Raw genomic sequence first — 57,671 nt, 5'->3', positions numbered from 1 at the left:
GATCGGGCCGCGCTCGGGGTGACCGTCGACGAGGCGATGGAACACGTTCATATGGCCGTAGGTCAGGCCGGTCTTCTCGGCCGCAACGACGATGTCCGGCCCGCGCAGCACGCTGCCCGCACGCGCGGCGATGTACAGCGTGACGATCTTGTCGAAGTCGTCGGTGTTGCGCTTGCCCAGCTCGCTGTTGGGCGAGACCGTGCCGACGGTGCGGTCGAGCAGGTCCATCTCCGCCTGGACCGCATCGCCATCGCCCGGCGCCTGCGCCTGCTCGCCCTCGCCCAGTTCGCGCTCGAGCTGCGCGCCGAGCGTCGGCTCGCGTCGTGCGTCCTCGGCGGGCGCGATGCGCCGCCCCTGTCCGCCGCGCGGGCGCGTCCCGAAGTACCAGATCGCCGCCATCAGCAGCGCGCCGGCGACGATGATTCCGATACGCAGCATCCACTCATCGGTCATTGGCGGTGTTCTCCTAGGCGGCGCCGGCCAGTCGCGTGGCTTCGGCAAGATCGACGGACACCAGACGGCTAACGCCCGGCTCGCGCATGGTAACGCCACTGAGTTGGGATGCGGCTTCCATCGTCGCCTTGTTGTGGCTGACGAACAGGAACTGCACCTGCTCGCTCATCTCGCGGACCATCGCCGTGAAGCGGCCGACGTTGGCCTCGTCGAGCGGCGCGTCGACCTCGTCGAGCAGACAGAACGGCGCCGGATTGAGCTGGAAGATCGAGAACACCAGCGCAACGGCGGTCATCGCCTTTTCGCCGCCCGACAGCAGCGAAATGTTGGACACACGCTTGCCGGGCGGGCGGGCCATGATCGCCACACCGGTGTCGAGCAGGTCGTCGCCGGTCAGCTCCAGGTAAGCGTGGCCGCCGCCGAACAGACGCGGATACAGCGCCTGCACGCCGGCATTGACCCGGTCGAAGGTGTCCTTGAACCGGCCGCGAGTCTCGCGGTCGATCTTGCGAATCGCCTCCTCCAGCGTTTCGAGCGCGGCGGTGAGGTCGGCATCCTGGGCGTCGAGGTAGTCCTTGCGCTGCGCGGCCTCGGCATGCTCGGCGATTGCCGCCAGGTTGACCGGCTCCAGGCGCCGCAAGCGCGCATCGAAGTCGACGACCATCTTTTCCCAGTCCTTGGCATTGGCCGCATCGTCGAGGCCATTGAGCACGTCGTCGACGACGAAGCCCGCCTCCACCACCTGGGCGGCAAGCTGGTCGGCGGCGATCACCAGCGCCTGCTGGTCGAGCCGGCGCTGGCCGATCGCCTCGCGCTGGGTCAGCGCCTGCGCATCGCGCTGCTGACGGACCTGCTCGTAGGTGCGCAGTTCGTTGTCGATGCCTTCGACCGCCGAGCGCGCCTGCGCCAGCGCCTGCTCGGTGCGCACGCGCGCCTCCAGCGCGACCTGGCGCTGGTCCTCGAGCGCCTCGACCGGCGAGTCGCCGCCGGCCAGTTGCGCCGACAGCTCGCCCAGACGGTTGTCGAGCTGACCGCGCTGGCCGCCCATGCGCGCCAGCGCCTGGGTCAGCGAGGCGACCTGCGCGCGCTGCGACTCGAGCGTCAGCGCGAGCGCATGCGCAGTGTCGCGGGATTCGCGCGCGGCCGCGCGGGCGGCGTCGCGGGCATCGGTCAGGCTGCGGCGCTCGGCTTCGAGCGCGGCGCGCGCCGTTTCCAGGTCGCCCATGCTGCCGACCGCGTCCTCGAGTCGGGCACGCGCCTCGCGTGCCTGCTGCGCGGACTGGGCCAGGGTCTCGTCGAGCTGCGCGAGCTCGGCATCGATGCGGGCGATACGGGTGCGCGCGGCCTCGACCCGGCCCTGCTGGCTCTGCACCTGACCGGCGAGTTCGGACACCCCACGGTGGGCCAGGTACAACGCGCGTTGTGCTTCCTCGCGCTGCTGCTCGGCGGCCAGCAGGCGGTCGCGGCCGCTGGCGAGGCTGCGCTCCAGGTCGTGTTCCTGGTCCTGCAGCGCGGCGATTTCTTCGCGCAGCGCCTGGATCTCGCGCTCGCGCAGCAGCGCGCCTTGCTTGGCCGCGCCCGAGCGCGACACCCGCACCCAGCCCGCGCCCAAGCGCTCGCCGCTGCGGGTGATGACCGAATCGTGTTCGCCCAGGCCGGCCTGCAGCGCGCGTGCCTGGTCCAGGGTGTCGGCGACATGCAGACGCGCGAGCAACCGCCGGATCGCCAGCGGGCCCTGCACCCGGGCCGCGAGCGAGGTCGGCGCGAACTGCGCCGGCCCCTCGTCGGCGGCCACCAGCGCCAGGCGGCTCTCGCCCAGTTCGCCCAGTGCGTCGACCAATTCGGCAGGCACGCCATCGCCGTCGACCAGCACGCCTTCGATCAATTGGCCCAGCGCACTCTCGACCGCGAACTCCCAGCCGGCCTCCACGCGCAGCCGCTCGCCCACGCGCGCGGCCGAATCGAGCCCGCGCTGACGCAGCCACTCGACCGCCGCGCCCTGCTCCTGGCCGAGCGCCGCGTGCTGCAGCGTCTCCAGCGATGCCAGCCGGCCGCGTGCTTCCTGCGCGCGCTTGCGCACGCCCGACAGGTCCTCCTGCGCGACGCGCTGGCCGTCCTGCAGCTCGACGGCCGCCTCCTTGCGCGCCTCTACCGACTCGCCGAGCGCGTCGAGGGCGGCTTTCTGGTCCTCGTGGCGGAGCTGGATGTCCTCGAAGGCCTCGTTCAGCGCATCGAGGTCGAGGCCGTCGCGCTCGGCCTGCAACTGCTCGCGCCGGCGCCCGGCTTCCAGCGCCTGGCGGTCGAGATAGTCGACGCGCGTGCGCTCCACATCACCGGCGCGCGCGGCCTCGCCCTGTTCGCGGTTGTGCGCCTCCCAGCGGCCCTGCCAGTCGGCGAGCGCGGTCTCGGCATCGCGCAGCGCATCCTGGCGGATCGCGTCCTCGTCCTGCAGTTGCGCCAGCTGCGGCTCGGCCTCGGCGATGTGCTCGTGCAGGGTGTCGAGCCGCAACTGGTCCTGGTCGATATGTGCGCCGATCTCGGCCAGCTGCGCCTGCGCCTCGTCGCGGGCCTTGAGCAGGCGCGCCGACAGTTCGCGCTGGTGCTGGATCTGCTGCTCGATCCGGGCGAGCGTACCGCTGACCTCGTAGCTTTCGGCTTGGGCGCGGTTGAGCGCCTCGGCCGCCTCGTGGCGACGCTCGCGCCCGGTCTCGAGCTCGCGCTCGGCTTCGCGCTGCTCGGCGATCAGTTGTTCGAGCCGGGTCTCCTCCTGCGCCAGGCCCTCGCGCAACGCACGCAGGCGCGAATCGAGCGTGCGCCATTCCAGCGCCTTCCACTCCGCGTCGCGGATCTTGCGCTCGGCCTGGATCGCGGTGTACTGCTCGGCCTGGCGGGCCTGGCGGGCCAGGTGCTGCAACTGCTTGCCGACCTCCTCGCGCAGGTCGCCCAGCCGCTCGAGGTTCTCGCGGGTATGCCGGATCCGGGTCTCGGTCTCCTTGCGGCGCTCCTTGTATTTGGAGATGCCGGCCGCTTCCTCGAGGTAGATGCGCAGGTCCTCGGGCTTGGCGTCGATGACCTGACTGATCATGCCCTGCTCGATGATCGAGTAGCTGCGCGGGCCCAGGCCCGTGCCCAGGAACAGGTCGGTGATGTCGCGGCGGCGGCACTTGGTGCCATTGAGGTAGTAGCCGCTCTGCCCGTCTCGACTGACGGTGCGCTTGACCGAGATCTCGTTGAACGCGGCGAACTCGCCGCTGATGGTGTGGTCGCTGTTATCGAAGATCAGCTCGACCATCGCCTGGGACACCGGCTTGCGCGCGGTCGACCCGGCGAAGATCACGTCGGTCAGCGAGTCGCCGCGCAGGCGGCTGGCCGAGGACTCGCCCATGACCCAACGCACCGCGTCGATGATGTTGGACTTGCCGCACCCGTTCGGCCCGACCACACCGGTCATGTTCGTCGGCAGGTGCAGCGTGGTCGGGTCGACGAAGGACTTGAAACCGGCGAGCTTGATCGTGGATAGGCGCATGCGGGCGTCGGGGGCCTCGTGGCGCCGGCGGGCCGGCGCCGGGTCGTGGAACGGCGGGGACACACGCGGCACCCGGCCCCGGCGCTGCTGACGCACGGTGGGCCGCGCGCCGCGCGCGCGCAAGCGGCCAGTATAGCCAGCGCCTCCGGATCGCGCCGCCGGCCCCGCCCCGCGCCGGCATTGGGCCGCGGGGGCACCGCGCTGGCTTGACGCAGCTACGGCACCAGGCGGGCGCCGGTCTCCACGTCGAAGGCGTGCACGCGGCCGGCCGGGACCGCCAACGGCAGGGTCTCGCCGGGCACCGGCACCCGCTCGGGCGGCAACCGCGCGATCAGGGGGCGTTCGCCCAGGCGCAGATTCACGAAGACTTCGCTGCCCACCGCCTCGACCACCTCCACCACCGGTGCCAATCCGGCCTGGGCGGGGTCGGCGGGCACCAGATGCTCGGGGCGGATGCCCAAATCGACCTCGCGGCCATCCCAAGCCTGCGGCATCCCGGCCGCGCCCAGCGCCAGCACCGTGCCGTCGCCCAGCGCCATCGCCCAGCCGGCCTGGCCATGCTGCAGGCGGCCGCGCAGCACGTTCATCGCCGGACTGCCCAGGAAGGTCGCCACGAACAGGTTGGCGGGCTTTTCGTAGAGTGCCATCGGGGTGTCGATCTGCTGGATCTGCCCGTCCTTGAGCACCACGATGCGCTGGCCCAGCGTCATCGCCTCGATCTGGTCATGGGTGACGTAGATCATCGTCGTGCCCAGCGCGCGATGCAGCCGCGCGATCTCCACCCGCATGCCCGCACGCAACTTGGCGTCGAGGTTGGACAAGGGCTCGTCGAGCAGGAACACCTGCGGCTGGCGGACCAGCGCCCGGCCCAGCGCCACGCGCTGGCGCTGGCCGCCCGACAATTGCCCTGGCTTGCGGTCGAGCACCTTGTCGAGTTCCAGCACCCGCGCGGCCTCGGCCACGCGCGCGGCGATGTCGGCCTTGTCCTGGCCGCGCAGCTTGAGCCCGAAGGCGAGGTTCTCGGCCACGCTCATGTGCGGGTACAGCGCGTAGCTCTGGAACACCATCGCGATGTCGCGATCCTTCGGGGCGACGTCGTTGACCACCCGGTCGCCGATGGTCAGCGTCCCGCTGCTGATCGCCTCCAGGCCAGCGACCATGCGCAGCAGCGTGGATTTGCCGCAGCCCGACGGCCCGACCAGCACCAGCAGTTCGCCGTCGGCGACCTCGAAGCTGGCGCCCGCCACACCCACGTACCCGTTGGGATAGACCTTGCGTACCGCGTCGAACCGCACCTTCGCCATGGCTTCTCCCGCTGTCGGACGTGTTGTGATTGGAGTCGTGTGCCCGTGCAGCGGCCGGGCCGTGCATCGGGGACGCAATACGCTATTCTGGCATGTAATCGTTTACATGCCAGTCGGCGATCGACCGGGAACGGCGATCGACGCAGCCCGCGCCGGCCGGCGCGTCGCCGCGCGGCCGCTGGCGGCGGGCATTGCGGTTCCGGGCGATTGCACGACACACTTCACGATTCCCTTCCGTGAACACGAGGCGAACCAGGCGTCCATGCACGACACTCTGCTGCTGTTTGGCGCCACCGGCGATCTGGCGCAACGTTACCTGTTCCCGTCCCTGCTGCACCTGCTGCGCGACCGGCTGCTGCCGGCCGACTTCCGGGTGGTGGCGATCGCGCGCAGCGAGCACGACGACGAGAGCTTCCGCGGTTGGCTGCGCGAGCGCCTGGGCGAGGACTATGAGGCCGCCACGCTCGACGAGCTGCTGGGCCGGGTGCGCTATGTGCCTGCCGACCTGTCCGACCCCGAGGCCATGGCGCAGGCGCTCTCGCCGTTCGCCGACCGCCCGGCGGTCAGCTATCTGTCGACGCCGCCCAACCTGTTCGCGTCCGCCTGCCGCGGCCTGAAGGCCGCCGGCCTGCTCGAGGCGCCGTCGCGCCTGGTGCTGGAAAAGCCGATCGGTCACGACCTGGCCAGCGCACGCGAGATCGACGCCACCCTCAAGGCCGCACTCGACGAGTCGCGGATCTTCCGCATCGACCATTACCTGGGCAAAGCGCCGGTGCAGAACCTGCTGGCGCTGCGGCTGGGCAACACGCTGTTCGAGGCCGTCTGGGAACGGCGCTGGATCGAGTCGGTCGACATCATCGTCGCCGAGACCGCCGGCGTCGACGGCCGCGAGGGCTACTACGCTGACTACGGCGCGCTGCGCGACATGGTGCAGAACCACATGCTGCAGCTGCTCGCGCTGATCGCGATGGAGCCGCCGGCGGCGATGGACCCCGACGCGATCCGCGACGAGAAGCGCAAGGTGCTGCGCGCACTGCGCCCCATGACACCGTCGGCGGCCGAGGCCGACAGCATCCGCGGCCGCTACCGCGACGGCGTGGTCGACGGCCGCGCGGTCAAGGGCTTCAGTCACCGCGACGACGTCGAGACTTTCGTGGGCCTGCGCGCCTGGATCGACAACTGGCGCTGGGCCGGTGTGCCGTTCCGGTTGGTGACCGGCAAGCGCATGCCCTCGCGCACCACCGAGGTCGTGGTGACCTTCAAGCCGGTCACCCACTGGCTGTTCGGCGCCGACGAGCGCAAGCGCGCCCGCGCCAACCAGTTGCGCGTGCGGCTGCAGCCCGAAGAGACCATCGAACTCGGCCTGATGGGCAGCCTGGCGGCATCGGAATGGAGCGCCAACGAACTGCAACCGATGTCGCTGGACTTGGCGATGCTGCCGCCCAAGCGCCGCATCGCCTACGAACGGCTGATGATCGACGCGCTCAAGGGCGACCAGACCCTGTTCGTGCGCGACGACGAAGTCGAGGCCCAGTGGCGCTGGATCGACAGTGTCAGCGAGGCCTGGCGCCAGGCCGGCACGCCGGTCCGCGACTACCCGGCCGGTTCCTGGGGGCCGGCCGAGGCCGTGCCGTTCCTGCCGCGCACCCTGACCACGCACAACGGACGCAAGTCGTGACCGACGCTTCACTTGCCCTGCTCGCCGACATCGGCGGCACCAATGCGCGCTTCGCGCTGGCCGACACCGCCAGCCCCACGCCGCTGCAGCTCGACACCGTGCAGGGCTTCGCCGTCGCCGATTTTCCGTCGCTGGCCGACGCCGCCCAGCATTATCTGCAGGCCATCGGCCATGTCGGCGATACGCGGATCCGAGGCGGCGTGTTCGCCGTCGCCGGGCGCGTGGACGGCGATGAGGCGCGCATCACCAACCACCCCTGGGTGATCTCGCGCCGGCGCACCCGCGAGCGCTTGGAGCTGAGCGACGTCGAGCTGGTCAATGACTTCGCCGCGCAGGCGATGGCGATCCCGCTGCTGCAGCCGGGCGACTACACCTCGATCGGCGGGGTGCAGTGGTCGCCGCCCGAGCGCGCCGACGCACCGCGCACGTATGCGGTCATCGGCCCGGGCACCGGGTTGGGGGTCGGTGCGCTGGTGGTCCGCGACGGCCACTACTACCCGCTCGAGACCGAGGGCGGGCACGTCAGCTTTCCGCCCGGCACACCGGAAGAGACGCGCATCCTCGAACGGCTCAGCGCGCAATTCGGGCGCGTGTCCAACGAACGACTGATCTGCGGGCCGGGCCTGGTCAACATCCACCACGCGCTGTGCGAGATCGCCGGGGTCGACCCCGGCCCGCTGCAGCCCTCCGACGTGACCACGCGCGCGCAGGCGGGCGACCCGCTGTGCGCACGCGCGGTCGACATTTTCTGCGCCGTGTTCGGCGCGATCGCGGGCGACCTGGTGTTGACGCTGGGGGCCTGGGACGGCGTGTTCCTGACCGGCGGGCTGGTGCCCAAGATGCTCGATTCGATCCGCCACTCGGGCTTCCGCCAGCGCTTCGAACACAAGGGCCGCTTCTCGCCGAACATGGGCCGCGTGCCGAGCCTGGCGGTGCTGCATCCGCACGCCGGCCTGCTCGGTGCGGCAGCGATCGCCGTGCGCAGGGCTGCGCCGTGACCGTGGCGCAGGCCGAGGGCTTTGGCAACGCGGCCCGAATCGGTCACGATGGCCGCATGCACCTGCACGCTTACGACTCCGCCACCCAGTGGACCTGGGGGGCTGCGATCGCAATTTCCTCGGCAATTGCGCGCGACCTGCGCGAGCGGCCGCGTGCGCGGCTGCTGCTGTCGGGCGGCAAGACCCCCGGTCCGGTCTACGCAGCACTGTCGAAGTCGCCATTGCCGTGGGACAACGTCGATGTCGCGCTGGTCGACGAGCGCTGGCTGCTGCCCGAGGATCCGGACAGCAATGCGCGCCTGGTGCGCGAAACGCTGATCCAGAACAAGGCACAGCACGCACGGCTGGAGACGATCACGCGCGCCGGCCGCCCGTTCGACGAGGCGCTGTCGACCGCCAACCTGCATGCGCGCCAGCCGGCCGGCGTCGTGGTGCTGGGCATGGGCGACGACGGCCACACCGCCTCGTTGTTTCCCGGCATGCAGGATCTCGACGCGGCACTGGCCGCGCCCACGCCCTACGTCGGCGTCGATGCGACCGGCTGCCCCGGCGCGCAGCGCTGGGCCCGCCGCATCAGCCTGACTCCGGCCGGCCTGGCCCCTGCGCACACGCGGATCCTGCTGATCCGCGGCGAGCACAAGCGTGCGCTGCTCGAGCAACTGTTGCGTAGCGACGACGTCCACGAGTATCCGGCACGCATCGCCTTGACTGTGCCGGGCGCAGACTTGCACGTGCACTGGTGCCCGTGATCGACAGCCTCAGCGCCGTGCGTCCGCGCACCCGGGCGCCCCTTCCCTCCTTTTCGTCTCATCGCCGCCGCCAATGAGCCTGCATCCCGTTCTGCATTCCGTCACCGAGCGCATCCGCAAGCGCAGCGCCGCCTCTCGCCGCGCGTATCTGGACGGCATCGCGCGCATGCGCGACGACGGCCCACTGCGCGGCCGCCTGAGCTGCGCCAACCTCGCCCATGGCTTCGCCGGCTGCGGCCCGACCGACAAGCTGCGCCTGCGCAACGAGCCGACGCCGAACCTGGGCATCGTCACCGCCTACAACGACATGCTCTCGGCGCATCAGCCCTACGAGACCTACCCCGAGTTCATCCGCGAGACCGCGCGCGCGCTCGGCGCGACCGCGCAGGTCGCCGGCGGCGTGCCGGCGATGTGCGACGGCGTGACCCAGGGCCGCGCCGGCATGGAGCTGTCGCTGTTCTCGCGCGACGTCATCGCCCAGGCGACCGCGATCGGCCTGTCGCACGACATGTTCGACGCCAGCCTGTACCTGGGCATCTGCGACAAGATCGTGCCGGGCCTTTTGATCGGTGCCCTCGCCTACGGCCATCTGCCTGCGGTGTTCGTGCCGGGCGGGCCGATGACGCCCGGCGTGCCCAACAAGACCAAGGCCGAGGTGCGCGAGCGCTACGCCGCCGGCGAGGCCACGCGCGCCGAACTGCTGGAAGTCGAGGCGCAGTCCTACCACTCGCCCGGCACCTGCACCTTCTACGGCACCGCGAACTCCAACCAGACCCTGCTCGAGGCGATGGGCGTGCAGTTGCCGAGCGCGGCCTTCATCAACCCGGGCACGCCACTGCGCGAAGCGTTCACCCGCGAAGCGGTCGCCCGTGCGCTGGCGATCACCGCGCTGGGCGACGACTACCGGCCGCTGGGCGAACTGATCGACGAGCGCGCCATCGTCAACGCGATCGCGATGCTGATGGCCACCGGCGGCTCGACCAACCACACGATCCACTGGATCGCAGTCGCGCGTGCGGCCGGCATCGTGCTGACCTGGGACGACATGGACGCACTGTCGCAGGTGGTGCCGCTGCTGGCGCGGGTGTATCCCAACGGCGAGGCGGATGTGAACCGCTATCACGCCGCCGGCGGCAATGCCTTCGTCTTCCGCGAACTGCTCGACGCCGGGCTGATGCACGGCGACATCCCGACCGTCGTCGCAGGCGGCATGCGAGCCTATTGCGACGACCCCAAGGTCGACGGCGACCGGCTGGTGTACACGCCGGGCATCGCCACCAGCGCCGACGACGCCGTGCTGCGGCCGGCCTCCGCGCCGTTCGAGGCCCACGGCGGCCTGCGCCTGCTGCGCGGCAACCTCGGGCGCGCGCTGATCAAGCTCTCGGCGGTCAAGCCGGAGTTCCGCACGATCGAGGCGCCGGCCGTGGTGGTCGATGCCCCGCAGGCGCTCAACCGCCTGCACGCCGCCGGCGCACTGCCGCGCGATTTCGTCGCCGTCGTGCGCTACCAGGGGCCGAAGGCCAACGGCATGCCCGAGTTGCATTCGCTGGCCCCGCTACTGGGCATGCTGCAGAACCAGGGCCGGCGCGTCGCGCTGGTCACCGATGGCCGCCTGTCGGGCGCGTCGGGCAAGATTCCCGCCGCGATCCACGTCACCCCCGAGGCCGCGCGCGGCGGGCCGCTGGCCTACCTGCGCGAAGGCGACATCGTGCGTCTGGATGGCGAGGCTGGCACCCTCGAGGCACTGGTCGATGCCGACGAATGGCAGCGCCGCGAGGCCGCGCCCGACACCGCGCCGGCGCCGACCGACTTCGGCCGCAACCTGTTCGCGTTCAACCGCGCCAACGTCTCCCCGGCCGACCAGGGGGCGCTGTCGATTTCCTGCGGACCCCCGACCCTCCATGGGGCGGTGTGGGAGTACGACGCCGAGTACGATCTGGGTGCCGATGGCGCGGCCGCCGACGCGCCGCATGACGAAAAGGACAACTGACCCGATGCCCCACGTTTCCCCGATGTCCGAGCGCCAGCAGCGCGCCGCCGATCTGTTGCGGGCTGCCGGTGTGCTGCCGGTGATCACCGTCGATACCCTGGACCAGGCGCGCGCCCTCGCCGACGCCCTGCTCGAAGGCGGCCTCACCACGCTGGAACTGACCCTGCGCACGCCGATCGCGATCGAGGCCCTGGCCACGCTCAAGCGCGAGCGCCCGGAGATCGTCATCGGTGCCGGCACCGTGCTCAACGCCGACAACATCCGCGCCTCGATCGATGCCGGCGCCGATTTCCTCGTCACCCCGGGCACGACCCCGCGCCTGGCCGAAGCCCTGGCGCAGGCCGCGGTGCCGGCGGTGCCCGGCGCCGCGACGCCGACCGAGTTCCTCGCCCTGCGCGACCTGGGCTTCCGCAACTGCAAGCTGTTCCCGGCCAACGCAGTCGGCGGCCTGGCGATGCTCAAGGGCCTGGCCGGCCCGGTGCAGGACATGCGCTTCTGCCCGACCGGCGGCATCTCCGCGTCCAACGCCGCCGAGTTCCTGGCACAGCCGAACGTACTGTGCGTGGGCGGTTCGTGGATGCTCGACAAGGCGTGGCTGGCGGCCGGCGACTATGCGCGCGTGCGCGAGGCCTCGGCCCAGGCGGCGGCGATCGTGCGCGAGGCCCGCGCCGCCTGACGCATGACCGCGCGTGGGCGCGGTTGCCGATCGGCCCGCTCAGGAAAAGAGCCGGCGTGGGTGCGCAAGGATGCGCGCTTGAAGTGACATGCGCGTGCAGGCGCACTCGCCTTCGCTTGATCGAGGTCATGGCAGCCTGAATGCGCTGGGTCCAACGTGTGGCGACCCCCACACCAAGACACCGACATGTCGCCTCGCACACTCTGCCGCCGCGCACTGCCGCTGCTGCTCGCCACGCTGCCGCTGGCCGGCGTCGCCGCCGACGCCCCCGGCCCGTCCCTCGACCTGCGTTATCGCTATGAGCACGTCGAGCAGGGCGGCCTGCCTCGCGACGCCGATGCCCACACTCTGCGCGCACGCGTGGGCTATCTCACGCCGCAGTGGCACGGCTGGTCCGCGCTCGGCGAGATCGACGCCATCGCCCACCTGGGACCGGATCGCTTCAACGACACCCGCAACGGCGCGCGCGCGTATCCCGTCGTCGCCGATCCTGACGGCGCCGCGGTCAATCAGGCCTTGGTGCGCTGGGCCTTCGACGGCGGCAGCGCGACCTTCGGCCGCCAGCGCATCAACCTGGGCAACCAGCGCTTCGTCGGCGGCGTCGGCTGGCGCCAGAACGAGCAGACCTACGATGCGATCCGCCTGCAGCTCACGCCGCTCGACCGGCTGGTGTTCGACTACACGGTCATCGGCCGCATCCACACCATTTTCGGTCCCGATGACGGCGCCTTCGTAACCCGCGCCAACCCCGCGACGATCGACGGCCGCAGTCATCTGCTGCAGGCGGGCCTGCGGGTCGCGCCGGCAATGACGGCGACGGCCTACCACTACCGTCTCGATCTGGACGGCATCGCGGTGTCCGCGACCGCGCCGCTGGGCACCTTATCCAGCCACACCACCGGCCTGCGCCTGGAAGGCACCTCCGGTGCCTGGCGCTACGCGGCCGAGATCGCCCGCCAGCGCGACCTGGGCAACAACCCCTGGGACCTCGATAGCCGCTACGCGCTCGGCGAACTGGGCTACCAGTGGCGCGGCACCACGTTCAAGGCCGGCTACGAATCGCTCGGCGGCGGCGACGGCAGCGGCAACCGTGCCTTCCAGACGCCGCTGGCAACCAAGCATGCCTTCCAGGGCTGGGCGGATGTGTTCCTCACCACGCCGGCGGCCGGCGTGGTCGACCGCTACGTCGGCGCGACCATCCCGCTGGGCGGCGGCAGTCTGCAGGCCTGGTACCACGACTTCGCGCCCGAACGCGGTGGCGGCGACTACGGCGACGAGCTCGACCTGTCCTATGCCCACGCGATTGCGGGCGTGAAAGGCCTCAACGGCCTGCTCAAGCTCGCACGCTATCGCAGCGACGACGCCACGCGCACCGCAGACACCGACAAGCTGTGGGTGCAGCTTCAGTACACGTACTGATGCGCTGGGCGGCCGTGCGCGGCGTATGCGCCGCCGCGCAGGCAGCGGCATCAGCCCAGCGTCGCCTTGAGCGAATCGGCGGTCGCACGGTCGATCACGCCGGTCGCCACGGCATCGTCGATTGCCGACGCCGCGGCGTCGGCCCATTTGTCTCCGTAACCGGCGAGGTGCTCGACCCACATCTCCAGGCGTCCATCGCGCTCGAGCAAGCCGATCATCTCGGCACGATAGGCGGGGTCGTCGTTGCGGATGAGGTTGTTGGCCAGCGCCAGTTCGAAACTCGGGCTGGCGCCGTCGCGTTCGTAATCGGCGCGTGCGTTCTCACGCTGTTGCGCCGCCTCGCCGAACAACGCCGGCGACGCCGTCTTCGCCAGCTCGAGGGCCTGCGGGTAGTTGGCTTCGAGATAGTCGCGCAGCATGGCCTCGCGGCTGGACGGTGAGGTGGGCAGCGCCGACTGGATACCGAACAGGTCCCAGGCGAAATCAGGATTGCCTTGCGCCAGGGCGTTGGCGAAGTCCTGCACCTGCTCAGATGGGATCCCCGCTGCGGTGGCGAGCTCTGCGAACGCCGCCAGATGGCCCGGCGATTCGGCGATCTCGGGATGCGCGGCGATCAGCGCCTGGAACGCCTTCGCGTCGAGACCCAGTTCGGCGGCCACCTCGTGCGCCTTCTCGCCTGCGAACAGCATCTGCTCGATCACGTCGGGCGCGACACCTGCGGCCTCCAGGTAACCAAGTAGCTCCTCGCGGGTCTGATGCTTGTCGATGGCATCGCCGATCACACCACCGAGGGTCGAGATCACAGTGCCGATCGCGTTGACCAGGATGCCGGGCACCTGACCACCCGGGAATGCGGACACCGCACTGCCCATGACGCTGAACGCATCGCCGATCGCGGCAATGGCAAAGCCGACGTTGTGATTCTCGCCTGCCTTCTGCGCGTTGAGCACCATCGAGGTGGCGCTGGCGACGACGCCCAGTGCAGGGGCCAAGCGTGTGGCGAACGCAGCGAAGCGCGCCGCGTCGTCGCCGTACTGCGCCAGCCGGCCAGCGTCGGCGAAGTGCTTGGTCGCACCAGCCAACAGGTTGAGACCGCTCTCGCCGGCGGACGCGAAGCCCTGCACCGCTTCGAGGTATTGGCCGTCCGCACCATCCTCGGCGGCCTTGACCGCGCCGATGACCACACCGGCCGCCGACAGGGCACGCTGGAACGGCGAGGCGTCTGCGAAGCCATCGGCCAGCTTCTTGAGCGCGTCGAAGTTGCCGTCGCCGGCCTGTTCGAGCAGGCGGAAGCCCTCGACGAAGCTGTCGACGCCGCCCTTGAGGTTCTTGAACAGCGAGTGGGCATCCTTGAACGGCTCGAACAGCGCCTTGAGCTCGGCGATCGCGGCATCGAGGTCGCCGTCGTGCTTGCCGACGATCTCGACCGCGGCTGCGCTTGAGACCCGTTCGAACAGTTCGCCCTGCAACGTGTCGGCGTGCGCGGCGAACGCCTGCCCCAGTGCCGATGTCGGCGCGGCGCCGATCTCGCTCAGCAACTCGAGCGCCATCTCGCCATGGCCCGAGTCGGCCAACCGGCCGAGCATGTCGACCACCTGCTGGGCGACAGCGGGATCACGGATCGCGTTGTCCAGCAATGCGTCACGATTCTGCTCGACGTACTGCGCCAGCGCGTTGCCCGCCTCGATCTCGGCAGCATAGACCTCTGCATGGCCCTCGGCTTCGCGGAACTTCTCAATGAACGCCGCCCGTTGTTCGCCGTCCAGCGGACCGGCGCGCAGCAGGAACGTGTTGAGCTCCTCATCGAGCTTGTCCACCGCCTTCTTGGCGTCGTCGTAGTCCTTGCCCAGCGACTCGAGCTTCGTCGCCGCGTCATTGCTTGCCTGCGTACGCCCGACGTTGTCGATCCCCAATCTGCCGGCGACATCGGCCCAGCCCGCGCTGTCTGCGGCGGCATGTCGAATGCCGCCCTCGCTGAGCACGCCGCGCTGGACCGCGACATCGAGCGCGTGCGTCATCGCCTCGCGCGCGGCATCGCCGTCGGCGCCGCCGAATGCGTAGCCGCCTCCAGAGTCGCGGCTGTAGAGCCCGTTGATGGGGGCGACGACCGATGCGAGCAGGTCGGCGTCGTCCGCCAGCCGGACCAGTTCGGCGAGGTACGCAGGCTCGGTCGCGTGCTCGCGGGCCAGTTCGGACAGTTGGTAGGGTCCACTGATCGCGCCGCTATCGAGGCCCCCTGCCGAGAAATCATCCTGCGCCCGCTGGCGCTGCTGCGCCTCGATCCGCGCGATGTCCATCGGCGGCAGCGCGGGTCCCGGGGCGGGCGCGGCGGGTGTCGTCCCGCCCGCCGTCGCCTGATACGCCTCGCGAACATCGGCCGGCGCGCGCATGTCGACCGCCGACGCCACCGCGTCCTGCCCGAAGACGTCGTGCAGACGTGTCAGGTTATCGGCATCGAGCCGGGTCGCCAGCTCGTTCAGCAGCCCCTGCCGCTCGCTGGCCGGCAGCGCCTGCAACTCGCCGCGCAAGGTGTCGATGGCGGCGGCGTCCATGCCGGCCACCGCAGTGTTGGCGGCGTCACGAGAGGCGCCTTGAAGCGTATCGACCGCAGGCGGCGGCGGTGGATCGAACGGTCGGTGGGTCGAGACCTGGGCATTCATCGCGAACTCCGCAAGAACGAAGCCCGGGTCTGGAGCTCAGGCCGGGCCTGGACTGCCGACGGTAGCAACCACGAGCCCCCCGCTCCACTGGGGCCGACCCTAGCGCCGCAAAACCGGGGTCAGCGTGCAATTTCCAGCTGCAACGCCCCTTGCAAAAACCGACTCTGACCCCGGTGTTTCGGGTCAGTCCAGGTGGCGTTCGGGCAAATCGAGGATGGCCGTGTCGGCGGTGTCGGCCGCCGACTGCCCGAGCACCACGCGATAGTGGCCGGCGGGGATGCGCCAGCTGCGCGTGGCCGGGTCGTAATCGGCGAACAGACGCGGGGCCAGCGCCACTTCGACCTCGCGCGACTCGCCCGGTTGCAGCTCGAGCTTGTCCCAGCCGGCCAGTCGCAGCGGCGTGGTGTGGCCCTCGGGCAGGTGCACGTAGAGCTGCGGCACCGCGGCGCCGGCACGCGCGCCGGTGTTGCGGACGGCGAAGCGCGCGGTCAGGCGCTCGCCGTCGGCGTGCACCGTCAGGTCCGACAGCGCGAACGTGGTGTACGACAGACCATGGCCGAAGGCGTAGCGCGGCGTCAGCGCTTTGGCTGAGAACCAGCGGTAGCCGACGTTGGCGCCCTCGATGTCGTAATCGATCGTGTCCTCGGGCTTCTGCGGCGGGTCGAAGCCCAGGCCCGGCACGTGCGGCCGCGGCAGTTGCGCGACATCGACCGGCCAGGTGACCGGCAGGCGTCCGGAGGGGTTGGCCTGGCCGGTCAGCAGGCGCGCGATGGCCTCGCCGCCGCGGATGCCCGGGTACCACGCCTGCAGGATCGCCGGCACGCGCTCGGCCCAGGGCAGCTCGACCGGGCCATTGGTCTGCAGCACCACCACCGTCCGCGGGTTGGCCGCCGCGACAGCTTCGATCAGCGCGTCCTGGCCGTCGGCCAGGCGCATGTCCGGCAGGTCCACCGACTCGGCCGACCACTGGGTCGCGAACACGATCGCCACGTCGGCTTCGCGCGCGAGCCGCGCCGCGGTAGCGCGGTCGCTACCGTCGGCGTAGTCCACGCGCGCCTGCGGCGCCGCTTCGCGCAAGGCCCGCAGCGGCGAGGACGGCTGGAACATCACCGGCCCAGGCCAGGTGGTCGGCTTCACGCCCGGCACGGCGTTGGGCCCGCGCGAGGTGCAGCCGACCATCGATGAGCCACCACCGGCGATCACGCCGCGGTCGGCATGGCCGCCGATCACCGCGATCCGGCGCACATCGGCGCCGAGCGGCAGCAGGTCGCCCGCATTGCGCAGCAACACCGCGCCTTCTTCGGCGGTGCGCTGCGCGACCGCGAAGCCGGCCGCGTCGAGTTCGGCATCGGGCGGCTGGCGCTGCGGCGGATGATCGAACGCGCCGACCGCGATCAGGCTGCGCAGGATGCGGTGGGCCATGTCGTCGACCCGCGCCTGCGGCACGACACCGGCATCGACCGCCATGCGCAGCGGGCGGTCGAAGTACACCGCCTTGTCGAACACCTCACCCGCAGATTGCTGGTCCAAGCCCGCGAGCGCCGCCTTCGACGCACTGTGCACCCCGCCCCAGTCGGACATCACGTAACCGGGGTACTTCCAATCGCGCTTGAGGACGTTGTTGAGCAGTTCGTCGTGCTCGCAACCATAGACGCCGTTGATGCGGTTGTAGCTGCACATCACCGAGCCGGGCGCGCCGATCTCCAGCGCAATGCGGAACGCGAGCAGGTCGGATTCGTGCATCGCGCGATCGCCGATCTGCGCGCTATGGAAATTGCGATGCGTCTCCATGTCGTTGAGCGCGTAGTGCTTCATCGTCGAAAGCACGTGCTGGGACTGCACGCCGCGGATCGACTCGCCGACCAACGTGCCGGCCAGGAGCGGATCCTCGCCTGCGTACTCGAAATTGCGCCCGTTGCGCGGATCGCGCTGCAGATTGACGCTGCCGGCCAACAGCACATTGAACCCCTGCCGCCACGCTTCGCGGCCCATCGTTTGGCCGCCCAGGAACGCGACCTCGCGGCTCCAGGTCGAGGCGGTCGCCGGCCCGGACGGCATCGCGGTGGCGTGATCGCCTTCGCGCGCGCCGCCGGGATTGGTCACGCCCAGGCCCGCATCGACGAGCCCCTGCGAGGGAATGCCCAGGCGCGGAATCGAGGCCACATAGCCGGCCGCGGTCAGCGCTTCGGTCGGCTTGTGCTCGCCGATCGCAAAGCGGCTGCGCAGTAACTGGAACTTCTCGTCCTGGGTCATCGCCGCGACCAGCAGCGCGGCGCGCGCATCCGGCGACTTGTCCGGATCCATCCACGGCATCGCAGTCGTTGAGTCCTGCGCCGTCAGCGCCGGGCCGGGAATGGCAATGGCCAGCGCGCACAGCAACGCGCGGCCGAGTCGGGGGGTCGTCATTGCGCCGATGTCTCCTCGTCTGGTGTGGCGGTCCCCGCGCGCATCGCGCAACGCGAGGACTTCAAAGGTGCGGTCTTGGCTCAGGGCGATGTCGGGATCTGCACGCGCACCTGCGCACCGGCACGCGCGATGCGCAGTTCGTTGCCCTGCCACTGCGCCGGATGGCCGTCGATGGTCGTCGGGCCAGGCACGTTCGGATACGGCCACTGCAGCACCAGGCCCCCGGGCGGCAGGCCGGCATCGGCATCGACGTCAAGCGCCAGCACGTCGTGCTCGCGCCGCAACCGGTAGCCGAGCTTGCCCTGTGGGGTGCGCATGCCGTGTAGCCGCACGCCGATGCCGTCGAACCAGTCGGCCGGCACGCCCGCCGCCAGCACGATGCTGTCGTCGACCTCGCGCACGTAGGCGAACATGTCCAGCGCCGAGCGCACGAAGTCCGAGCCCACCCAGGCATGCGGCAGGTCGCCGAGGAAGAATGGCTTACGCGGCGTCGGCGTGACGACCTCGCCCCACTGGTTCCACGCCAGCGGCGCGCGATGGCCGAAGAACCACTCGCGCACTTCATTGGCGCGCTCGCGCCAGCCCAGCCGCACGAACGCGGCGACGTTGCGCCACTCGTAGGGCGTGTAGTCCTTCCACGGCTTGCGGCCGTCGCGACGATCGGCGAACAGCGTCCAGTAGCGCTCGAAGGTGTTGACCAGCAGGTCCTCGGGCAGCCGCCCCTGCTCGCCGCCGGGCGCCAGCGCGATCGTCGTCGAGGTGGGATCGAAATCGCCCAGTTCGGCCGCGCCGGGGAGATAGTCGATGCCGTGCAGCCGGGCTGCGGCACGCAGCGAGGCATCGAGATCGGTGCGGAACTCGTCGCGCGCAGCAGTCATCCGGGCCACGTCCTCGGTTTTCCCCAGCGCCTGTGCGATCTCGACCGCGTCCTTGTAGCCGCGCAGCGCCCAGAAGTTGTCCCAGTACGAGTGCATCGGCTTGGCCGAATAGCCCTCGTGGCTGATCGAGACGGGCATCATGCCGTAGAAGGCCGCGTTGACCTTGCGGTTCTCCTCGGTGCGCTCGCTGGCGCGCAGCGTCTCCATGTAGTCGAACGCGCCGACCACATGCGGCCACATGCGCGCGAGGAAGGCGTCGTCGTGGGTGTAGCGCCAATACTCGGCGATGTTGAAGATCAGTTCGCCGTGGCTGTCGTTCTCGGGCACCGGATCGCTGCCGCGGTCATCCACGCAGCACGGCACCATGCCGTTGTCGAACTGGTACGGGGCATACCACTCGACGTAGTCCTTGACGACTTCGGGCCGGCCCATCCGCAGCAGCCCTTCGGAGATCATCGCGCCGTCGCGGATCCAGCTGCGCGCATACGAGCGTGTGCCCGGCTGCAGGCGCGGGCCAATGCGCGAGATCAGCATGTGCGCCAGCGAAGTGCGCAGCGTGTTCGCCAGATCGCGCCCCGCCTCGGGCACCTCGATGCCGACCTCGCCGAGCTTGCCATGCCAGATACGCGCCATCTCGTCCTGCCAGGCCTGCGGCTGCCACTGGTCGGCGGTGAGCGACGGCGCCGCGCCGGTCATCGGAATCAGCAGGTCGAACTCGCGCGCCTGGCCCGGCTCGAGCCGCACCCTGTAGACCAACGCGCCAGAGGCCAGCCCTTGCGCATCCTCGACCTCGGTGGTCGCCGGCAGCGCAGCGGCGGCCAGATGCTCGATGTCCATGCCGCTGTCGAAGGTCGTGGCGAACACCTGCTGCGCCGGCTCGCGCGCGAACACGCGCGGCACGCCGTCCACGCTGACCCGGTCGGGGGCGAGTGCCAGCGTGTGCAGCGGACTCACACCGCCGATGACATTGAGGAACTGCGTCGGCGGATTGACCTGCATCGGTCGCACCGCCAGCGCGAACTCGAAATCGCGCGGCTGGCGGCCCGAGTTGGTCAGCCGATAGCGGGCGACGAGCTGCGATGCCTCGGGCGTGCCGCGGGCAAAACCGGTCACGCGCAGCGACACCGCGTCGTGAGCCCAGTCCACGCTCGGAATCGGCAGATAGCCGTCCTGCAGCGATTGGGTGATCCGGGCATCGGCCCAGGTCACCAGGCCATCGCCGGCGCGGATGAAGGGCTCGATCGAAAAGCCACCGGCCGCAACCTCGATCGCGCCGTCCTCGCCGATCAGGCCCTGCTCGGTGCCGCCGTCCAGGCCCAGGATCGTCCAGTACGGCTGCTCACCGCTGAAACCGCGCGGAAACTGGCCCTTCGGACGCTCGGCCGCGACCGCCTCGAGGAAATCGTTGGGATGGTTCGAGACCGCGACCGGCTGCAGCGCCGCCTCGGCGAGCGCGAAGCCCTGCCCCGGACCGGCCCGCAGGTCGAGACCGACATAGCGGGCCTCCGACTCGGGCAACGACAACCAGTCCACGCCGCCATTGCCGCCGTCGACCTTGCGCACCTGCGTCCACTGCTCGCCGTCGGTCGACAGTGACACCGTGTAGTCGGCCGCATGGCGCCCGTCGAGCCACTGCAGCCGCAGCGCGCCGAACTCACGCACCTTGCCCAGATCCAACACCAGCTTCTGCGGTGCGGCGCCGGCCTCCCACGCGGTCGCGGCCTTGCCGTCGACCGCCTTGCCGGTGCCATCGGGCGTGGTCGTCGAGGCCGCACTGGCGGTCAGCGGCGAGTCGTCGTCGGCCGGCAACGGCTCGAAGGTCAACGTATCGAAGCACACGCTGCCCTTGCCGCCGGCATTGTTGTAGATCGTGAACTCGACCTTGTGGCTCGCACGCAGGGTCTTGTCCGGATCCGGTCCCCAGGCCTTGTCGATATGGCGCTTGCGGTACTGGATTTGCGTCCACTCGGTCGGAAAATCGTACTTGGGCCGGTTCACCCACCACACGTTGTCGCCGCTGGCGTCGATCAGCTTGAATTGCAGGTCGTTGGCCGGCGACTCGCCGCGCAGCCGAAAGCCGAAGCGATAGTTCTCCGGATAATCGAGCGGCAGTTCGCGCTGGATGCCGACGTGCCCGGACACCCCGTTGTAGTCGTAATCCAGGCACAGCGCGCCGCCATCATCGCCGTCGATCTTGCGCAGCGTACCGGTGACCTGGTTGGAGGTGACCACCGTCCAGGCCGACGGGTCCTCGAAGTCGTCGAGCACGCGGGCACCGGCATCGCCCGTCGCGGCGGCCTCGCTGCCCGGCGTCGGCGCCACGGAACAGGCCGCCAACGCGGCGATCAGCGCAGCAGTACCGGTGGCGCGCAGCGGCAGGACTGTGCGGGTGCGGCCACCGACGGCGGGGGCATCGCCGGCAGGCGTCATGTCGGTGTCGGCAGGCGCGCGGTCGGCGCGGGTGTCGAGGATCTTCATGCGGGGCGGTGCCTCCGTGGTTCGCGTGTTGCGGTGATCGGATCAGACGCGCGCGTGCGCGTGTCGCGGCGGCATCCACCTTGCGGATGCGCGGGACGCAGCCCTCCCTGACTGCTGGGGGACGTGCGGTGGATGGCGGCGAACGCGCGGCCGTGCCGCGCAAGCGCTCCCACATCCCAGATTGTTCCTCGGCCATCCATGGCGCGGCAGGGTCGGCTCCGGAAACTCCGGCCCGGCCAGTCCGGCCTCGCGCAGCACGCGAGGCGTTCGATCATGGCGCGAGGCAATGCCTCGCAAGCGCCCTGCTCTCACCCATGGCCGGGCGTTCGGGCGCATGCGAAGCAGTGCTTCGCAGGCATGCGCCCTCACCCCTTCACGCTGCCGAGCAGCAGGCCCTGGATGTAGTAGCGCTGCAGCGCGATGAACAGCACGAGCACCGGGATCACGGTGACGACCGCGCCGGCCATCATCATTTCCACGTCCTGGATGTGCTCGCGCGACAGCGCCGCCAGCGCCACCGGCAGCGTGTAGTTGCTCTGGTCGGTCAGCACGATCAGCGGCCACATGAAATCGTTCCAGGCGGCCATGAAGGTGAAGATCGTCAGCGTCACCAGCACCGGCTTGAGCATCGGCAGCACGATCTGGAAGAAGATCCGCAGCTCGCCGGCCCCGTCGATGCGCGCAGCCTCGAGCAGTTCGTCGGGGATCGAGCGCGCGTACTGGCGCACCAGGAAGATGCCGAACACCGTCGCCAGGCCCGGGATGATCACCGCACCGAAGCTGTTGACCAGGCCCATGCCCTTCATCATCAGAAACAGCGGCAGCATCGCGACCTGCGCGGGAATCACCAGCGCGGCCAGCAGCAACTGGAACAGCCGCTCGCGCCCGGCAAAGCGCAGTTTGGCGAAGGCGTAGCCGGCCATGGTGTTGATCAGCAGCGCGCCGAGCGTGATCGCGCCCGAGACCAGCAGGCTGTTGGTGAAGTAGCCCACCATGCCCCCGCGCAGCAGCAACTGTTCGTAGTTGGCCGTGGTCAGCGACGAAGGCAGCAACGGCGGCGGAAAGCTGCTGGCCTCACCGGTGGGCATGAACGAAACCGACAGCATCCACAGCAGCGGCGCCAGTGCGATCACCGCCAGCACGACCAGGCCACCATTGACCAGCCAGCCCGACCAGCGCGACGCGCCGACTTCGCGTTGCACTGCGCTCATACCATCTCCTTGCGCCGGCCGGCGCGCAGCAACAGCGTGGTCACGCCCAGGATGATCAGAAACAGCATGAAGGCCACCGCCGAGGCGCGGCCCAGGTTCCACCACATGAAGCCTTCTTCGTACATGAAGTACAGCACGCTGACCGTACTCTGCAGCGGATCGCCGCGCGTCATCACGTAGGGTTCTGCGAACAGCTGGAAGTAGCCCGAGACCGTGATCACCGCCACCACCAGCAGCACCGGCCCCAGCATCGGCAGCGTCACGTGGACAAACTGCTTCCAGCGCGATGCGCCGTCGATGCGCGCCGCCTCGTACAGATCTTCGGGAATCGCCGCCAGCCCGGCGACGAAGATCACCATGTTGTAGCCGAAGTTCTTCCACACCGCGAACAGAATGATCGTCGGCATCGCCCAGGTCGGATCGCCCAGCCAGTCGATCGGCGCAATGCCGACATGGCCGAGCGCCCAGTTCACCAGGCCGTAGCTGGTATGGAACAGATAACGCCAGATCACCGCGACCGCGACCAGCGTGGTCACCACCGGCGCAAACAGCGCGGTGCGAAACAGGCCCTTGAAGCGCGCGACCTTGGCATTGAGCAGCAGCGCCGCACCCAGCGACACCGCGATCGACAGCGGCACGCCGATGACGACGAAGTACGCGGTATTGCCCAGCGATTTCCAGAACAGCGGCGTCTGCAGCAGATCCAGATAATTGCCCAGCGCGACGAAGCGCAGGTTCGAAGTATCCGACAGCGCATAGAGATCGAAATCGGTCAGGCTCAGCAGCAGCGCCGAGGCCACCGGGATCCCGAAGAACACCCCGAGCAGGATCAGCGCCGGCCCGGCGAACACCCAGCCTGCGGTACTAGCGCGCATCGGTGGACTCCGCGCCCGCGTGCGTTGAGGCGTCCGCTTTCGCCGCCTGCGCGCGCACCCAACGCCGCTTCTCGAGCAGCGTGTCCACACGTGCGTCCAGCGCCTGCAGCGCCTGGTCCTGCGGCATGCCGCCCCGTACCACGCGCTCACTGGCCAATCGCATCTCCTGCACGATCCGCTCCCATTCGAGGACCTTCGGCGTGGGCCGCACGCGTTCGAGTTGTTCGCGGAACGCCAGCGCCTCCTCCCCGTACTGCATCTCACCCGATGCCCAGGTGCTGCGTCGCGGCGGCAGGTTGCCGATCATCTGGTAGAACCGCGCCTGGATGTCGGGCCGCGACAGGAACTCGACCAGTTGCCAGATCGCCTCCTTGTTGGGCGAATCGCGGAACATCACCAGCGACGTGCCACCGGCAATGCCCACGCCCGGACCATCGGGCCCGGGCAGCGGCGCGGTCGCCCACTTGTCCTGCAACTCGGCCGGAAGCCGCGTGCGGAACTCGCGGATGTTCCAGGGGCCCGACACGTAGAAGGTGAAAAAGCCGCGGCCGAACTCGTCCCAGACATTGGAGATCTGCGTCTCCGACATCCGCGGTGCCCAGCCTTGCTCGAACATGTTGGCGTAGAAACCCAGTGCCCGGCGGAAACCCGGACTCTGGAAATTACCGCGGCCGTCGTCGTCGCGCAGCAATGGATCGCCCTGCTGCAGGCCGAACGACAACAACTGCTCGAACTCGTTGAGCGGCAGCATCACCGCATAGCGCGAAGGCCCGACATGGCGCTTGACCGCCGCCATTGCCGCTTCCCACTCGGCCCAGGTCTGCGGGAAACGCGTCACACCGGCCGCCTCGAGCAGGTCGCGGCGATAGAACACCAACCGCGTGTCGACATACCACGGCACGCCGAGCAGCGTGCCGTCGACGACATTGGTGTCCCAGATGCCGGGGAAGTAATCCGCCTGGTCGATCGTTGCCGAGGCGTCGACCCGCGATTGCAGCGGCTCGAGCGCGCCGAGCACCGCAAACTCCGGCACCCAGGTGTTGCCGAGCTGGCACAGATCGGGCAGCGCGTCGGCGGCATAGGCGGTGAGCAGCTTCTCGTGCGCCGAGGTCCATGGGATCTGCTGGATCTGCACCCGGATGCCGGGATGCTGGTCCTCGAACTCGCGCACCAATTCAGCGACGACCTCGGCCTCTCGGCCCATCGCCCAGAACCGGATCACGGTCTCGTCGGACCGCCGCGCGCAACCGGCCAAGACCAGCACCAGTGCGCACAACAGCCAGGCACGGCGGATCACGGTCGTCATGCCCGTCCTGCCCGTGCACGCCACGCGCGGCGCCCGACGCGACTCACTCGACCGGCACCGGGTCGGACGCGCGCGCGGGCGCGGGCGCCGGCGCCGGCGCATCGCGCGGCGGCGTCTGATTGGCACCGCGCGACTCGGCGATGCCGACTGCACGCGCAGTCGCCGCATCGGCATCCGGCGGCCCGGAGTCCTTCGGCTCGTCCTCGCCAGCGAGCCAGCCACCGGTGAACCCTGCCCGCTCCAGACCGGCGCGGATGTAGGGGTTCTTCTTCATCACGTTCCAGACGAAGTCATTGCGGTAGTTGGCGATCATCGCCAGGATCGGGCCCTGGTCGATGGCGATGTAGTCGCTGGCCACCCACCCCTTGCCCGGCACGATGCGGCCGGTCTTCAGCGGCACGTCCTCGTAATTGAAGCTCGGGTTGAACGCGTCCAGGAAGCCATAGCTCGAGTACAGGAAGTCGCCGTAGCGGCCGTGCATTTCCTCGGTCGCCGGGATCACGATCTCGGGCGCGAACGCGATCGAGGCGATCGCTGCGGTCGGCGCGATCGTACCGTCGTCGAACGCGCCGTCCAGGCCTGCGCCGCGTGCGCTGTAGTGGCGGAACTCGCGCTGCTCGCCGTTGTAGTCCTGATCGGTACGCTGCGGCCCGTCGCTGGCGGTCAGACCCCAGACATTCTCGCCGTAGTCCTTCCAACCCATCGGATTGTCGATCGCATACTGGCGCTGCGCATAGGTCGCGCGGCGGCTGTTCTCGAAGTAATCAATGCCGCGACGGCGCATGTAGTCGTCGCGGATGCCGCGGAAGTCGACCCAGACATGGCTGTACTGATGACCGAAGTGCGGCGCGAAGCTCAGGTACTCCTGGCCGCGGAACACGCCCCACAGCCGATCATAGGTACGCGTCCACACCTCCCATGCCTCCGGACCGACCGGATGCGTCGGCGAGCCGAGCGCGAGGATGTACACGAGCATCGCTTCGTCGTAGCCGGTCCAGTCGTGCTCGATGAAGCCGCTCTCGGGGTACCAGCCCATCGAGATCAGCGGCTTGCGCTGCTGCAGGAACGGCCAGCGCACATTGCGGTAGAGCTGGTCGGCGAGCTTGCGGATCTCGGCTTCGCGCGGATCGTCACGGTCGTAGTAGGACTGCGCGAACAGCACGCCCATCATCATCAGGCCGGTGTCGACGCTCGACAGTTCCACCCACGGCTCGACCCGGTGGCCCTTGTCCATGTCGATGAAGTGATAGAAGAAGCCCTGGTGGCCCCCGGTACCGGTGGCCTGCGGCCCCATCTTCACGTCGCGGAAGAACCGCAACGTGGTCAGCGTGCGGTCAACCGCCTGCGTGCGGCTGACCCAGCCGCGCTCGATGCCGATCGGATACGCCGTCAGCGCATAGCCGACCGCGGCGACGCTGGAGAACGGCCGCGACGGGAAGCGATCGGGCGTCAGGCCGTTGACCTCGTTCGTGGTGTCCCAGAAAAACTGGAACGTCCGCCGCTCGATATCGGCGAACAGCGGCGGCAGCTCGGGCGGTCCTTTTTCTTCGGGTTCGGGCTCAGGTTCGGGCACCTGCGCGATGGGTCCCGGCTTGGGCGGCGGTACCGCCGGTTCGGCGGGCTCCTGCTTGCCGCAACCGGCCAGGAACAGGGCCGCAAGCGCGACGAGAAGCAGGAGTGAGAACGCACGGAGACGGGATCGCATCGTGAAGGAAACCTCGCGGTGAAATCGTTTTCAGGGTGAAGTATAAAACTGCCGGTCTCCCGAGGGGGACCGGCAGCGGGGGTTACCAGTTGATACCGAACGTCAGCTTGAACGTACGCGGCGGGAACGCAGTGGCGTAGCTGTCCGGGTTGCGCCGGCCAAAGTTCTCATTGGGGCGTGCAACGCTACCCGGCACGCTCGGGTTGCGGCCATCGCCACGGAAGTCGATGTAGTCGGTCCAGTTGTACCAGTTGAAGACGTTCAGCACGTCGGCGCGCACACGGAGCTTGATGTCCGTACCGGTATCCCACTCCTTCTGCAGTGCGACATCGAACTGTTTGAAGCCTACGCTGGTATCCGGGTAGTACGAATCGAAGAAGCAATTGTAGGTATCAATGCTCACGCAGTTCAGCGATTCTCGCGCCGCCGGAGACGAAATCTCGAACTTGCCGGAGAGCGTCAGCCCCCAGCCGATATCGTAGATGCCGGTGGTGACCAGCCTGTGCCGCGGAATCCCAATGGCGCGAGTGAATGCCACATCGTCGAGATCACGATAATCGAACGAGAACGTGTCGCTGTTGTTGCGGTTCTCCTTCGCATCGCTGTAGGTGTACGCAATCGTTGCACCCCAGCCCGAGTCGCTGGTGAAAGGCTTGTCGAGCGACAGCAGAACGGAATTAAGACGAGTCTCGACAGCATTGCGACCGATCAACAAACGGCCGAATCCGGGCAAGTTCGCCGGCGGTATCCCACCGAAGGTCCGGCCCGGCTCGTAGAACGAACCGTCGTCGCGCCGATTGCCGGCGGTGAACAGAATGCCGTCATGGCTGAGCACATGGAGCAGCGTCACCGAGGAGTTCCAGGTATTGCCCGCGATGTCGAAAGCATTGCGGACACCCAGGCTGAATTGATCCGAATACGGCGTCTTGAGATCGTTGTCGATCAGGAATACTTCACTGCCGACATTCGGATTCGCCGCAGCCAACTCATCGAGCCGCGCCTGATCGAAATAGCTCGGATCCCAGGTCAGACAGCTTTGCGGCGAAGACGTAGAGCAGTCGTGGCCGGGCTGGGAAAATTGATAGGTATAGCGCTGGAACGCAAGACCGTACTGCTCGCGAGCCAAGAAGTCGAACTGGTTCCGATTGTACGACCGGCCTGCGCCACCAAACAGTACGAACGACTCATCGCCACTGAAGTCGTACGAAAACCCGACGCGCGGCTGGAAGTTCCCCTTGTCCGACTTCCGGTTGCTTCCGGTACTGACAAACTGCCGGTAATCATAGTCAACACCGGGTGCATTGAGGCCTGGCGACGCCTCCAGCGCATCCACGACCGCCTGAGGCGTGACATGATTTTCGTAGCTCGGCGTCTCCTCGTAATCCCAACGCACACCGACGTTCACAGTCAACCTGTCAGTGACGTCCCAGTCGTCTTGAATGTAAAGGCCCAACTGCTTGTTGTCCGAGCGCACCGGCTGCGCATTGCCCAGGCCAGATGCGGTGAACTGCACCTGATAGGGCACATCGATGTTGCGACTGAGGTCGAAGTAGTACTGCGGATTTGGAGGACTGCGCTGCAGCGCGCTGATCTCGACGTCCTTGTACTTGATGCCGGCCTTGATCGTGTGGCCTTCGAAGCCGAACCAGGTGAAATCATTCTGAAATCCGAGTCCCTTCTGGCCCTTATCCTGCTGATCGGCGCCGCCGCCAATGTTGAGGATAGCGCTCATATTCGGGTTATTGGTGGTCTCCTGCCCCTCTGCGGGAATCAGCAACCGGCGTCCGGGCGCGACAGTAAGAGGCAACGGCCCGTAGCTCGCATCCTCGAATGTGATATGCGCATCGTTGAGCCAGTTCTCGCCGCTGTACTGGTAGCGCAGGTCAAGACGAGTCTCCTTACCCGCACGTGTGGTACCGAACTGGTAGGTATTGATACCGTCCACGCCGACAACATCGTCTTCCTCACGGTACTTTGCGGTCAGCTCGACAAGATGAGCGTCTCCAGGCGTCCAACTCAACTTGCCGAAGAACAGATCCTCCTTGAACGGAGACCCGGTAGTGGCGAGTGCTTCCTCACGGTAGGGCGACGGCAGCGCATCGATGGCGATATTGCGGCCGGGGGTGATCGAGGCAACCCGATCGATTTCCTTCGCCTCGTACGTCACGAAGTAATGCAGACGATCCATGATGATCGGGCCGCCGATGGCAACGCCGTAGTGCTCGGTTCCCGAACGCACCTTGTCACGACCACGATAGTTCTCATCGGCCGTCTTGGCCCGGAAGTCTTGGGCGGTGTTATCCCAAAAGAATTGCCCCTCGAACTCGTTGGTACCTGACTTCGTTACAGCCGTGATGCCAGCGCTCGACAACTGGTCGTATTCGGCCTTGTAGTTAGAGTTGACGACTTTGTACTCGGCAATGCCAAGCTGAGGAAACGGATTGCCGGGCGTCGAATCCTGTCCGGTGATTCCCCCTTTAAGCACGTAATCCTTCTGCCCGACGCCATCAATGAAAACATTGACGGCATTGGAGATCTGCGCGCCGCTGCGGATCGACGCGCCGGTCGGCGAGTTGCTGACGCTCACACCGGGCACAATGTCGGCGAACGAGAGAAAGTTACGGGAGTTCTGGGGCAGCGAATCGATCTGCTTCTGCGACACATAGGTCGCCACTTCCGAGGTCTTCGTCTCCACCAATGCTTCCGCAGTCACTCGGACCGCATCCAGATTGGTCGCCTCACCCGCGGTCGCCGTCTCGGCAACACCGCCCACACCCAGGTTCAGTGTGGCGGTCTGGCCGACGGCCACGGTCACGTTCTGCGAGCTGCTCTGCCCATTGGCCTCGACCTGCAGCCGGTAGGTGCCCGGCGGCAGGCCGGCGAGGTTGTAGCTGCCGTTGGCGCCGACCGCGACGCTGCGGGTCAGGCCGGTCGCGGTGTTGATCGCGGTCACGCGCGCGTCGCTTGCCGGCGCCGAATCGACCGTCACCTGGCCGCGGATGGTCGCCGCGGTGGACTGTGCCAGCACAACCGGCGCGGTCATCGACAGGCAACCTGTCAATGCGATGCTGAGAAGGGAACGCGAGATCAGGCGCGAGCGTTGGCGAAGGGGTTTCATCTGGGATTCTCGAAGAAAGGATCGGGGGATTCGGATAGCGGAAACCAAAAGACGGGGCGATGGCCGGGCGCGGTCACGCGCGGGGCGCGCACGGCCCTCACCCGGACAGGAGATGGCCGGGCAGGTCTTGTGCGGACGTGCGGATCGTCATCGGCCCCCCTCCCAAGGTGCCTTGCATGGCGCGGCGGTCATTGCGGCGACCGGCTGCCGCATGAGTCGCGGACCACCAGCACGGGACGCAGCAGCGCGTCGTCGCCGGGCGGCGCGCCATCGACATGCGCCTCCAGAGCCACGAGCGCCTTGAGCGCGCGCGCGCCGAGTTCAGCGATGTCGACGCGCATCGTCGTTAGCGCCGGGTGAACGTAGCGTGCAAGCGGGATATCGTCGAAACCAACAACTGCGACCTCGTCGGGTGTGCGGACGCCGCCCCGTCCCAGCGCGTACAGGCAACCGATCGCCATCATGTCGTTGGCCGCAAACACCGCGTCGGGGCGTGCGTCCATCGCCAGCAACGCCTCGCCGGCCCGGTGTCCGGAGTCCTCGTCGAACTGGCCCTTCAGCTCCCAGGGCGCGTGGCCGAGGTCGGCCGCGGCCAGGCCGTCGCGATAGCCCCGCAGACGCTCGCGCGCATCGTCGTTGTCGTCGGGGCCGGTGATGAAGGCGATGCGGCGGTGCCCCGCGGCGGCCAGATGGCGGACCATCTCGCGGGCGCCACCATAGTTGTCGATGCCGATCGAGCGGTAGGCGCTCTCGCCCGCGGCGTTCATCAGCACCAGCGGCAGGCTGACGTCGACATTGCGCTCCAGGAACTCCGCGTCGTGCACGTACGGCGACATCAGCAGCAGTCCGTCGACACGGCCGCGCATCGCCCGCAGCGCCGCGCCCTGCGCCTCGGGGTTGCCGTGGTAGCTCGACACCAGCAGGTGCAGTGCCCGCGTGCGCGCGACCTGATCGACACCGCGCATCAGCTCGGAGAAGAACTCGCCGTGCAGGTCGGGCAGCACCACGCCGACGGTCTGCGTGCGCCGGCTGCTCAGGCTGCGCGCGGCGTGGTGCGGGCTGTAGCGCAACTGGGCCGCCGCCTCGGCCACCCGCCGACGCACCGCCTCGGCCACGTTCTGATGACCGTTGAGGGCGCGCGACACAGTGGCCACCGACACGTTGGCGGCCTTCGCGACGTCCTTGATGGTGACGCTCATCCCCACTCCGCTATGCGCGATTGCCGCGGAATGTAAGCGTTTTCATCGGCCCGTGTAATGCTGCAACGCAACAGATGCACGGCGCGCGGCGGATGCGTGACGACGCGTGGCCTGTCTCCTGTTCGTGCGTTTCTTGGCCTCGACACCCGAGCGCCACGACCTGCGATCGCCCATGGGACATCGGGACGCTGGACATGGCCGGGGCGCTGCGCGTACCCTGTTGCCCAGCAACCCCGGCCCCGTTCCGCCGCGGCGGCGCGTCGCTCCAGACGCCAGCCCGCCCGCGGTCGTCGCACCGGTCCGGGTCCGACGCCTTCCGATCTCCGCGCCTGTCAGCTGCAGACGCGCTTCGCGCTTGGCGTACGGTCCGAAGACGTCCTCGCAGCACCGTTGTCCCTATCGCGCCGGCCGATGCCGCGCACCCGATCGGACCCGCGCCGCAGTGGCCGCCGTCCTGTCGCCACGCCCTGCCAATGATGCCTCGCCAGTGATCCCGCTCCCGAGCGACCCGATGGGGCCGCGCCCCGAATGAGCCAGCCCGAGACCGCGCCCGCGGCCCCCGGCCCCTCGCCCCAGCAGCAGGAAATGCCGCTGGCGCTGGTGCATGGCCAGCCGGTGCTCCAGATTCCCCAGGATCTGTACATCCCGCCGGACGCGCTCGAGGTGATCCTGGAGGCCTTCGAAGGGCCGCTCGACCTGCTGCTGTACCTGATCCGTCGCCAGAACCTCGACATCCTCGACATCCCGGTGGCCGAGATCACCCAGCAGTACGTCGACTACATCGGCGTGATGCAGGAGCTGCGTTTCGAGCTGGCCGCCGAGTACCTGGTCATGGCCGCGATCCTGGCGGAGATCAAATCGCGGATGCTGTTGCCGCGGCCGGCAGTCGAGGAAGGCGACGAGGGCGACCCGCGCGCCGAGCTGGTGCGCCGGCTGCAGGAGTACGAACGCTTCAAGCAGGCGGCCGAGGACATCGACCGCCTGCCGCGACAGGACCGCGATACCACGCCGGCACAGGTCGCGCTGCCCGAGCGCCCGGTCAACCGCGAGCCGCCGCAGGTGGAACTGCGCGAAATGCTGCTGGCCCTGCACGACGTGCTCAAGCGCGCCGAGTTGTTCACCGGGCATGCGATCCGGCGCGAGGCGCTGAGCGTGCGCCAGCGCATGGGCGAGGTGCTGACCCGGCTGGCCGGCGGCGCGTTCCACCGCTTCGAATCGTTGTTCGAGCCCGAGGAAGGCCGGCTGGGCGTCGTGGTGACGTTCCTGTCGATCCTCGAGCTCACCAAGGAACGCCTGCTCGACATCGTGCAGGACGCGCCGCTGGCGCCGATCTACATCAAGTCGCTGGCCAGTGCCGACGGCGAGGCACCGCCGACGCGCTTTTCCAGCGAGTTCGACGACGACGTCCCCGACCCGCCCCAATCCTGACCCTTTCCGGATCCCACGACCGTCCCGATGGACCAGACCCTGATCAACCGCATCGTCGAGGCCGCCCTGCTCGCCTCCACGCAGCCGCTGACCGTCGCCCAGCTCGGCGCGCTGTTCACGCTCGACGAGGCGCCGCCCGACGACAGCCTGAAACAGGCCCTGGCCGAGTTGCAGGCGGCCTGCGCCGAGCGCGGCGTCGAGCTGGTGGAGTTGGCCTCGGGTTGGCGCTACCAGGTCAAGCACGACGTCCACGGCTGGGTGGCGCGGCTGTGGAGCGAGCGGCAGACCAAATACACCCGCGCCACGCTCGAGACACTGGCGCTGATCGCCTACCGCCAGCCGATCACGCGCGGCGAGATCGAGCAGGTCCGCGGCGTGGCCACCAACAGCAACATCATCAAGGCACTCGAGGAGCGCGAGTGGATCCGCGTCGTCGGCCACCGCGACATGCCTGGCCGCCCCGAGCTGCTGGGCACCACCAAGGCCTTTCTCGATTACTTCGGCCTCAAGCGGCTCGACGAATTGCCGCCGCTGTCCGAGCTCAAGGATTTCGCCGAGCTCGACCCGCAACTGCGCCTGGCCGGCGCCGAGAGCGACAGCGATGAGGGCGCGCGCGACATCGGCGGCATCGCCGGGCATGACGACGCGCCCACCCCCGCCTCCACCGACGAGGCCGACGCCGACAGCGCCACACCGCACGAGGCGTCGGACGCCACACCCGACCCAATGGACGAGGCCCCGGTCTCGTCGCAAGACGCACCGCAAGACCTTCCGCCGGACGCCCCGTCCGACGCCACACCTTCCACGATTCCCGACGAAGACCCCGCCCTCGCCGCAGACGGCGACAGCGACCGGAGCCCCACATGACGCAGCAACGCAACACCGAAAAACCCGCCCGCACCCTGTCGCTCAAGCGCGGCGAGACGCCCGCCGCCGAAGCCGCACCGCGCCTGGAAGAACGCCTGCACAAGGTGCTCGCGCAGGCCGGGCTGGGCTCGCGCCGCGCACTCGAACAGCGCATCGCCGACGGCCTGGTCAAGGTCAACGGCGAGGTCGCGCAGACCGGCATGTCGATCAAGGGCGGCGACCGCATCGAGCTCGACGGCAAGGTCTTCGTCGCCAGCGCGCTGACCGAGCCGGCGCGCGTGCTGATCTACAACAAGCCCGAGGGCGAAGTCACCACGCGCGAAGACCCTGAAGGCCGGCCGACGATCTTCGATGCCCTGCCCGCACTGAAGGGGGCACGCTGGATCGCGATTGGCCGCCTGGACATCAACACCACCGGCCTGCTGCTGCTCACCACCGACGGCGAGCTCGCCAACGCGATGATGCACCCCTCCTACGAGGTCGAGCGCGAGTACGTGTGCCGCGTGCGCGCGCCCGAGGGCGAGGACACGGTGTCGGAAAAGATCGTCGACCGGCTGCGCCGCGGCGTCGCGCTCGAGGACGGGCCGGCGAAGTTCGACGAGATCGAGCGCATCGGCGGTACCGAATCGCACGACTGGTTCCAGGTGCTGCTCAAGGAAGGCCGCAACCGCGAGGTCCGCCGGCTGTGGGAATCGCAGGGCTGCCAGGTCAGCCGGCTCAAGCGCGTGCGCTACGGCCAGGTCGTGCTGCCGCAGCCGCTGCTGCGCGGCCAGTCGCAGGAACTGCCCGACGCGCAGGTCGAGGCGCTGCGCAAGGAGCTCAAGCTCGAGGAAGGCCCGCCGCCGGCACTGACGCTGCAACCGGTGATCGGCCAGCGCAAGGCCGCCAAGTCGACCGTGCACCTGGGCAAGGGCGGCGCCGGCAAGGCCTACGTCAACGGCCACACCAGCGGCGCCGACGAAGGGCGCGAGCTGCGCCGGTTCGACCACGTGCGCGAGGACCGCGGTCGTGGCCGCGGCGGCCCACGCAAGCCGCACGGCGGCCTGACTGTCAGCGGCGATGCCGCCGCCAAGCAGTCGCAGAAGCCGTTCAAGCAGCGCAAGGACAAGGGCGCGCGCGCGCTGCCCGAGGGCAACCCCGCCGCGTTCCGCACCTGGTACGTGCCCGATGGCGTGGAGACCGGCCCCAGCGGCCATCGCAACGCCGACGGCCGTGGCCCCAAGAAGCCCTACGGCGGTGCCGGCGCGAAGAAGCGCGGCCCCGGCGGTCCGGGCGGACAGGGTCCGCGCGGCGGCGGCCAGGGTCCCTGGTCCTCCAAGCCGGCCGGTGCCGGCGCAGGCCGGCCGCGCGCGCCATATGGCCACCCCGACAGCGCCCCGACGTTCCCGTCCGACCACGCCAACCCCGGCAGCTTCAACCCCAACGCCGGCCCGCGCGGCCCGCGGCCGGGCGGCAACCGCGGCCCGAAGGGCGCCGGCGCCCGGGGGCCGGGTGGCGGCAATCGCGGGCCGGGTGGACCGGGCGGTGGCCGCGGCCCCGGCGGTCGTCCGCCCGGCGGCGGCAACCGCGGTCCGCGCGGTGGCGGTCGCTGAGGCCAGTCGCCAACATCGTGTCGAGCACGGGGCCTTCGGGCCCCGTGTCGTGTCCGAGCATCGGGTCAACGTCAGTAACCAACGCGCCATAGGCGTGCGTGTCGCCCTCCCCCGCTTGCGGGGCATTGCGCCCTTTCCGGGTGGGGGTTGGGACGGGGGGCCAGCTTTCCAGGCAAAGCCCGTGCCCCCAGCGCGCCGGCCTCCCCGCTCGCGGGGGAGGCGAAGGGCGCGTACGACTCCCGCGTGCAATCGAGGCCCCCTACCGCCCGCACGCGATCAATACCCTCCCTGCGCACGCAATCGAAGTCCTCCCCCGCTTGCGGGGGAGGGTTGGGGTGGGGGCAGCTTTCCAGGCAAAGCCCCCGCCCCCTCCCGACGCGCGTTGCGCGTAGGCCTCCCCCGCGTACGGGGGAGGCGAAGAGCGCCGGGCATTCACGCTAGAAGCCTCCTGCCATCTCCTCAACTTGCGTGGCATCGCCTTCTTAACGGGCGCTCGCGAAGGTCAGGCGTCGAGAATCTCGAAGCGGTCGGCGTCGAGCATCGCCGGGAAGCGTTCGCGATGCGCGGCCAGTTCCGAGGCCAGCAGCGTCGTGGTCGAAACGACTTCGGCGTCCGTGCATTCGCTCAGCGGGGTGCCAAGGAAATCGAGCACGGCGCTGTTGCCGCTGTAGTCCAGACCGTTGCCGTCGCGGCCGACGCGGTTGACGCCCACCACGTAGCACAGGTTCTCGATCGCACGTGCACGCAGCAGCGTCTTCCACGCATAAGCACGCGCCGCCGGCCAGTTCGCCACGAACAACTGCAGGTCGAAGTCCAGTTGTCCCGGGCGCTCGACATCGAAGCGGTTACGGCAGAACACCGGAAAGCGCAGGTCGTAGCAAACCTGCGGATTGATCCGCCAACCTTTGAGTTCGACCGTCAGCCGCGCCCGGCCCGGCGCGTAGCGCTTGTGCTCGTTGGCGTAGCGGAACAGGTGCCGCTTGTCGTACCACTGCAGTTCGCCATCGGGCGTGGCCCAGAGCATGCGGTTGTAGACGCCGTCGCCGTCGCGCAGTTGCACGCTGCCGGTCACGGCCGCATCGAGCGCGACCGCCTGCGCGCGCATCCAGGCCACGGTGGGCCCGTCCATGTCCTCGGCCCGTTCGATCGCGTCGTTGCTGAAGCCGCTGGTGAAGGTCTCGGGCAGCACCACCAGATCGCTGATACCGCGCAATGGCGCAATCAGGCCGCCGTAGTAATCGCGATTGGCCTCCGGATCGTGCCAGATCGTGGCGCCCTGGACGATGGAAACGCGGAGGTTATGCATGGTGCGGCCTTGTCGACGACCGCGACGCGGCCGGACTCCCGATTCTCGTCCGCGACGCCCGCCGACTCAAGCCAGGCGCTGCCGGCGCCTGCGATCACTCAGGCGCGGCGACGCGCAGTGGCTGCTCGGCCCAGCGCTCGACCGAGCCGTCGCGACCGACGATCTCCAGCCCCAGCCAGTACAGGCCCGGCGGCCGGTCGCGCAGATCCAGCGTCGCGGTGAAGGCGATGTCCGGCTGCCCGGGATCGCGCGAGCGGCCCCGCAGGAAGCCGCCGACGAACGCGTTGCGCAGCCCATAGCGGGCGGTGGCGACGGGCGCCCCATCCAGGGTCACGACGACCGATTCGACACCGGTCACGTCCTTGATTGCCCAGCCGGACACCTCGACCTGCCCCGCCACGCGCGCGCCCGGTGTCGGCGCATCGACATGCGCCACGACCGGCGTCACGCACGCGGCATCCGGCACGGCGTCGCGATCGAGACGCAGCAGCAGGAACCGCTGCCCACCGCGATCGACGTTGACCACGCGCGATACCGGCAGGCTGCCCAGCCGCGCGCACAGCTGCTGGTAGCGCTCGAGCAGCGCGCTGAACTTCACGTCGGTCGCGCCGACCACCACCAGCGCCGGCCGCCCCCCCAAATCGGCGCGATCGTCGAGCTGCAGCCCCCACAGCTGCAGCTGCGGCGCGCGGCCGTGATGGCGGTTGAGCGGATGATCGAGCACGCGGATGTCCGGATCGCCCAGCGCGAAGCCGAGTTCGGCACCGATCTTGAAGTTGTCGGCGACCAGCACCGTGTCGTCGGGCATGTCGGCGCGCATCTCGCGCACCGCATCGGCCAGCTGGTCCCAGCCGGCGAAGTTCGACGGATACCACTTCAGCGCGGTGGCGCGCTCGCGCATCTGCGGCGACGACACCGCGACGTAGTAGCCATTGACCAGCAGAAACCCGGCGACCAGCGTGACCCAGGTCAGCGTCCGCAACCAGCGCGGCCAGCCGACCAGCACGAAGCCGGCCAGCGGCAACAACGCCAGATAGCCCGGCAGCGGCCAGTGGAAGCTGACGCGCTCGGTATCGGCGACGAAGCCCAGCGCGAAGAACCCCACGACGATCAACACGCCGCACAGCGCAAGAAACCGCGCGGCGTCGTCTGGCATGCGGCGCATGCGCCAGGCCGCGAGTGCGAGCACCGCGAACACCAGCGGCGTCACCAACCCCGCCTGGATCACCAGAAACTGCCAGCCGTCGAGGTGGAACGCCCACGGGTGACGGTCGACCATCTGGAAGCGCAGCCCGGCCTCGGCGTTGGCCAGATTCCAGGCCAGCAACGGCCCCCAGGCCGCGGCGCCGAACGCGATCGCGATCCACACCCGCGGGTCGCGCAGGGCCAGACGGCCGGACGGGAGCGATGCCAGCGCGACGATGCCCACGGCGATCACCGCGATGAAGCGGTAATGGCTCAACGCGCCCAGCGCCAGGCCGAGTGCAAGCAACAGCGACGCGCCGTAGGTCACCCCCCGCAGCAGCCGCGTGCCGGCGTCCAGGCACAACACCGTCGCCAGCGCCAGCACCGCATCGGGCAACGCCATCACGCCCAGCGAGCCCAGCAGCGGCAGCAGCAATGCCAGACAGCCAGTGGTCCAGGCCGCATCGGCGTCGAACTCACGCGCGGTCAGGCGCACCAGCAACCACGGCACCAGCGCCGAGATCGCGACAAATGGCAGCCGCACTGCCAGCAGCCCATCGCCGAACAGCGCGGTACCCAAGCGGATCAGCCAGGCGGTCAGCCCCGGCAGATCCGAGTACGCCCAGGCCAGACGCTGGCCCTCCAGCCAATAGAACGCCTCGTCGACGAACAGCGGCAAGCGCATCGCGATGCCCAGCTTCAGCGCGACGACCAGCACCCACAGCGCAACGAACACCGTGCGCATTTCGATCCGCCGCATTGAACCCGACCTCGCTACACTCGGAAAAGAACGTCGCAGGGAAGACCGCGCATGCCCGATCCGTCCACGACCCGCGCCATGCTAACCGACGCACAGCGCAACGCCCTGTCGTCGGCACGCGCCCAGGTCAATCGTCTGGTGCTCGGCAAAGAGACCGCGGTCACCATGACCTTCGTCGCATTGCTCGCCGATGGCCACCTGCTGATCGAGGACCTGCCCGGCCTGGGCAAGACCACGCTCGCGCACGCGATCGCCGCGACCGTCGGGCTGGGATTCCAGCGCGTGCAGTTCACCTCCGACCTGTTGCCATCCGATGTCGTCGGCGTCTCGGTCTACGACGGCGCCGCGCGGCGCTTCGAGTTCCACGGCGGCCCGGTGTTCACGAACGTGCTGCTGGCCGATGAGATCAACCGCGCGCCACCGCGCACACAGAGCGCGCTGCTCGAGGCGATGGCCGAGCACCAGGTCACCGTCGACGGCACCACGCACGCCCTGCCCGACCCGTTCTTCGTCATCGCCACGCAGAATCCAGTGGACCTGTCGGGCACCTATCCCTTGCCCGACTCGCAGCTCGACCGGTTCTTGATGCGGCTCAACCTCGGCTATCCCGACCGCGACGCCGAGCGCGCGCTACTCGCCGGCGAGGACCGGCGCGTCCTGATCGCCGGCACGCTGCCGCAACTGGGGGAAGCCGACCTGCATCAGATGCGTGCCGCCGCCACCGCCGTCCACGCCAGCCCTGCGCTGATCGACTACGTGCAGGCGCTGCTCGCGCGCAGCCGCCACCACCCCGGCGTCCGTGTCGGCCTGTCGCCGCGCGCCGGGCTGGCCCTGCTGCGCGCGGCACGCGCACTGGCCTTGCTGGAAGACCGCACGCACGCCTTGCCCGACGATGTGCAGCGGCTGTTTCCGTTGATCGCCGCGCACCGGCTGGTCGCCGACGACGCCGGCGACGGCGATGCGCTGGCGACCGGCATCCTGCAGGCCGTGCCGGTCGACTGACGCGATGGCCGCCACCGGTCTGCGCCGCCGCCTCGAACGCTGGATGCGCCCGCGCCACGCCGAAGCGCTACCGGTCCGCATCGACCGCAGGCGCATCTACGTGCTGCCCACCCCATTCGGCGGCTTCGTCATCGCGCTGCTGGCGACGATGGCGGCCGGCGCGCTGAACTACAACAACAACCCGGCGCTGCTGCTGTGCCTGCTGCTCGGCGGCGCGACGCTGTCCAGCCTGTTGTGGACGCAACTGCAACTCAGCGGCCTGGAGGTGCGCGCCGTGCGCGGCGAGCCGGTCCCGGCCGGTCGGCCGATGTCGCTGCACGTGCACGTGGGCGCAGCGCCAGGGCGCGAGCGCCGCGGCCTGCGGGTCGATTGCGAGGACGCCGTCGCCGCGCCGCTGTCGCTGGACGAGACCGGCGGCGAGGCCACGCTGACACTGCCGACGCAGCGCCGCGGCTGGATGGCCTCGCCGCGCATCCGCATCTCCAGCACCCGGCCGCTGGGTCTGGCCCGCGCCTGGGCCTGGGTGCGCCCCGATGTGCGGCTGCTGGTGCATCCCACACCCGAGCCGCACGGCCCGCCGCTGCCGCGGGGCGCCGGCGAGGATGCACAGGCGCGCCTGCACCCGGCCGGCGACGACCTGCATCACCTGCGCGACTGGCGCCAGGGCGATGCGCGGCGCGCGATCGCCTGGAAATCCTCGGCCCGGCGCGATGCCCTGGTTGTGCGCGAGTTCGAGCGGCCGCAGGGGACCGACGTCGTGCTCGACTGGGCGACGCTGGGCGGCCTCGCTCACGAGGCACGCATCGGCCGGCTCGCGCGCTGGGTCGACGCCGCCGAGCGCGACGGCGTGCGCTCGCTGCTGCGCGTGCCCGGCCATCCGCCGCTCGGCCCCGACCGCGGTGCGCACCACCGCCAGGCCTGCCTGCGCGCGCTCGCATTGATGCCCGAGCGCCCATGACCCGCGCCACGGGCCAACTGTTGGACGACCGCGGACGCCGCCGCACCCTGCTCGCCGCGGCGGTCTGCCTGCTGCCGCTGCTGTTGCAGCTTGCGCTGCCGGTGGCGATCGTCGTCGCCGCGGTCGGCGTGCTGGTCACGTCGGTCTCCGGCCGCCGCCAACTGCCGGCCTGGCTGCGCGGCGCCGCCGCCCTCGCTCTGTTGGGCTGGGTGCTCGCCCAGGCCGGCGGCACGGTGGGACGCGAGACCGGATGCGCGTTGCTCGCGGCGATGCTGGCGGTCAAGCCGTCCGAGCTGCGCACGCTGCGCGATGCCCGCAGCCTGCTCGGCTTCGCGCTGTTCGCGCCATTCGCCACCTTCCTGCTGGATCAGGGCCCGCTGTCGCTGCTGCTGGGCCTGGCCGGCACGCTGCTGGTGGTGGTCGCCCTGCTCGCGCTGTCGGATGCGGAATCGGGCCTGGCGCCGGACAGCGATCGCCGCCGATGGACGACCGCGCTGCGGCTGATCGCGCTCGGCCTGCCCTTGGCGCTGGCGGTGTTCTGGTTGTTCCCGCGACTGTCCACGCCCCTGTGGGGCGTGCCGGACCGCGCCTCCGCCACACCGGGGCTGTCCGACGAGATGGGCGCAGGCCAATGGCTCGACCTGCTGGCCGACGACTCACCGGCCCTGCGCGCGGCCTTCACCGGCCCCGAGCCTGCGGTCTCGCAGATGTACTGGCGCGGGCCGACGCTCACCGACTACGACGGCCGGACCTGGACGCGCTCACGCCGGCAGCCGCCGCCCACGCCGGACCTGGTCGCCCACGGCACGCCAACCTGGGACTACGAGGTCGTGATCGAACCGACCGGTCGCGACCTGCTGGTCGCGCTGGATCTGCCCACGGCATTGCCCGACGGCGTGCGCGGGACGCGCGACTACACCCTGCGCAGCCCGCGCCGGCTCGACAGCGTCAGCCGCTGGCGCCTGCGCTCGGCGCCGCCGCTGCAGTTCGAGGCCGAGCTATCCGCACTCGCACGCACCGAGGCGCTGCGCGTGCCGGCCGGCCTGAACCCGCGCACCCGCGCGCTCGCCCGGCAATGGCGCGCCGACACCCCCGACGACGCGGCGCTGGTCGCGCGCGCGCTGGCCTGGATCGAGCGCGATTTCGCCTACACCCTGGACACCCCGCTGCCCGGCCGGCACGCGATCGACGACTTCCTGTTCGACCAGCAGGCCGGCTTCTGCGAGCACTTCAGCTCGGCCTTCACCGTGCTGATGCGCGAGGCCGGCATCCCCGCGCGCGTGGTCACCGGCTACGTCGGCGGCCGCCGCAACGCCTACGGCAACTACTGGCTGGTGCGTCGCATGGACGCCCACGCCTGGAGCGAAGTCTGGCTCGCCGGCCGCGGCTGGGTGCGCGTCGACCCGACCGCCGCGGTCGCGCCCGAACGCATCTACGACACGCTCGAGAACCGCCTCGCGGCCGGACGCATCGGCGGCGCACGCTTCGCGCCGATCTTCGACCTCGGCGACTGGGCCCGACGCGGCTGGAACGACTTCGTGCTCGGTTTCGATGCCGACCGCCAGCAGACGATGCTGCAACGGCTCGGCCTCGGCGCCCTGGGCGCGAGCGGCCTGGTCGTGCTGCTCACCGTCGTCGCGCTGCTGGCGCTGGGCGCAATGGCGTGGCTGATCGCCCGCGGCGAACGCGAGCGCGACCCCGTGCTCCGCGCCTGGCACCGGCTGGGCCGGCGCTATGCCCGCCGGGGCCTGGGCCGCCTGCCGCACGAACCCGCCTCGGCCTGGGCGGCACGCATCGCGCCCACCACCGGCGATGCGGCCGGACTGGTCGCACTCACCCGCCGTTTCGTCGCCGCACGCTACGCTGCCGCCCCGGCCGACCCCACGCTGGCGCGCGACCTGCGCGCGCATCGTCCCACCGCAACGCCCGCTGCGAAGGAGACCTCCCGATGAGCCCCGCCCGTCTGTTGCCCATCAGCGCCCTGGCGCTGCTGCTGGGCGCCTGCGCCTCGCAGCCCAAGCCGCTGCAGGGCGGCTTCGCCGAATCGCCCACGCCGCATGCCGCCGTGCAGGGCGACTACACCGGCACCGCGGTGCGCTGGGGCGGACGCATCGTCCAGGTCGAACCGCGGCCCGACGCCACGTGTTTCGAGATGATCGCCACCCGGCTCACCGCGACTGGCCGCCCGTACTGGGCCAGCGACGACACCAACGGCCGCTTCATCGCCTGCCGCGCCGGCTTCTACGACCCGGCAGTGTTCGAGAAAAACCGCGAAGTCACCTTCACCGGCCGCATCGCCGGCTACGACACCCGCCGGATCGGCGAGTACGACTACCGGTTCCCGCGCCTCGACGCCGACGTGGTCTACCTGTGGCCGGTACGCGAAACGGTCGACGTACTGACCCGCCCCGCGCCCTGGCCGTGGTGGGGCTACTGGTAAGCCCGCGCCCGCGCGCTTACGCGGGCGTGCCGAAGCGCCCAAGCGGCGCGCCGGCGAGCAGATGCAGATGGATCTGGTACACCGTCTGCCCGCCGTGCTCGTTGCAGTTCATGACGATGCGATAGCCGTCCTTGTCGAAGCCCTGCGCCTTGGCATAGCGCGCGGCGGCGAGCGCGAGCCGGCCAATGACCTCCGGCGCGTCCTCAGGCACGTCGTTGAGCGTCGCGTAGTCCTGCTTGGGCACGAACAGCACATGCACCGGCGCCTGCGGGCCGATGTCGCGGAACGCGATCAGGTGCTCGTCCTCATAGACGATGTCGGCCGGGATCTCGCGGCGGATGATCTTGTGGAAGATGGTCATGGAGCCGTCACTCGTGATTCGCGATGGCGCAGAGCATACCGCTGTCGCGCCTTCGGCTCAGACCGAACGCATCCCCGCGCGTGGATCACGAATCGCCGATTTCGCTGCGGCTGCCGAACGCATGCGACAACGTGCCGCGATCGACGAACTCCAGTTCGCCGCCCAGCGGCAGGCCATGCGCGGGGCGGCTGGGCCGCACGCCGTGCTGGCGCGCGATCTGCGCCAGGTAATGCGCGGTGGCCTCGCCCTCGACCGTGGGATTGGTGGCGATGATCAGCTCGCGCACCTCGCCCTCGGCCAGCCGCGCGGCCAGCAGATCCAGGCCCAGCTCGCGCGGGCCGATGCCATCGAGCGGGCTCAGCCGGCCCTGCAGCACGAAGTAGAACCCGCGGTAGCCGGTGGCCTGTTCGATCGCCAGCCGGTCAGCCGGCGTCTCGACCGCACACAGCGTCTGCGCATCGCGCGACGCACTGGCGCAGGTCGCACACACCGGTGTCTCGCTGAAATCGCGGCATCGTGCGCAGTGGCCGATCTTCTCGACCGCCTCGGCCAGCGCCGCAGCCAGCCGCGCGCCGCCCTCGCGCCCGCGCTCGAGCACGTGATAGGCCATGCGCTGCGCCGACTTCTGCCCAACCCCGGGCAGCACGCGCAACGCATCGATCAGTTGTTCCAGCAATGCGGACATGCGCGACGGAGGTCAGAGGGAAGGGCCACGATGCGCACGCCGCACTGAGCCGCGGGTCACATCGGCGAACGGGGCGCACCCAGGCGCCCCGCCCTAGAGACCGCGGGGCTTAGAACGGCAGCTTCATGCCCGGCGGCAGCGGCATGCCGGCGGTAGCACCGGCCATGCGCGCCTTCGATTCCTCGTCGACCTTGTTCGACGCGTCGTTGAACGCCGCCGCGATCAGGTCTTCGGCCATCTCCGGGTCCGACAGCACCGACGGATCGATGCGCACCTTGCGGCAGGCCTTGGCGCCGGTCAGCGTGACACTGACCATGCCGCCGCCGGCACTGCCCTCGACCTCGAGGTTGGCCAGCTCTTCCTGCACGCGCTGCATGTTTTCCTGCATCTTCTGAGCCTGCTGCATCAGCTGGCCGATGTTTCCACGCATCATCAAAGTCCTTGTTCGTCGTAGGGGCGAATGGAATCCGGCACCACGCGCGCGCCCTGTTGCGACATCAGGCGCTGCACGTCCGGATCGGAAAGGAAATTCTGCTCGGCCGCCGCCTGCAGCGCATCGCGCTGCTGCGCATTGCGCTCGTGCAGCGTCGGCGCCGTACGCGCGGCCGCGGTCTCGAAGCGGATCTGCGGCGTCGCACCCAGCGGCCCGGCAAGCGCGGACGCCAACTGGTGGACCATGATCGGCGCCTTCAGGTGCTCGTCGGATTCGGGCAACGCCAGCTTGAGCACATCACCGTCGAGCGCCACGAAGGCCGCACTGGCCGCCAACTCACGCACCGGGCCGCGCAACGGCAGATCGGCCACGAGGTCCAGCCAGCGGTCGGCATCGAGCGTCATCGACGGCTTGGCCGCCTGCGGCGCAGGTTCGGCGCGCGGCGAGGGAGCCGCAGGCGGCTCGGCACGCGGCGCAGGGCTAGGTTCGGGGGCAGGTGCAGCCGCAGCGGCCGGCGACGCCTTGCGCGGCACGTCGATGCCCTGGCCGGCGGCTGCCATCGGCACCGCATCGACCGGCGCACGCGGCGTTGGACGCGCCAGCATTGCGGCCTCCGGCGCCGGTGCGGCCGCCCGCGGCGCCGCCGCGGACGCATCGCCCAGCGCGGCCCGCGCCGCAGCCGGCCCGGATACCCGGCCCTGCCCGGCCCCGCCGCCCGCCGGGGCACCGGCGTTGCCGCCTTCGGCCGGGCGAAACGCGAACATCCGCAGCACCGTCATCTCAAAGCCCGCACGCGGACTCGGCGCCAGGCCCAGGTCGCGGCGGCCATTGAGCGCCATCTGGTACCACAGCTGCACGACCTCCGGCCGCACCGACGCGGCCAGCGCATCGAGATCCAGACCATCGGCCTCGATGCCAACCTCCGGCACCAACTGCCGGACCTGGATGCGGTGCAGCGCTTCGGACAGCGCATCGAGCACGCCCGACCAGTCCGGCGAGAACTCGGCCAGCGCCGCCACCTCGGCCATCAGCCGCGCGCCATCGGCCTGCGCCAGCGCAGACAGGAGGTTGCCCACGCGCGTGCGGTCGACACTGCCGAGCATCGTCGCCACCGCCGCATCGGCGAGTGCACCGCCCTCGCCGCCCGCACCGGTGTAGGCGATCGCCTGGTCGAGCAGCGACAGCCCGTCGCGCAGACTGCCATCGGCCGCTTTGGAGAGTTGCCGGATCGCCGCCGCATCCGCGGCGATGCCCTCGGCCTCGAGGATCCGCGTCATCTGGCCCTGGATCTGGTCCTCGTCCAGCCGCTTGAGGTTGAACTGCAGGCAGCGCGAGAGCACGGTGACCGGCAGCTTCTGCGGGTCGGTCGTCGCCAGCAGGAACTTCACATGCCCCGGCGGCTCCTCGAGCGTCTTGAGCAGCGCGTTGAACGCCGACTTCGACAGCATGTGCACTTCGTCGATCAGGTAGACCTTCACCCGACCGCGCGAGGGCATGTACTGCGCGTTGTCGATGAGCTCGCGCACATCGTCGACGCCGGTGTTGCTGGCCGCGTCGATCTCCAGCAGGTCGATGTAGCGCCCCGCGTCGATCGCCAGGCAGGTCTCGCACTCCCCGCACGGGTCCGACGAGGTGCCCCGCTCGCAGTTCAGGCTCTTGGCGAAGATGCGCGCGATCGTCGTCTTGCCGACGCCGCGGGTGCCGGTGAAAAGGAAGGCGTGGTGGACGCGGCCGGTCTCCAGCGCGTTGGTCAGCGCACGCACGACGTGCTCCTGCCCGACCAGCTCGGCAAACCGCTTCGGACGCCACTTCCGGGCGAGGACGAGATAGGACATGCCGCTATTCTGCCACGGCCATCCCCCTTCCTTGTGACCGGGCCCCGGCCCAGCTAGAATGGCCGGCCCGCGGCGGTCCAGCCGTCGCAGCGTGCCGCCCCGCGGCCCGCGCGGGACAGATCCGGAGAGGTGTCCGAGTGGTTGAAGGAGCACGCCTGGAAAGTGTGTAAGCGTCTAAACCGCGCTTCGGGGGTTCGAATCCCCCTCTCTCCGCCAGACTCTGCAAACCCCTGAGAAATCAGGGGTTTTGCTTTTCTGGGCCTAGCAAGGGGCAGGACACAAATCGGGACACATCCCGATGAGAGTTCCCCATCACTTGATCAAGACGCCAGCGGGCTTTTCGTTCCGTCAGCGCGTGCCCGTCGATCTACAGCCCCTCTTGGGCTGCCGAATTCTCAAGCGAAGCCTTCGAACGCGCGAAATGCGCAGCGCCCAGGCTTGCGCCCTGGTCCTGGCCGCCCGCTATGCTGAGGTCTTCAGCGCCATCAGGAAGAACGGCATGGGCGAGAAGACGGGAGATCAATGGCTCCAGGAGCTTCGGGGAAAACGGCTTCAGGACTACACCCTGGAACGAGACGCCAATGGCACCCTGCGTATCCAGGCAGAACCAGGCGAAGACACCGAGGCGCTGACTCGCGCCATCGAGAGTATCGGACGGGTCAATCCTGCGTTCTTCGGCGCAGTAGCCGCCGCCCCAGCAGCCCCCTCCAAGCCCCAGCCCAGCAAGATCCTGTCGCTGATGGAAGCGCGTGATCTTTGGCTCAAGGCCATCGCCCCAGACACCATCCCCAAGACCTACAGCATCAAGAAGTCGGCGATTGACGGGTTCGTGCGCACGACCGGCCCTGACTATCCCTTGCCGAGCATCAACCGGATCGACCTGTCGAACTTCTATCAGTCACTGGCCGATGCTGGCATCTCAACCCCGACCCGAGTGAACAAACAGTCCTACCTGGGCGGCTTCTTCGACTGGTTGATTGCCGCTGGCTACTACACAGACAGCAATCCGGCCCGAAGCCATGTCTCATACGGCAATAGCGCTAAGCGAAAGCGGCGCAAGCTTGGCTTCAAGGCCTTCGACCTGAAGCAGATCAGCCTCCTCTTTGCCCCATCGGCCTTTGCCACCTTGTCACCTGCCGCGCGCTGGGCAGCCTTGTTGGGCCTGTATACGGGCGCCCGTGCCTCTGAAGTTGGGCAGCTGCTGGTGAGCGATGTGCAAACGGAGGGAGGGGTGGCCTACATCCATATTAATGACGACGGCGAGCACCAGCGCCTCAAGAGCGAGGCCAGTATCCGGACTGTCCCGATCCACGCCGACCTGATTGCCCTGGGCTTCGGCGACTATGTAGCCAGCCTGCCCACCTCAAGCCGCCTCTTCCCCCAAGCGAAGGCCAATGCCGTCAATGGCGCGGGGAACTGGATTTCCAAGGCCTTTACCCGCCACCTCGCCGAGCACGGGAAGACGTGGCCCAAGGCCAAGCGCGGTTTCCATTCCCTGCGTAAGACGGTCATCCAGCATATGCAGGGCTTCGGTGTCGCCTCAGAAATGCGCGCCCAGATCGTCGGCCACGAGCTTGATGATGAGCACCATCCCGTCTACAGCCGGGAATTTACCCCGGCAGAAAAGCTCAATGGGCTGGTCACCCCTGAATTCAAGACAGCAGGGCTCTCATCCTCGAGCTTCAATCTTGAGCTCGCTGCACTGAAGAAGTTGCTGGGGTAGCGGATCTCCGCGCCAGGAAAATTACATGGAACGTCTAGGAGTATCTCTAACGGGCCAACATTGGCACTGACAAACGCCGCGACTATTGCGATCAACGCAAATGATGGTTTTATGAAAGCTCCCCCACGTTAGGAGCTTCATATGCCCTTAGAAAGAAAGCTGGCTATCGCAAGTCGAGTGCTATGCCCTTTGATTGCCCAAGACCGGACACGAGACACGCAAGAGCGGATCGAAGACATCATCCATGCCCTCGAAATTGCCGACGAGCTGATCAACCGATGCATGGCTCCAAAGCCCCCGGCTGACGACCACACCCTGAAACCTGCCGTCAGGGTCAGAGAAGCCGTGGTAGAACGCGACCAGGTGCAGCTTAGTGACATGATCTCAGAGCGTCGTGGCGCGGTGTCCAAGCCCACTCGCGGACCTACCTACCACTGAGTTTTCGAAACGAGGTTAGCTAAAGCCCCGGCTCGCCGGGGCCTTCGCCTGTATATCAGTGCAACCGTGCTCCAGGATCTCTGACAGGATTCATTACGAGCAAGGGGTCCGCTGGAATAGGGGCTTCAGGAGCGTCAATGGGCGCATCCTCCACCGGATATCTACGCAACAGCACTTCACTCCAATTCTCCAGTTGCGACAACGACTCGCCTGTTCGACGGTTGTAGTCTTCCTGGGCCTTGGTTCCGGTGGCTTCGTGAGCGCGTTGATACTCCTTGCGTCCCAGCTCAACAGCCCGAACCCGGCGCGCCCGACGACGCGACCAGTCTGAGCGATTCAAGAGGCCCGGCCTTGGGTTTTGGCTTTCGAAGTTCTCCAAGGCAAATTCTGCTTGGGCCAATACGTGCTGGGCACGATCTTCAGCTTTCAGCCTACGCTTGAAGCGTAGAGCGTCCCGCTTCAACTTCTTCAGTCGCGCGAGCAGTTCTTCCAAGTTGCCACGGAGCCTGGGCAATGTCCCATGAGCCGATATCAGAGCAGTGCTGTTGCGCAGCAATCTGCGCGTGAATTTGAGCTTCTCTCGAAGCGCCTCTATCCACGCCTCGGCCCACATCTCCAACACTTCCTTCAGGGTCTGCTTGGATGCTGTGGCCTCCGGTTGCCGATGAAGGGGCGCGGCAACCGCCTCAACCGTCATGACTTCCCTGGCCAGGTTACCCAGACGAGTCTCTCCACCAAGAGACAGCATTGGTTGCGTGGCGGGGATCAGTGGAACCTGACGCGAGCCAACCGGCACGGCTTGATCGGATGCGGCTTCCATCAACCTGCCCTCTTCTGCCATCTGAGCCACGGCGCGATCCCAAGCAGCGTTGTTGGCCTGATCAATCTCCTCATTGCCTTGGTTCAAATCGGTATCCACGCCTCGGCGGTGTAAGGCAGTGGCATCTTTTCCCATATGAATCCCAGGAATGCGGGAAAGCTCCGCTGCTGTGAGCTCATCCCCTTGCTCTGCGGCCTCAGCCGCTTGGTCCTTAAGGCTACGATGATCGACACGGGCCGAGACACCTGCAGCAGCAAGATGGGCATTGATGGCTTCCCCTACCATTGCCCGGATCCATTCGACTTCCCCTCGGCCTGAAGGGCCGTCATCCAGCTCCCTGGTCTTGTCCTTCAACCCGTCTGCGTCCATCCGCCTGGTCGTGGCTAGGATGTGGACGTGATAGTTGAGCCCGTCAGCGGTCTGCGGCTCATGGATGCTGGATTGGACAGCGAACCTGTAACGCTGGACCAAGCAGCGCGATATTTCAGCTGCCAGGTCTGAACGCTGCTCATTGCTCAATTCGTGTGGCAGAGCCACCTCGAACTCACGAGCAACGGTAGCGTCTTTGCGCCGCTCTGAAGCCTCGGCTGCAGGCCAAAGCTGCCGAGGATCGAAAGCCCAATCGGGAGCGTCGTCGGGAGCGAGGCAACGGGTCTCAACGACCCCGCCGCGCCTTCGGTAGTCGTGCCGGAGACCGGTGCGGCCATCGATGATGAGCAGGCCTGCGCGATAGGCTGCTGCAGCGGTGGATGCATGCCCTTGGGCACGGCTGAAGGTCTTTACTCTGGCGTGATAAATGGCCATTGATGCTCCTTGTTCCGGCCCCCGCACCTGCCTTTATGCCTACGATTTAGGCTTTGGCAAGCGCTTTTTTAGGGGGTCAAGGGGCACAGCCTCTTGCGCACGCATTGCCCAACGGGCAATGCCTAAGTGCGCTCTTGCTTGTGACTCTCGCGCTTAGTTTTAGCCCCGGGAGGCCCTATGCCCACCCGATATCAGCGAGCAACTGCGTAAGCCACAGCGGGGGAAACTTCCAAACCACCACAGCCACGCCCAGCAGCGGGGGCACCCAAGCCAGCGCATTGAACGTCCCGATCACTCTGCTCGCGAACGCGCGCCGTTGGCGGAAGGTACCTTCCAGATCATCAAGGCTTTCCGAGACACCACCGCCAGCCGAAGCGCGGGCACGCATACCAGCGAGCGCAGCCTCAAATGCCGTTGTCGTTGTTGCCATCTGCAAACGCACAGCTCTCGCTACACCGCTTACAACGAGAGCAACGATCACAGCACCCGCACAAACAAGCAGGTCATTGCCGATAGAGCTCCCCCCAACCACCGCAGCGACGGCTACAAGGGATATAGGTATGCCCAAGAACTTCGTGGCATTCTCTACTACCGCAGTATTCATCCGTCCAACAAAGTTTAGCTCGGCCTCGACTATCTCGCGCCGAAGCCCTTCAAACGAAATTCGATCCACCAGGCATTCAACGTCATACCGGAATCGACGTAGAACGCCTCCCCAGTGATCCAACAAAACTCCAAATCTAGCCTCTGCGGTAGGCTCATCTGCACACGCACCGGCAACCGCGAGCCGGAAAATGGCTTTGTACTCCTCCGTTCGAACCTTCCCCTTCCCACTCTCTGTTAAGAGATCGCTCAAGACAGCCAGATCAGGGAAATCTCCTTCGAGCATCTTCGCTTGGATGCGCGTAGTGATCTCAACCGTGACCGGAGGTGAACCGGACGAGGCCGGCTTCACGAACACTAGGTGTGATGGTCGCCCGGCCTCGGCGGCAAGGTCCCCACTCACACTTAACTCGCTTAGCAAGCGGATGAGCTCACAAAGATTCTTCAAAACGAGCAGCTCACGGTTCTCTTCCCCTAGCTCTTCGCCAGAAAAGAAATCAAACGCGGCGATGTAGAAATTTTCAGGAAACTGGCCGCGATGTATTGACTCGCATCTAGCTACAAGATCATCCACTGATCCGTAGAAGCGCCCTGACTCGTTAACGGCGAGAGCCCAAGTGAACTCAAGCTCATCGCCGTCATAGTCAGGGCCGTCCGCGAAGTGACCAAAGCCTGCACCAAGCTCCTGACACCGCTGAACCGCGCTCCTTAATAGCTCATCTGCCGAACCCTCGAAGGAAAACCGCCCCCCTGAGATCAAGGGCATGCCCGCCGCTCGATAGAGTTTGACAACGTCGGAAAACATGATTACAGCTGCCCACGAGCGCGAAGCGCTGCTTCGATACTATCAACGGTCTCTGGCGGCAGGTCGGTCAGCATAAGACTCTTTCGCGCAGCGTCGTAGAGAAGTTCTGAATTGCTGGTACCGACTATACCCGTCTCAAACCACAGCCCCCAGTTCGCCTTCTTGGCGTTGATCCGGATATGCGGCCGGAGCGCCTGGCGGCTAAGGGAGAACTCTTCAGGAATCTGGCATTCGTCCGAATTAAGAAACACTTTCAGAGGATCGAGATGCTGGGCAAATGTGGGATGAACCTTCGCCTTCGCAGCTTGAACAACTTCGTCGAGCTTAACGACTTGGCTGCTATCGAGTGACTGCATGTAATCAACCACCCCTTGCTTGATCTCAGCATGAGAGTCAGCGATCTCCGGCACATTCCGTACGAACTGCTTGACGAACCTCAGCAATTTAGTGGTCAGCTGGGAAGAAGACGTTCCTTTTACGCAACCCAGCGCATCCACGAAATAGTCCGCGACATCCTCTCTACCCTTTCGATTCACAAAGCAGAGATAAGTCTTCTCCTCAGTCTCTGTAGCCTTCGTGCTTTCCGCATCGTCGTTTCCACTGGGGGCGCTAAGGTGAACTTGGTAGCGCGCCAAGTTGATGCGAGCAGCTTGATGAAGCTTAGACATGTCGATCTCTTTGATCTCCGTAGGTCGAAGATCCTCAGATAAGGTGATCGCGCCCTTCTGCTTGATCATTGCCACCAAGAGGAAATCTGAACCCTTGCTCTGGTATTGACCAAAGAAGATATGACCTCCCGTTGCCCCAGTCTTTTTCTCAGCCTGCTCGCGCAGTTCCTTCATAGCGACTAGCGAAAGATCCATCAGCAGCGTTGGACAGAACTCTGCCGCAAGCAGAGTTCGAACCGAACCTGGAAAGTCCCCCTCCCGATTGGCTGGGGCAAATTGCCCCCATAGCACTGCGCTGCCTTCCTTGCCGACGAGATCTGCCAACTGTTGGGCCAAGCGATTCACCATCTTGTCCGACACGTCTAGCGGATCATTGGCTTTCCGCACCGTCGTCATCGAGTCGTGCGCTTCCTTCTCCAGACTGTGAATCACAGCCCCCTTCAAAACATCCATTTCGCCCCCTGCTCCTCCGGCAAACCGCCGACCGGCCAATAGTACGGCAAGCGCAGCAGTCGAAAAACTATACCTACGGTCAATCTCATAGAGTGAGAGCCTCCCCGGTCCCTTGCTAGACCGGCAAAGTTCCGGGATCCGCCCTCCCCTTAGGTGTTGGCGACGGGGGAGTCAATCACGCCTGCGAGCAAAGGGCATGGATCCCGTATGGGAGGACTGCGACAGTATCGCTAACGGACAAAATAGTGGTTACCTCAGACCCTCCCAACTCGCCGATTACAAGGTCTGAGAGATCCATGCCTTCATCCTAGCGAACCACTCGTCCCGCTCAGATTCATTGACTGCAGTGCTTTTGAGCCAACGATCAGAGTGGCGCACGAAAGGAACCAGCCAGAGCGGGTGAACGACATCCCGCACTTGCACTTCCAGGCGATGAGTGACAACGCCTTTGTAGTTGTATTCCCCAGTGCGGATGGAGAGCACTTCAGCCCGCCGCAGGTAGCGCTCGCCCTTCACGGGGTCCCGAACCCAGATAGTGTCCCTGCCCAGGTCCAAGGCAATGTGGTCATGGGAAACCGTGGGCTCGAACTCTTCAGGCCTATGCTTCTTCAGTTTGGGCGTTCGGCGACGGAACAGCCACGGCAAGCCCCACAGTAGCGCAAGGGGCCAGAAGACCAGCTGCCCGAACAGCACCATCCCGAAGACTGCTCCGTCAGCCGTCGTGCCTTCTTCGAACACCACACCGCACAGCCACCAAAGCGCGAGACCGGTGATGATCCAGCGGATTACCTTGAACAAGGTCCACATACGAGCTTCCTAGCTTTGGTTGGCGGGCTTCAATTCAGCGACGGTCTACGACGGTCCAAGTGCCATCGACCTTGTCGATGACGAAAGTGCCGACAAGCTGCTGTTGCTCGGTGCGAGTGCCGATCTGGTAGCGGGCGGTTCCAGTGACACTGCACGCGTAGCCGGGACTGTCCCCACGCACGCACTCTCCTACCTTCAAGTGCTCAAACGTCATCGTCGTTCCCGTAACTTCTTTGAAATGCGCCGTCAGCGCCTTCTCAACATCGCCATTGCCGGGCCCACCAGAACAAGCCGCCAGCAGCACTGTTGCGGAAACCATCCAAAGCTTCTTCATGTGTGTTCCTTCAGTCGATGAGCAAGCAGTGCTTGCCCGGGTTGAGGCTCGCGCCAGGGAGCACTTCGCTATCGATCACTGACCCGGGCTTATTGATGACCACGACGATCTGGCTAGGCCGGGCGGACGAGTCCTCCTCACGCTCACCGAGGTAAGCCAAGGCAACGACTCCCCCGAAGTCGTAGACCTTGCCGAAGCCAACCACGCTATGCGCTTCCGGAGGCAGCAGAATGGGCTTGCCATCGAGCTTGATAGCGCGCTTGTAGTTCCGGCCTTCCACAGGTTCGATGCGGCCGATCCTGGTTCGGATGGGTCCAGTGGGCGTGGCGGAGCCATGACCCGTGGCCCAGACGAACTCGGAGACTTTGGGATGCCCTACCCCGCCCGCACTGAACTGGCCGCTCTGCAGTTGGCACGACAGGCTTTGCGCAGCCTCGGCAGAAGCAGCGAACGCCAGGAGACCCACCACTGCCCAGCACCTCATACCCATACGACAGCCTCCAGATTCAATTTTGCGTTGAACGCAAATGACCAGCTAAGCTTATGCGGTCAAACTCTGGAGAGTCAACGTGTTTGTTTCTACTGGATGCCCGCTCCTCAGCCCACGCCTACAACCCTTGGTCATCGCCTACGCGCTGCACGCGTGGCTAAGGGCTGGACCCAAGCCCAGCTAGGCGAAATGCTCATGGGCGTGGATGACTCAAACACGACGGCGCCTCGGATCAGCCGATATGAACGAGGGATGCACAAGCCAGACCTAGAGACCATCGAGAAGCTCGCAGGGCTTCTAGACCTTCCTGCGGCCTACTTCCTGGCGGCATCGGATGTTGTCGCTGAGGCCATCCTGCTGCTTTCTCAGCTTGACGCCAAGAAGCAGAAGCAAGCACTTGGGCTGATTAAGAGCCTGATAGACGCCTCATAGCAGCCGCAACGTACTTCTGAAATAGCTTCAACGATTACTACGCTACAGATGCACCGTTAGACCTTCACCTGCGATGGGCATGAAGCCCAAGGAGTGATCGTATGACCTGCGAGATAGTGAACGTCGGAAAGAGGCGAGACGGGGGAAGCCGATACTGGTGCCTATCCCATCATGCAAACGCCACCGCAAAATATGGCGTGGCGGCAGAAGAATGCGTGGCCGCGCATGACGCACCCATTTCGGAGAGTGAGTCTCTCGATCTAGAGGTTGACCGTTACGAGGGAGGGATAGCTCTTTGGGGGTCAGTGCCCGCGTCATACGACACTACCACCCTGCCCACCGATAGAGGCATCCATGTCCATGCCAGGCGCTTGGGCCGAGACTCAGTCAAGGACATCGACAAAACCTATCGAAGGCTGAGGATCCCATTCACGACAGACCTATTGTCCTCGGATTGGTTTGTAGTCGATGAGATCGACGCAATCAATTACATGGTGTCGGGGGTCTTCGGCTTTGGAACCATCAGTGTCCACTGCAGCCACTGCGGGTTCGCCCATCTCGACCGCGACTGGTTCGCAGTTCATCCTCACAAGAAGCATCAATGTCATGGATGCGGCCGACAGTTCTCCGACTCGGAAATCGCAATAGGAAACCCGCTTTCACAGCTGCGGAGCCACCTTGAGCCGGGCACGCGGTCCCAGATAGCTGCGCCGAGAACCATAAAGATACGCCAGCAGGACTACCCAGGAGGGATACAAATCTGGGGATCAAATCCTGCCATCCTTTGGACCTCCACAGCTCCTGAAGAAACCGGAATCCATCTGCATGCGCTAAGCGAGGAAGGCCAAGAGTGGCCCAAGGTGGACGACACGTATGAGTCTGTCGAGATAGATGGCATCGAGCTTGATGCCGAACAAGTGCGCTACTACATGGCGCAAACAGCGCTGCCACACATCGAAGGACGCGTCGTGGCTCTGTCATGCCCGCAGTGCGAAGAGCCTCACTTCGATAAGGGGAAGTGGGCATATACGCCCCACATTGACCACGAATGCCATTTCTGCGGAGCGATCTTCCAGAATCCGTCGCAGATCAAGAAGACGATATCGAACCCGTTTGTCGAGACACGAGCACGCCTTTCCAAGCATACGAATCGAATTCTTCGTGAAGACAAGCTAGGGTTGCGCCCCGAAACCATCTAGCAGGGTCACTTCTTTGGTGAAGAAGTCCACATCGATCTGTGGAAGATAGCCACCGAGCTTGCGCATCTCTTGATAGGCAAGATGCGCAGCTTCAGTTGTGATCAGTCCTTGGCTACAGGCTCGTTGCATCAACCCCAAAGAGCCGGTCACCAGCGACTCATGCCCGAGCCGCTTGATAGCCGCCTTCCGGGCCCGGCCGTCATCACAAGCGATCTGGCACTGGATGGCGGAGGCAATGAGGATGCACTCGGTCTCGCCATCACCGAGCCCCATATCATTCTTCGCCGCCAGAAATGCCGAATATGGGACCAATCCGTCGTCAGCAAGGGTCAAAGATCCCTTGGCAAGCTCCAGGTCCAACACTTCGGAGGCGGATGAAGCCTCATCTCTTACCAGGCTTCCGACTTGGAACCGTACACCCTCGATTCCCAAGACCGCATCAAAGACCCCGCCATTCACGAGGTTGATGACTGTCGAAGCGTCGAGGAGCACTATCACGCTGCTACTTCGAGTTAGCGGCGAACAGATAGGAGATGGGAACGTTCAAAAGCTCAGCGGCTTTACCGGCAGAGAGCTCCTCACGATCCACGAGCTTCGCTGCAGCCTGAAGCAGCCTAGGCGAAGTTAAAATCTGTATCCCCTCTCGCTCCCGAAGCCCCAGCTCTCTCGCTCTCTTTTCAGGATTTCCATGCTCGTCTGAGATCTTCTGATAAAGCGCCCTAGCGCCTCCTGGCTCCAGCAACCCCATGCCCTCGCAACGGCGCGCGGCAACCTCAAAGCTCACCCCGAAGAAGATTGCAGCAGTCAGTATCTCCACGTCCCCGAGCGGCCCCTTTGCTCGGTAGTGAGTGCGAACGGCATCAAGCACCTTCAAGAACCCTTTTCGGGGCATTAGCAAAGAAGCCGCGAAAGCATCCGCAAAACGCTCTTCCTTCCGATGCTCAGCCGAGCCAGCCGTCTCTCTGTCTCCACCCACCTCTTCGTCCAATCTTGCGAAGTCAATCTTTAGCAAGTCATGGCGTGCTACGAGGTGTCCCACTTCATGAGCAAGAGTGAACAGCATCCGTGCCTTGAAGGTTCGAGGAGCAAGCAGGATCAGTGCGTGGCCTTCGACAATCGCTGAAACCCCCTCGACCTTAGGGTCCCGTCCATAGCAGACAAAGACCCCCAACTCCTCCAAGGTAGTTGCAAGACTAAGAAAAGGAACTTGATCATCCAGCTGTGCGAACGCCCGTCTAAAAATGGCAGCAAAGTTCTCTGCGTTTTCGAGGTCGGGAGCCAGGCCCCTGAACAGCTCCAGCCAATTGAGATTGGAAGGCAGAAGTCTTGCTACTGAGAGTATGTCGTTTAGCTGATCACCAATGATGCTCAGAGATGAAGACATGCCCCTTGCACGCTGATCAATGGCCTGCCTCAGCAAGAGCTTGGAAGTACTCTGATCCTCAGTTGATTCCGGCCGCCCAATCGAGCTCAGCGGAACACGTATTGCCTTTGATATTTTTCTGATTTCCGACAGCGATGCCTCATCACCCGAGACTATCTCGCTAACACGGGAAACGGGCAAGTTTGCCCGTCGGGCCACATCACTGACCGTGAGACTGCGATCTGCGATGTGTTGCGCAATATCCATTACTTCCTGGCTTCCCTCTTCAAGGCCTGAAGCTCTTCTCTCAGACGAATAGCTTGCTCTTCAGTCAATTTTCTCATGCGCCCGATCACTTGTTGGATTCGCGTAGAGCCTGGACGATCAAACAGACTAGCGAGGATGTCTACTGATCGCTCCCTACCAAGCTGGATCTCCCGAGGCGTCTGAAGGATGACAGAGGTCCGACCAACCAGATAGTTCTGGATTCGCCTCTCAAACTTGTCGTGATGATCTTCGGGGTGATGTCGTCCGTCTGCAGTCACAATGATGTTGCCCAGCCTCTGGCCGGACTCGTCAAATCTGAGCCTATTCTCAGGGAACTGATCGAACGCTGCGATCTGACTGGCAAGCTTGTCCTGGACCTCAAGCCCTCCAATCACATACTGCTGAACGTTCTTCCCCATGCTGCCGCTTATCACGAAGATCTGATCGCCTAACTTCACCCTGCGGCGCAGATCAGGCCGACAGGTTCCCATGGTCGATTTCGCTTTCTTGTCCGGTTGCAAGATCGGGTCTACTAGCGCTTTACCCATACCAGGGTCAGAACCAGGGGAAACGAATATATAACTCGACACGCCACACCTCCAATCCATGTGAAGACGAAGCCCAGAACCAGACCCGCCGAGGCGGCCTGTTTTGCGATTTGTACCGCATGCCGAGCCACCTTACTAGTGCCCCTGCCTACACCCCGTGCGGAAGGCAATCCCCAGCCTTCCTCTCCGGAGAATAGATTGTCTGATCTCAAGTTGTGAGATAGCGCCGCTATAGTCTCGCGCTCGACCATATCTTGAGCAGACAGGCATGATATCGATTCACCCGGCTTCACTCTCTTCGATTCCCGGAAATATGGCGAACTGGTGGGCAGACTCAACTTCCAAGTGCAACACCCGGCGGAGTGTAGGGTGTCGCGATGGGAAAACAGTACAGCCACCTGAGCGCGGAAGAGCGCGCAGTGCTTCAGGTCGAGCG

Annotated in this window: 42 protein-coding genes, 1 tRNA gene and 1 pseudogene (1 of these 44 running past the window's edge); 17 read left to right on the top strand and 27 right to left on the bottom strand. The window is 67.0% G+C overall.

What is annotated here, in order from left to right; all coding sequences use genetic code 11:
- The 3 genes from zipA to ugpC all read right to left on the bottom strand — a co-directional run.
- On the bottom strand, positions 1-453 hold the 5' portion of the coding sequence (zipA, locus tag ABE505_RS13005) for a cell division protein ZipA (protein WP_346445455.1). The gene continues 294 nt to the left of window position 1, outside the view; the window shows 453 of its 747 coding nt (coding positions 1-453); it begins with the start codon at positions 451-453; its stop codon lies off the left edge, out of view.
- A gap of 13 nt (positions 454-466) precedes the next feature.
- A complete protein-coding gene (gene smc / locus ABE505_RS13000; protein ID WP_346445456.1) occupies positions 467-3,979 on the bottom strand; it encodes a chromosome segregation protein SMC in 3,513 nt (1,170 codons plus the stop codon).
- Between the two features lie 215 nt (positions 3,980-4,194).
- On the bottom strand, positions 4,195-5,283 hold the full coding sequence (gene ugpC, locus ABE505_RS12995; protein WP_346445457.1) for a sn-glycerol-3-phosphate ABC transporter ATP-binding protein UgpC: 1,089 nt from the start codon (positions 5,281-5,283) through the stop codon (positions 4,195-4,197).
- A gap of 262 nt (positions 5,284-5,545) precedes the next feature.
- Between ugpC and zwf the strand changes: the two genes are divergently transcribed.
- From zwf to ABE505_RS12965, 6 genes are all read left to right on the top strand, one after another.
- Positions 5,546-6,961, top strand: a complete 1,416-nt coding sequence (gene zwf, locus ABE505_RS12990) for a glucose-6-phosphate dehydrogenase (protein ID WP_346445458.1) — start codon at positions 5,546-5,548, stop codon at positions 6,959-6,961.
- The gene (glk, locus tag ABE505_RS12985) at positions 6,958-7,959 is read left to right on the top strand and encodes a glucokinase (protein ID WP_346458284.1); all 1,002 of its coding nucleotides are present in this window, start codon (positions 6,958-6,960) and stop codon (positions 7,957-7,959) included. Before zwf ends, glk begins: the two co-directional genes overlap by 4 nt.
- 56 nt (positions 7,960-8,015) lie before the next feature.
- The gene (gene pgl, locus ABE505_RS12980) at positions 8,016-8,708 is read left to right on the top strand and encodes a 6-phosphogluconolactonase (RefSeq protein ID WP_346445460.1); all 693 of its coding nucleotides are present in this window, start codon (positions 8,016-8,018) and stop codon (positions 8,706-8,708) included.
- Positions 8,709-8,781: 73 nt separating this feature from the next.
- Entirely contained in the window at positions 8,782-10,698 is a 1,917-nt protein-coding gene (edd, locus tag ABE505_RS12975) for a phosphogluconate dehydratase (RefSeq protein ID WP_346445461.1), read from the top strand.
- Positions 10,699-10,720: 22 nt separating this feature from the next.
- Positions 10,721-11,374 carry a bifunctional 4-hydroxy-2-oxoglutarate aldolase/2-dehydro-3-deoxy-phosphogluconate aldolase gene (gene eda / locus ABE505_RS12970; RefSeq protein WP_346445471.1) on the top strand — a complete coding sequence of 218 codons (654 nt, stop codon included), beginning with the start codon at positions 10,721-10,723 and terminating at the stop codon, positions 11,372-11,374.
- A gap of 186 nt (positions 11,375-11,560) precedes the next feature.
- On the top strand, positions 11,561-12,793 hold the full coding sequence (locus tag ABE505_RS12965; RefSeq protein WP_346445462.1) for an alginate export family protein: 1,233 nt from the start codon (positions 11,561-11,563) through the stop codon (positions 12,791-12,793).
- 50 nt (positions 12,794-12,843) lie between these two features.
- Here the strand turns inward: ABE505_RS12965 and ABE505_RS12960 are convergent, their stop codons facing one another.
- The 9 genes from ABE505_RS12960 to ABE505_RS12920 form a co-directional block, all read right to left on the bottom strand.
- On the bottom strand, positions 12,844-15,453 hold the full coding sequence (locus tag ABE505_RS12960; RefSeq protein WP_346445463.1) for a hypothetical protein: 2,610 nt from the start codon (positions 15,451-15,453) through the stop codon (positions 12,844-12,846).
- Between the two features lie 183 nt (positions 15,454-15,636).
- On the bottom strand, positions 15,637-17,766 hold the full coding sequence (locus ABE505_RS12955) for a glycoside hydrolase family 3 C-terminal domain-containing protein (protein ID WP_346445472.1): 2,130 nt from the start codon (positions 17,764-17,766) through the stop codon (positions 15,637-15,639).
- A 173-nt stretch (positions 17,767-17,939) separates the two neighbouring features.
- Positions 17,940-21,215, bottom strand: a complete 3,276-nt coding sequence (locus ABE505_RS12950; protein ID WP_346445464.1) for a discoidin domain-containing protein — start codon at positions 21,213-21,215, stop codon at positions 17,940-17,942.
- Positions 21,216-21,580: 365 nt separating this feature from the next.
- Positions 21,581-22,417, bottom strand: coding sequence for a carbohydrate ABC transporter permease (locus tag ABE505_RS12945; RefSeq protein WP_346445473.1), 837 nt, complete (start codon positions 22,415-22,417; stop codon positions 21,581-21,583).
- A gap of 5 nt (positions 22,418-22,422) precedes the next feature.
- The gene (locus ABE505_RS12940) at positions 22,423-23,301 is read right to left on the bottom strand and encodes a sugar ABC transporter permease (protein ID WP_183426405.1); all 879 of its coding nucleotides are present in this window, start codon (positions 23,299-23,301) and stop codon (positions 22,423-22,425) included.
- On the bottom strand, positions 23,291-24,607 hold the full coding sequence (locus tag ABE505_RS12935; RefSeq protein ID WP_346445465.1) for a sugar ABC transporter substrate-binding protein: 1,317 nt from the start codon (positions 24,605-24,607) through the stop codon (positions 23,291-23,293). The genes ABE505_RS12940 and ABE505_RS12935 overlap by 11 nt, the downstream gene beginning before the upstream one ends.
- Positions 24,608-24,650: 43 nt before the next feature.
- On the bottom strand, positions 24,651-26,312 hold the full coding sequence (locus tag ABE505_RS12930; protein WP_346445466.1) for a glucoamylase family protein: 1,662 nt from the start codon (positions 26,310-26,312) through the stop codon (positions 24,651-24,653).
- Between the two features lie 82 nt (positions 26,313-26,394).
- Positions 26,395-29,430, bottom strand: a complete 3,036-nt coding sequence (locus ABE505_RS12925) for a TonB-dependent receptor (protein WP_346445467.1) — start codon at positions 29,428-29,430, stop codon at positions 26,395-26,397.
- Between the two features lie 188 nt (positions 29,431-29,618).
- Positions 29,619-30,629 carry a LacI family DNA-binding transcriptional regulator gene (locus ABE505_RS12920; RefSeq protein WP_346445468.1) on the bottom strand — a complete coding sequence of 337 codons (1,011 nt, stop codon included), beginning with the start codon at positions 30,627-30,629 and terminating at the stop codon, positions 29,619-29,621.
- Between the two features lie 528 nt (positions 30,630-31,157).
- Here ABE505_RS12920 and ABE505_RS12915 point away from each other — a divergent pair.
- The 3 genes and pseudogenes from ABE505_RS12915 to ABE505_RS12905 all read left to right on the top strand — a co-directional run bounded on the left by ABE505_RS12915 (position 31,158) and on the right by ABE505_RS12905 (position 34,516).
- Entirely contained in the window at positions 31,158-32,057 is a 900-nt protein-coding gene (locus ABE505_RS12915; protein ID WP_346445469.1) for a ScpA family protein, read from the top strand.
- Positions 32,058-32,084: 27 nt separating this feature from the next.
- Positions 32,085-32,630, top strand: a pseudogene (scpB, locus tag ABE505_RS12910) (SMC-Scp complex subunit ScpB); the annotation flags it as partial.
- A 290-nt stretch (positions 32,631-32,920) separates the two neighbouring features.
- A complete protein-coding gene (locus ABE505_RS12905; RefSeq protein WP_346445470.1) occupies positions 32,921-34,516 on the top strand; it encodes a pseudouridine synthase in 1,596 nt (531 codons plus the stop codon).
- A gap of 502 nt (positions 34,517-35,018) precedes the next feature.
- Here the strand turns inward: ABE505_RS12905 and ABE505_RS12900 are convergent.
- Positions 35,019-35,822 carry an amidohydrolase gene (locus ABE505_RS12900; RefSeq protein ID WP_346445717.1) on the bottom strand — a complete coding sequence of 268 codons (804 nt, stop codon included), beginning with the start codon at positions 35,820-35,822 and terminating at the stop codon, positions 35,019-35,021.
- A gap of 94 nt (positions 35,823-35,916) precedes the next feature.
- Positions 35,917-37,767, bottom strand: a complete 1,851-nt coding sequence (locus ABE505_RS12895) for a glycosyltransferase family 39 protein (protein WP_346445719.1) — start codon at positions 37,765-37,767, stop codon at positions 35,917-35,919.
- A 78-nt stretch (positions 37,768-37,845) separates the two neighbouring features.
- Between ABE505_RS12895 and ABE505_RS12890 the strand changes: the two genes are divergently transcribed.
- The 4 genes from ABE505_RS12890 to ABE505_RS12875 are packed head-to-tail and all read left to right on the top strand — an operon-like array spanning position 37,846 to position 42,167.
- On the top strand, positions 37,846-38,769 hold the full coding sequence (locus ABE505_RS12890) for an AAA family ATPase (RefSeq protein WP_346449324.1): 924 nt from the start codon (positions 37,846-37,848) through the stop codon (positions 38,767-38,769).
- A gap of 4 nt (positions 38,770-38,773) precedes the next feature.
- Positions 38,774-39,727, top strand: coding sequence for a DUF58 domain-containing protein (locus tag ABE505_RS12885; RefSeq protein ID WP_346445723.1), 954 nt, complete (start codon positions 38,774-38,776; stop codon positions 39,725-39,727).
- The gene (locus ABE505_RS12880; protein WP_346445725.1) at positions 39,724-41,679 is read left to right on the top strand and encodes a DUF3488 and transglutaminase-like domain-containing protein; all 1,956 of its coding nucleotides are present in this window, start codon (positions 39,724-39,726) and stop codon (positions 41,677-41,679) included. Before ABE505_RS12885 ends, ABE505_RS12880 begins: the two co-directional genes overlap by 4 nt.
- A complete protein-coding gene (locus ABE505_RS12875) occupies positions 41,676-42,167 on the top strand; it encodes a Slp family lipoprotein (protein ID WP_183426417.1) in 492 nt (163 codons plus the stop codon). The genes ABE505_RS12880 and ABE505_RS12875 overlap by 4 nt, the downstream gene beginning before the upstream one ends.
- Positions 42,168-42,183: 16 nt before the next feature.
- Here the strand turns inward: ABE505_RS12875 and ABE505_RS12870 are convergent, their stop codons facing one another.
- From ABE505_RS12870 to dnaX, 4 genes are all read right to left on the bottom strand, one after another.
- Positions 42,184-42,528, bottom strand: coding sequence for a histidine triad nucleotide-binding protein (locus ABE505_RS12870; RefSeq protein WP_337245526.1), 345 nt, complete (start codon positions 42,526-42,528; stop codon positions 42,184-42,186).
- Positions 42,529-42,613: 85 nt separating this feature from the next.
- Positions 42,614-43,213 carry a recombination mediator RecR gene (recR, locus tag ABE505_RS12865; RefSeq protein ID WP_346445727.1) on the bottom strand — a complete coding sequence of 200 codons (600 nt, stop codon included), beginning with the start codon at positions 43,211-43,213 and terminating at the stop codon, positions 42,614-42,616.
- 109 nt (positions 43,214-43,322) lie between these two features.
- Complete coding sequence (locus tag ABE505_RS12860; RefSeq protein ID WP_047136330.1) at positions 43,323-43,643, bottom strand: YbaB/EbfC family nucleoid-associated protein; 321 nt, start codon at positions 43,641-43,643, stop codon at positions 43,323-43,325.
- A gap of 2 nt (positions 43,644-43,645) precedes the next feature.
- Entirely contained in the window at positions 43,646-45,481 is a 1,836-nt protein-coding gene (gene dnaX, locus ABE505_RS12855) for a DNA polymerase III subunit gamma/tau (protein ID WP_346445729.1), read from the bottom strand.
- A gap of 123 nt (positions 45,482-45,604) precedes the next feature.
- Between dnaX and ABE505_RS12850 the strand changes: the two genes are divergently transcribed.
- Both ABE505_RS12850 and ABE505_RS12845 read left to right on the top strand, forming a co-directional pair.
- Positions 45,605-45,697 (top strand) — tRNA-Ser (locus ABE505_RS12850).
- A gap of 82 nt (positions 45,698-45,779) precedes the next feature.
- Positions 45,780-47,204 carry a DUF6538 domain-containing protein gene (locus ABE505_RS12845; RefSeq protein ID WP_346458246.1) on the top strand — a complete coding sequence of 475 codons (1,425 nt, stop codon included), beginning with the start codon at positions 45,780-45,782 and terminating at the stop codon, positions 47,202-47,204.
- 493 nt (positions 47,205-47,697) lie between these two features.
- Here ABE505_RS12845 and ABE505_RS12840 read toward each other — a convergent pair whose 3' ends face one another.
- The 6 genes from ABE505_RS12840 to ABE505_RS12815 form a co-directional block, all read right to left on the bottom strand.
- Positions 47,698-49,266 carry a MobA/MobL family protein gene (locus tag ABE505_RS12840; RefSeq protein WP_346445731.1) on the bottom strand — a complete coding sequence of 523 codons (1,569 nt, stop codon included), beginning with the start codon at positions 49,264-49,266 and terminating at the stop codon, positions 47,698-47,700.
- A 175-nt stretch (positions 49,267-49,441) separates the two neighbouring features.
- Positions 49,442-50,635 carry a hypothetical protein gene (locus ABE505_RS12835; RefSeq protein WP_346445732.1) on the bottom strand — a complete coding sequence of 398 codons (1,194 nt, stop codon included), beginning with the start codon at positions 50,633-50,635 and terminating at the stop codon, positions 49,442-49,444.
- A 41-nt stretch (positions 50,636-50,676) separates the two neighbouring features.
- Positions 50,677-51,795, bottom strand: coding sequence for a nucleoid-associated protein (locus tag ABE505_RS12830; protein WP_322535654.1), 1,119 nt, complete (start codon positions 51,793-51,795; stop codon positions 50,677-50,679).
- 276 nt (positions 51,796-52,071) lie between these two features.
- Positions 52,072-52,602 (bottom strand): hypothetical protein, encoded by a 531-nt coding sequence (locus ABE505_RS12825; RefSeq protein ID WP_346445733.1) that lies wholly within the window; start codon positions 52,600-52,602, stop codon positions 52,072-52,074.
- A 34-nt stretch (positions 52,603-52,636) separates the two neighbouring features.
- The gene (locus ABE505_RS12820) at positions 52,637-52,936 is read right to left on the bottom strand and encodes a hypothetical protein (protein ID WP_346445734.1); all 300 of its coding nucleotides are present in this window, start codon (positions 52,934-52,936) and stop codon (positions 52,637-52,639) included.
- Between the two features lie 10 nt (positions 52,937-52,946).
- Positions 52,947-53,405 (bottom strand): hypothetical protein, encoded by a 459-nt coding sequence (locus ABE505_RS12815; RefSeq protein ID WP_346445735.1) that lies wholly within the window; start codon positions 53,403-53,405, stop codon positions 52,947-52,949.
- On the opposite strand from ABE505_RS12815, the gene ABE505_RS12810 reads away from it, so the two are divergent.
- Together ABE505_RS12810 and ABE505_RS12805 are read left to right on the top strand one after the other, a co-directional pair.
- Positions 53,307-53,858 carry a helix-turn-helix transcriptional regulator gene (locus ABE505_RS12810; protein ID WP_346458283.1) on the top strand — a complete coding sequence of 184 codons (552 nt, stop codon included), beginning with the start codon at positions 53,307-53,309 and terminating at the stop codon, positions 53,856-53,858. The two genes, ABE505_RS12815 and ABE505_RS12810, sit on opposite strands and share 99 nt — an antisense overlap.
- Before the next feature lie 101 nt (positions 53,859-53,959).
- Positions 53,960-55,057: a hypothetical protein gene (locus tag ABE505_RS12805; RefSeq protein WP_346445736.1), complete on the top strand. Its 1,098-nt coding sequence runs from the start codon at positions 53,960-53,962 to the stop codon at positions 55,055-55,057.
- Here ABE505_RS12805 and ABE505_RS12800 read toward each other — a convergent pair.
- The 3 genes from ABE505_RS12800 to ABE505_RS12790 are packed head-to-tail and all read right to left on the bottom strand — an operon-like array spanning position 55,031 to position 57,277.
- On the bottom strand, positions 55,031-55,549 hold the full coding sequence (locus tag ABE505_RS12800) for a hypothetical protein (RefSeq protein WP_346445737.1): 519 nt from the start codon (positions 55,547-55,549) through the stop codon (positions 55,031-55,033). The two genes, ABE505_RS12805 and ABE505_RS12800, sit on opposite strands and share 27 nt — an antisense overlap.
- A 10-nt stretch (positions 55,550-55,559) precedes the next feature.
- Positions 55,560-56,687 carry an ImmA/IrrE family metallo-endopeptidase gene (locus ABE505_RS12795; protein ID WP_346445738.1) on the bottom strand — a complete coding sequence of 376 codons (1,128 nt, stop codon included), beginning with the start codon at positions 56,685-56,687 and terminating at the stop codon, positions 55,560-55,562.
- Complete coding sequence (locus ABE505_RS12790; RefSeq protein ID WP_171953926.1) at positions 56,687-57,277, bottom strand: hypothetical protein; 591 nt, start codon at positions 57,275-57,277, stop codon at positions 56,687-56,689. Before ABE505_RS12790 ends, ABE505_RS12795 begins: the two co-directional genes overlap by 1 nt.
- Positions 57,278-57,671 lie beyond the last annotated feature (394 nt).

The organism is Luteimonas sp. TWI382 (genome assembly GCF_039674545.1).
In the GTDB taxonomy this organism is placed as follows: domain Bacteria; phylum Pseudomonadota; class Gammaproteobacteria; order Xanthomonadales; family Xanthomonadaceae; genus Luteimonas.
Note: the sequence above shows the minus strand (reverse complement) of the source record. Positions and strands in the feature narration are given on the sequence as shown.

Coding starts and splice junctions, on each gene's coding strand:
- smc (WP_346445456.1), bottom strand. CDS start 3,979: ATGCGCCTATCCACGATCAAGCTCGCCGGTTTCAAGTCCTTCGTCGAC.
- ugpC (WP_346445457.1), bottom strand. CDS start 5,283: ATGGCGAAGGTGCGGTTCGACGCGGTACGCAAGGTCTATCCCAACGGG.
- zwf (WP_346445458.1), top strand. CDS start 5,546: ATGCACGACACTCTGCTGCTGTTTGGCGCCACCGGCGATCTGGCGCAA.
- pgl (WP_346445460.1), top strand. CDS start 8,016: ATGCACCTGCACGCTTACGACTCCGCCACCCAGTGGACCTGGGGGGCT.
- edd (WP_346445461.1), top strand. CDS start 8,782: ATGAGCCTGCATCCCGTTCTGCATTCCGTCACCGAGCGCATCCGCAAG.
- eda (WP_346445471.1), top strand. CDS start 10,721: ATGTCCGAGCGCCAGCAGCGCGCCGCCGATCTGTTGCGGGCTGCCGGT.
- ABE505_RS12965 (WP_346445462.1), top strand. CDS start 11,561: ATGTCGCCTCGCACACTCTGCCGCCGCGCACTGCCGCTGCTGCTCGCC.
- ABE505_RS12960 (WP_346445463.1), bottom strand. CDS start 15,453: ATGAATGCCCAGGTCTCGACCCACCGACCGTTCGATCCACCGCCGCCG.
- ABE505_RS12955 (WP_346445472.1), bottom strand. CDS start 17,766: ATGCCGTGGATGGATCCGGACAAGTCGCCGGATGCGCGCGCCGCGCTG.
- ABE505_RS12950 (WP_346445464.1), bottom strand. CDS start 21,215: ATGAAGATCCTCGACACCCGCGCCGACCGCGCGCCTGCCGACACCGAC.
- ABE505_RS12940 (WP_183426405.1), bottom strand. CDS start 23,301: ATGCGCGCTAGTACCGCAGGCTGGGTGTTCGCCGGGCCGGCGCTGATC.
- ABE505_RS12935 (WP_346445465.1), bottom strand. CDS start 24,607: ATGACGACCGTGATCCGCCGTGCCTGGCTGTTGTGCGCACTGGTGCTG.
- ABE505_RS12930 (WP_346445466.1), bottom strand. CDS start 26,312: ATGCGATCCCGTCTCCGTGCGTTCTCACTCCTGCTTCTCGTCGCGCTT.
- ABE505_RS12925 (WP_346445467.1), bottom strand. CDS start 29,430: ATGAAACCCCTTCGCCAACGCTCGCGCCTGATCTCGCGTTCCCTTCTC.
- ABE505_RS12920 (WP_346445468.1), bottom strand. CDS start 30,629: ATGAGCGTCACCATCAAGGACGTCGCGAAGGCCGCCAACGTGTCGGTG.
- ABE505_RS12915 (WP_346445469.1), top strand. CDS start 31,158: ATGAGCCAGCCCGAGACCGCGCCCGCGGCCCCCGGCCCCTCGCCCCAG.
- ABE505_RS12905 (WP_346445470.1), top strand. CDS start 32,921: ATGACGCAGCAACGCAACACCGAAAAACCCGCCCGCACCCTGTCGCTC.
- ABE505_RS12900 (WP_346445717.1), bottom strand. CDS start 35,822: ATGCATAACCTCCGCGTTTCCATCGTCCAGGGCGCCACGATCTGGCAC.
- ABE505_RS12895 (WP_346445719.1), bottom strand. CDS start 37,767: ATGCGGCGGATCGAAATGCGCACGGTGTTCGTTGCGCTGTGGGTGCTG.
- ABE505_RS12890 (WP_346449324.1), top strand. CDS start 37,846: ATGCTAACCGACGCACAGCGCAACGCCCTGTCGTCGGCACGCGCCCAG.
- ABE505_RS12885 (WP_346445723.1), top strand. CDS start 38,774: ATGGCCGCCACCGGTCTGCGCCGCCGCCTCGAACGCTGGATGCGCCCG.
- ABE505_RS12880 (WP_346445725.1), top strand. CDS start 39,724: ATGACCCGCGCCACGGGCCAACTGTTGGACGACCGCGGACGCCGCCGC.
- ABE505_RS12875 (WP_183426417.1), top strand. CDS start 41,676: ATGAGCCCCGCCCGTCTGTTGCCCATCAGCGCCCTGGCGCTGCTGCTG.
- ABE505_RS12870 (WP_337245526.1), bottom strand. CDS start 42,528: ATGACCATCTTCCACAAGATCATCCGCCGCGAGATCCCGGCCGACATC.
- recR (WP_346445727.1), bottom strand. CDS start 43,213: ATGTCCGCATTGCTGGAACAACTGATCGATGCGTTGCGCGTGCTGCCC.
- ABE505_RS12860 (WP_047136330.1), bottom strand. CDS start 43,643: ATGCGTGGAAACATCGGCCAGCTGATGCAGCAGGCTCAGAAGATGCAG.
- dnaX (WP_346445729.1), bottom strand. CDS start 45,481: ATGTCCTATCTCGTCCTCGCCCGGAAGTGGCGTCCGAAGCGGTTTGCC.
- ABE505_RS12845 (WP_346458246.1), top strand. CDS start 45,780: ATGAGAGTTCCCCATCACTTGATCAAGACGCCAGCGGGCTTTTCGTTC.
- ABE505_RS12840 (WP_346445731.1), bottom strand. CDS start 49,266: ATGGCCATTTATCACGCCAGAGTAAAGACCTTCAGCCGTGCCCAAGGG.
- ABE505_RS12835 (WP_346445732.1), bottom strand. CDS start 50,635: ATGCCCTTGATCTCAGGGGGGCGGTTTTCCTTCGAGGGTTCGGCAGAT.
- ABE505_RS12830 (WP_322535654.1), bottom strand. CDS start 51,795: ATGGATGTTTTGAAGGGGGCTGTGATTCACAGTCTGGAGAAGGAAGCG.
- ABE505_RS12825 (WP_346445733.1), bottom strand. CDS start 52,602: ATGTGGACCTTGTTCAAGGTAATCCGCTGGATCATCACCGGTCTCGCG.
- ABE505_RS12820 (WP_346445734.1), bottom strand. CDS start 52,936: ATGAAGAAGCTTTGGATGGTTTCCGCAACAGTGCTGCTGGCGGCTTGT.
- ABE505_RS12810 (WP_346458283.1), top strand. CDS start 53,307: ATGCCCTACCCCGCCCGCACTGAACTGGCCGCTCTGCAGTTGGCACGA.
- ABE505_RS12805 (WP_346445736.1), top strand. CDS start 53,960: ATGACCTGCGAGATAGTGAACGTCGGAAAGAGGCGAGACGGGGGAAGC.
- ABE505_RS12795 (WP_346445738.1), bottom strand. CDS start 56,687: ATGGATATTGCGCAACACATCGCAGATCGCAGTCTCACGGTCAGTGAT.